Source organism: Arthrobacter ruber, from assembly GCF_002954225.1.
Taxonomy (GTDB): Bacteria; Actinomycetota; Actinomycetes; order Actinomycetales; family Micrococcaceae; genus Arthrobacter_D; species Arthrobacter_D ruber.
The window spans coordinates 1-57,671 of sequence record NZ_PPTH01000010.1; the positions used below are offsets into that span (position 1 = coordinate 1).

Consider the following 57,671-nt stretch of genomic DNA (forward strand, 5'->3'; position numbering starts at 1 on the left):
CGAGAACCCCACCACCAAGGACGAGATCAACGAGTACCTGCGCGAGGTGTCCCTGCACTCCACCATGCGCAAGCAGATCGACTACATCGACAGCCCCGAAGTGGTCTCCACCGACTTCGTCGGCTCACGCCGCGCCGGCATCGTCGACGCCCTGGCCACCATCGCCGACGGGCACCACGCCGTCCTCTACGTCTGGTACGACAACGAGTTCGGCTACAGCTGTCAGGTCGTCCGCGTCCTCGAGGAGATGGCCGCCGTCCACCCACCGACCTACCCCGCCGCGGATGCCGGGGCCGAGGTGGCCGCCCNCACCGCCGTGGATACCGGCGCCGAGGTGGCGGTAACAGTAATTACCTGATTGATACGCATACAGGAAAGGCGCCGCCGGGGGCCTACGGCCCCAATAGTGGTTGGGCCACAAGTACCAGCTGGACCAGATGGACACTACGAATGGTTAGCGGGTTCGCATGGCGATTGAGTCGGGGATCGCCGTCCTGGCCTTCTGACACCACGCTTCAACCCACCGATGTGGTGGCCATTGAGTCCTGAGGTTTTGCATCAGGATCGTCTCGGTGTCGGCTTCGAGAACGGGGCGTATCGCTAGAGGCGAGTTCAACACGTCGTGCAGTGCGACCGCTCGGTAGGCGCAGCCAAGGTGGGAATCGATGCTGATGAGGACCCGCTCGGACTGCGAGCAATCCATGTCTAAGGCACTCGCGCTCGGAATGTTCCCGTCCGAGATGTAGGAAGGTGTCGAGTATCCAATTCTCCAGGTCCTGCCTCAGCCAGTGTTCTCAGTAGCACCGGGGTGCTATCTGTTCTGTTTGGCCCTGCTGATCTGGACCACGGTGATGTCAACGTCATCGCTCGAGTGAAAAGCGCGTCGGGTCCCCGTTGTGCTTGGAATCACCCAAACAACTGTTAGGTCTTCGGTCATCATGTCAACGACGGCCTCGTAGGTGGGCTTTTTCTCTTCTTTAACGAGGACCCGGTCCTGTGGTTGCAGGCCGATCCAGCCAGTCCGCCTGACATTCTTGAAGAACGCGTTAGGGGGTACCGCGTACGGTGTGACTCGGCGATAAAGAGGTTGCGGCATGTCAGCGGAGTCCTGTCGTTCTCGTTGTAGTCGCTTGGGTTAGTTGCCCAACTAGGAGAATGTCGACCTCATCGAATCTGATTCGACGGACACTCGGTCCTCCGCGGTGGCGGAGTGAGAGATCCACTCGAGAGTTTGGGCATTTCGCCTTCTCCGACTTTCACGGTTGATGGTGAGCATGCGCAGTGCGCCCCTGAAGGTGCGATGAGCTATTCGGTGGGCCGGCGCCTGCGGGTGAAGGCTGCAAAGGATGTACGGAGGTGGCTTTCCATGAGCGCCCGGGCGAGGTGTTCGTCGTTGTCGGTGATGGCGGCGATGATCAGCCTGTGGTCCTGCAGGCTTCTGCCGAGTTCTTCGGCGGAGTAGTACTGGAAGGAACCAGACATCAGTGGAGCCAGAGCGAGGTCTTTTGCGATGTTGAACAGTCGAGGTGAAGCTGCGGACTCCAGGATCAGAAGGTGGAGCTTGTGGTTGAGTTCTGCGATCTGAGCGCGGAATCCTTCGGGCTGGTTCTCTGCCAGTGTCTCCATGCTGGCGCACAGCCGGTCCAGCTCCTCAAGGTGGGAGTCCGTCCGGCTGTGCGCCGCGAGGCCTGCTGCGTGGGATTCAAGGAGCGATCGGATGGCCATGACCTCTGCTGCGTCGGCGTTGGTCCACTCGGCGACGAATACTCCCCGATGGGGTGCGACGACGACCAAGCCCTCGTTTGCCAGCTCCCGCAGTACGGTGCGGATAGGAGTGCGGCTGACTGCGTACTCGGTGCAGAGCGCCCGCTCCGTTAGGTGACTCCCTGGGGGGAGCTTGCCCGTGGTGATCTTGACTCGCAGGTCATGCAACACATCCTGACGCTGCGTGTCCATCACACCCCCAACCCGTGCCGTCTGCTGACTGAATCCGACGTTACTATGCCGGTCCGGTTTCTACGGCTTGCTCAGGCCGAGCAGGTCCAGCGTCGAGGCTCCTTCCCGGATTTTGGTCCGCATAGTTTCCTCCTTTTGTTCGCGCTTTTCAGACGAAGCAACGGCGGCTTCCACGTCGTCGGGGCGTACCCGGACGAGGCCGTCCGCGTCCCCTACGAGGATGTCTCCTGGATTGATCAGGACTCCGCCGATCATGACCGGAACGTTGACCTTGCCCTGCTGGACCTTCGTTGTCTTGCGGATGCAGATACCGCGGGTGAAAACGGGGAAGCCTGAGGCGATGATCTCCTGACTGTCCCGTACGGCACCGTCGATCACGAGGGCGGCGAGACCGCGTTCCTGAGCAGCCAGTGTTAGTACATCCCCCCAGGGGCCTGCCTGTGTATAGCCTTTTGCGTCGACGACGAGGATGTCGCCTTTACCGGCTTCGAGCAGGGCTACGTGGATGTACCAGTTATCTCCAGGTTCAAGATCGACGGTGACCGCGCGGCCGGCGACTCTAGACGTCGGGTCGAGCGGTTTGAGGGCTGGGTCCAGCGCATCCTGCTGGCCGTTGGCCTCGTACACGGTGGCCGCTCCGAGAGCGGCCAGGCGACCGATACTGCCGGCGGGTGTTGTGCCTGCAATGTCCGCGGCGGTGGTCACTTTGCTTCGCTTTCGGTCAGCACGTACTCGGCTTCGGCGTCAGCTTTGGCCTCTGCCACCCGGGCAGTGGCTTCTGCCTGCTTGACGAACTTCAGGCCGACCACCATTGCTGCGGCAATGAGGCAGGTCGCGCTGACCAGTCCCAGTCCCCAATTGTTGTTGCCCGTGGCATCGTTCAGGGCGCCGAAGCCGAACGGGCCGATGAAACCGCCGAGGTTGGCCAGGGAGTTGATGGCGGCAAGGCCGACGGCTGCGGATTGTCCGGTGAGGAACAGGGATGGCAGTGACCAGAACGGTCCGTAGGTGGCGTAGACGGCGACGGTGATAACTGTCAGGAGGGCGATGGAAAGCAGGAGGTTGTTGACGGCGAAGGGCATCAGGGCTAGTCCCACACCTGCTGTGATCAGCGGGATACCGACGTGCCAGCGACGCTCACGGGTCTTGTCGGAGTGACGCGCCCAGAACACCATGAAGACTGCTGCGATGCCGTAGGGCAGCGCGGTGATGTAACCGACGGAGGTGTTGCTGAGCTGGCTGGACGCGGCGGCGATGATCTGCGGGGTGAAGAACGCCAGGACGTAGATCGCTACGGACTTGCTGTAGTAGATCAGGGCCAGGGCGAGGACCCGGCCGCCGGCCAGGCTGCGCCAGAACGACACGTGGCCGTGGCGTTCGAGCTTTGCTGCCTGCTCGGCCTTCAGGGTGGTGTCCAACCACAACTTCTCCTCATCGGTGAGCCATTTGGCCTGCGATGGTGAGTCGACGAGGGCGTACAGGACGACGATGGCCATGAAGATCGCCGGTGAGCCCTGGAGGATGAAGATCCACCGCCAGCTCTCGATGTCGAACCAGTGGACGTGGTCGAGGATCAGGCCTGACAGGGGAGCGGCGATGACAGTCGCCAAGGGCAGGGCGATCATGAACAGTGCGACGACGCGGGCGCGTTCGCGCTCGGGGAACCAGAAGGTCAGGTACAGGATGACGCAGGGAAAGAACCCTGCTTCGGCAACGCCGAGCAGGAAGCGGGCGATCGCGAGCTGTTCGAAGTTCTGGACGAATCCTGTTGCTGTGGCGACGACGCCCCAGGTGACCAGGATCCTGGCGATCCACCGGCGGGCGCCGACCTTGCGCATCAGGAGGTTGCTGGGAACTTCGAAGAGGAAGTAGCCGATGGAGAACAGGCCAGCGATGAGGCCGAACTGGGTGGTGGTGATGCCGAGGTCCTCATTCATCGACAGGGCCGCGAAACCGACGTTCGCGCGGTCGATGAAGGCGAGGATGTAAAGAATGATCAGCAGGGGCAGCACTCGGAATTTGATCTTCCGTAGAGTGGAATCCCCGACGCGGACGCGTTTTACTGGGGTGCTCATGCTGGCACCTCCGTTTCGGTAAGGTTCTGCGATGAATGGTGTTTGGCGACTCTGTCCAGCCAGTTCAGGGACGCCTCGGCGGTAGGACCGCTGGGCGCACCCAGAAGTCGGGTGTTCTCAACGGTCGACGCGTATTTCTCGGCGACCCGTTGCGTCAGTTCGCTGGGGTGCCCTACGGCGTCCAGCTGAGCAGCTGCTTCGAGTACTTCCGCGTGTCTACGGGCAGCGTGTGCGGGATGCGTGGCGACCATGCTGTTGAGGAGGTCAGCGAAGGGTGCCTGGTCAACATCGCTCAGCACGGCGTAGAGCTGGTCGAGGACACCATAGGCTCGCGCGGCGGGAAGGGCTTCAAGTGCCAGGGCTTCAAGACCCTTCATGATCACCGAACGCAGCAGCTTCACCGTGACGGCATCACCAGGCTGGCTGTCGGGAAGGACCCGCACGGGAGCGCCGACGGCAGCGAACAGTTCCTCGACGACCCCGAGGCGTGCACCACCGTAAAGCAGGGGGGTACGCACCCCGCTCAGGGCCACAGCCCCCGTAATGGCAATGTCGACGTATTCAATGCCTGCTGCAGTGGCGAGCGAGGCACCGTCCCGCTTGGCCTGCGCGGCAGCCGTCGTCATGTCGACGATGATCGAACCGGGCTTCGCGTGCTGAGCGAGCGACCTTGCGACACCCGGCAGGACCGAACCGGGAACGCATACCAGGATGAGGTGATAACTGGTGATCCACTCCGAGATGTTCGGGTGGATAGACAAGCCCACCTCCATAGCCCACTGGGTGGCCGCGGCTGGGGGATAAGGATCCGAGAGGGATACATCGCAGGTCTCACTCCCAGTGAGCGCTTGCGCCCAGGTCAGACCAACTTGGCCAGAACCAATGATGGTGATTTTCAAGACGGACTCCTTCGTTGCAGTGTCTGTGATCCACGATACAACTTAAGAACCATGTAAGCCATACATCACTAAAAATCGGCAGCTACTGGTCAAATGGTTCTTAAATCGTACCCAGAGCCACACGGTTTCGAGGGGAAACCGTTCCTGACTGCGCAGGGGTCCGATGAAGATCGGCATCGGACGGTCGGCTCCTTCGGGACCACGAACAGCCAAGGACTGACCCACAGATGGACGGTTCGAAACCCTGCCCATCGGACTTTTACCTAACGGCTGATGGCCGCGGAGAATACCTACCGACCGAGGTGATGCCGCCCCTATGGTGCGGGCCGTGGTGGTCGTACTCAAGAGGAGGGCTTACGTCATCCCACAGCCTCATACAGCATCAAGCACGTTGACGGAGCCCATGGAGTCCACACCTTGTCCCAACTCGGTCACCTGCTCCACCTCGTGGCGAAGGTACGCGGGTTCCAGCGGGCACGGAACGGCCAAGGGGTTGCTACCAGAGGTGCTCGCTCCCTGAGGCGTTAGAACAGCATCGGTTGGATTCAGGATGAGGAACGAGGCTCACAGGTCGGATCACCGGTCCTATCGCGCGTGACCATCACAGTTGTACCCGACGGTAGCCGAGGGCGCAGGGTGAATCATTGCTCTAGAGGGAGGGTGCTGACCAACGGCTGATCCACTCCATGCTTTGGTGCCCGCTACAGTCAGCCGATACTAGCAAGAGTCCGGGACGAGTTGCTTCAGAAGAAGCGTGGCACTCTTCGCGCGGCGTCTGTCTGCGCATCACCTAGTCTTCTTCACCGATGCTTCTAATTGCTTTCTATCCATGGGTCACTCCACCGCCAACACGCAGGGCGGTAGCGACCATGACGGCCTCTGCGACGTCGGCTTTGAAGGCTTCCCCAGCAACGGCACGTTTCGCGTGGTCCTCAATGCAGAAGGGGCACTGGGTGGTAACTGCGACATCGATGGCGATGAGCTCCCGAACGAGCAGGTCAAGGTCGCCTGTCTTTTTGCTGAAGACGGCCTTGTCGAATGCGAGGAATGCGGACACCATGTCTGGGGCGTTGCCCTTCAATTCCTTCATGTACTGGGCATCTGCCGGGTGGTCATGCATTGGTTGTCCCTTTCGTTGCGTCCAGCTTCTGTTGGTGTTGCGGGCGGGCGGTGACCATGAGGGTGACGATGAGCGCCGCGGCGGCAAGGATGAGCGCTCCGCTGCTCAAAGCTGTGGTGTAGCCGTCGACGATGGCCTGGCTAGCGGTTGCCATTGCGTCGGTATCGCCTGCTGCACGGGCTTGATGGAGGGCTGCGAGGGCGTTTGGTACCCGGCTTTCTGTGGTGGTGACGCTGATGGTGGACAGGGCGGCAATGCCGAGGGCGACACCGATCTGCTGGGCTGCGTTGAGCAACGCCGAGGCTATGCCGGAGTCCTCTGGTCGAACGCCGGTGACAGCGGTGAGGGTCAGGGGCACGAAACTCAACCCGAAACCGACGGCGACGGCGAAGATCCCGACCATGAGGTGCTGGACGTACCCGGAGGTCGGGGTGATGGTGGACAGCCACAGAATGGCGGCAGTGGAGATGAGGATCCCGGTGACTGCGACGACGCGGGGAGCGAACCTGGCGACGAGTTTCGAGGCGATGCCGGCGGAGAGGATGATGCCGGCGCCGAAGGGCAGCCAGGCCAACCCGGTCCGGACGGGGTCGTACTCGAGGATGTGCTGCATGTAAAGGGTCAGCAGGTAGAAAGTGCCCATGGGCCCGAAGCTGACAAACAGCATGCCGAGGTAGGAGCCGGTCCGGTTGCGGTCGGCGAACAGGCGCAAGGGGAGCATCGGGTCCGCGCTGCGGGATTCGATGATGACGAACGCCGGCAGCAAGACGGCGGCCAGGGCGAACGCGATCAGTGTTACCGGGTCAGCCCAGCCTTGCTCACCTCCGTGGATGATGGCGAAGACGATAGCGGCGATCCCGCCGGTGCCAGTAACTGCTCCGGGAACGTCGAGTCGTCCGGTGTGCCGGGATGCATCGACAAGGATCCGGGTTCCTACCAGCAGGGCGAGTCCGATGGGGATGTTGATGAAGAACACCCACCGCCAACCGAGCGTCCCTGTCAGCACACCTCCCAGCAGCAGTCCCACGGTCACACCCAGACCGGACATCGCCCCGTACAGTGCCAGCGCCTTGTTCCGAGCCTGACCGGCAGGAAAGGTCGTGGTAATCAGAGCCAGTGCGTTCGGTGCGGTCAGCGCCGCCCCCAGTCCCTGGACAGCGCGAGCCGCGACGAGCACCGGTCCCGCCGGCGCAAGCCCAGCCACAAGAGAGGACACGGTGAACAGGCCGATACCGATCTGCAGAATCCGCCGCCTGCCGAAGAGGTCACCAAGCCTTCCCCCGAACAGGAGCAGACCCCCGAACGCCAGGATGTAGGCATTGATCACCCACGGCAGGCTCGCGGGCGTGATCCCGAGCTCGTTCTGGATCGACGGCAGGGCGATGTTCGCAATCGAATCATCGAGGACCAGCATCAGCTGTGCGCTGGCAACCACCAGTAATGCCAGACCAAGACTCCGACTACTTAGCGTGGCAGGTACGCCCGAGGGGGCGGATAACTTCGCGGACATGGAAACTCCTCAAGGATCGACACTAAGTAGTAGGTACCCCCCGGGGGTATACGCCACCATTTATACCCCAGGGGGGTATTAGAGGCAAGTGAGGAAAGCGCCGCGCTGGACTCGTAAGTGGTCCGACGCACGCAGGGTGAAGGAGAAGTAGATGAGCGAGAACAGGCCACCGACTACTACGGTCAACACGGTGGGGCGTCGGCGACGTCCTGATCGATGACGGCAACCCTGCACTGCCTCACCAGGTGTGCGCCCGCCGAGGTGCTGCGCATGGTTCCTTGGCGGAGCGCATTGAAGGTTGCCCTCGCCGCTGACACTATTTCCACCGCAGTCATGGAGGTCATCGACAACACCGCCATGCTCACTATTCCGGGCGCTATGGACGCTGGGATCGCCTACATCCTGTTCCGGGAAGCACTCGCCCGATCACTGGCATTGGCCTTCATCATCACGACACCCGCGAACCGCTGGCTGATCAGCCACGGCAAGGGCCACGCCGTCGTTCACCAGTACCACCACTGACCCGGATCGGATGATGGGCTGACCAGTAGGCATCTGCTACCAAACCATTGCTGAGCTCGCGCCTGAACCTGGCGGTAGCGGAGAGGCTAGGCGGGGCGCCGGGTGTCGAAGCGGCGTCTGTAGTGGGTTGGGGTGGTCGAGAAGGCGGTCGAGAAGTTCTGACGGAAAGTGACCGGGTTGCCGAACCCGCAGTCTGCGGCGATGTGGTCGATCGGCCGCCGGTATCCCGATCGTGGTCGTTCAGCACACGGCAGGCGAAGGCGCCCCTGTCTTCGCCCTTGGGACATCGGAGTACGATCTCCATCCCGAGGTCGAGAGCCGTCGTACCGAGACGTGGAAGAGCGTCGTGAAGCATTACGGGTCGGTCTATGCCGACACCGACCTGACACAGTGACTGAGTGACCAGAATGTCGACACCGTCACCCTCGTGGGCTACATGACCAACAACTGCATTCTCGGCTCGGCCGTCGAAGCCGAAGGCCTCGGCTTCACCACCGAAGTCCTCTCCGATGCCACCGGTGCGATCAACATCGCAAACGACGCCGGCTTCGCGGACGCCAGGACCGTGCACACGACCCTGCTCGCACTGCTGAACTCCAACTGGGCCTCCGTCGGGACCACCGAGGCCTGGGCCGCAGCACTGACCGCCGGGCAGGCACTCCCCGGAAGCGACCTGGGCACCTCCGCAGCCACCGGAACCGCACGCGCCAACAAACCCTGACCCCGAGTTCGCTCATGGACCTCGAAGGAGTGGGACGAGCAGTTGCGGCCGAGCTGCAGGCTGCACTCACCGGAGAACTGAAACCAGGAATCCACAAAGTGCCGGTGCGTCTCATACCGCGCGAGTCGATGGCCGGCCTTGCAAGCAGCAAACAGACTGAGCCACCCTAAGCTGCGATGACCACATCGTCCTGTGCGAAAACGTAAGTGCCTAGGGTGATTCCACCTGCCTCTTCCGGCGGAGTAGTCGACAGATCGGATCAACAGATGACGAATGTGGGAGCTACAGCTAAGACCGGCGAGAAGTGCCCGGAAAGTGGAGTGTGAGCAGTGCAGGAATCCCCGAGCACGACCGCGCCCATCGCGAAGCGCAACATCATGCCTCCGTATTCGGGCAAGGGTTGAGGCATCATTGCCAAGGTTGTCGCTCTAGTTGAGCATCCATGCAGCTCCGAGGAGAAGCGGGACGGCCAGGATGGAGGTGATGATCGCTGTCGTTTGAGCAAGGTTCTGGCTGGTCCTGTAGCGGACGGCGTAGAGGACGACATTTTGGGCGGTCGGGAGGATCGCGCACGCGGTGACGACGAAGGTTTCGAAGGCGTTGAGTTTGAACACGTAGGTCGCCAGCATCCAGGCCAGCAGAGGCTGGACCACCGACTTCAAGGTGACAGCCACAGCGATGGGGGCGATATCCGCTGCGTGGGCGCGCGGAGCCAGGCCGTGGAGTGACATGCCGAAAATGATGAGCATGAGTGGCACGGTGATCTGGGCGACGAGCGTGACCGGATTTAGCACGAGCGTCGGGATGTTGAGGCCTGCAGCGCTGACGATGATGCCGCTCATAGCGGCAACGGTGACGGGGTTGCGGAAGGGAATCAGCAAGATCCGTCCTAAGGAGCCGTGCTTACCCTCGGGGTTGGTGAGGTCGAGGACCGTCAGAGCGATGGGCGTGATGATAGCCAGCTGGAAGAGCATGATGGGGGTGACGAAGGTCGCGTTCCCCAGGATGTAGAGGGAAAGGGGGACGCCGAGATTGGTGGAGTTCACAAGCCCTGTCGCCAGCGCACCAATCGTCGTGCGGCGAACTCCCCATCGGGCAAATAGGCCGATCAACGTGAAAACCGTCATGACAACCACCGCTGTGATGACGGAGATCAAGCCCGTGGAACTCAGGACGTCGGAGATATGGCGGGTGGCGATCATGGAGAACATCAGGCTCGGCAATCCGACCATGAACGTCAGGGTGGAGAGCACCTTCGTTCCTTGGGGCCCCAGGGCGTTCGTTCTACCCAGGGTGTATCCGACGACCAAGACGACGCCGACCACGAAGAATCCTTGCAGGACTCCAATCAACGCTGTCCTCAATCCTGTCTGTGGAGTCCGATAACCCTCATTCGGGTGCTTGTGGTCTTTGCGGCTCTAATGAGATCAATATTCCGCTCCTCGCCAGTGGAGACAAGAGATTTTCAATGTGTTGTGTCATAGTGCATCCCTCCTAATGCGCAAGCTTCACTTGAGGCGGAAGTAGCCAGGGGGCAGCGAGATGGCTGGCGGTGACTCTGCGGATGGTGCCGGTGGGGGAGCGCAGGATGATGGACTCGGTGGTGATGGTTTGCTTTTCCCTGCGTACCCCGTCTACCAGGTCGCCGTCGGTAACCCCGGTAGCTACGAAGTAGGTGTTGTCGCTGGTTATCAGGTCGTTGGTGAAGAGGACTCGGCTGAGGTCGTGCCCGGCGGCTATGGCCTTTTCGCGTTCCTGAAAGTCTTTTGGTGCGAGTTTGGCGTGAATAAAGCCGCCGAGGGCTTTGACTGCGCAGGCTGTAATAATGCCTTCAGGGGTTCCTCCGATCCCGGCGCACATGTCAATGGCGGAGTCATCTCTGGCGGCGTTGATGCCTCCGGCGACGTCGCCGTCAAGGAGGAGCCTGGTCGCGGCCCCCGCCGTGCGGATGTCCTGGATGAGGGAGTCGTGTCGCGGTCGGTCCAGGACGGCGACGATGATCTGGTCGACAGGTTTTTGCATTGCCTTCGCCAGGGCTCGAATGTTTTCGCCGATGGGCCGGTTGATATCGATGACGCCCGCCCCGGCATGCCCGGTGACGATCTTGTTCATGTAGAACACCGCGGAGGGGTCAAACATGGCGCCCCTGTCTGTCACGGCAATCATGGCCAGGGCGTTACGTCGTCCGGCCGCGGTGAGGCTGGTTCCATCGATAGGGTCGACGGCGATATCGACGGCCGGTCCGTCGCCGGTTCCGACACGTTCGCCGTTGAAGAGCATGGGGGCGTCATCTTTCTCGCCCTCCCCGATGACGATCCTCCCGTCGAAGGACACGGTGGACAGGAAGGCACGCATTCCGTCCACTGCAGCACCGTCGGCGGCGTTCTTGTCACCCTTTCCTACGAAGGAGACCGCGCGGATTGCGGCGGCCTCAGTGGCGCGGACCAATTCCATTCCAAGATTCCGGTCGCGGAGGGGGGTGTTCTGAGCAGGGTAACCGATCACTGCGTGGTCCTTTTGGGGAAGTCGGGAAGTCAGGAAGGCGGCTGGAGACCGGTGGAGGTCTTCACCGGCTTTAGGGCGTATGTGCCGGCGTTTTTTAGAGCGGACGTCTTCAGAACCAGATGGTGAGCGTTTCGTCGCTGCTGTCGACGAACTGTCGTTCGTCAGCACCGAAAGCACCGATCCAGAATCCACTTCCATCTGGCATCACGGCTTCGACTGTGCCGAGGCGGACTTTAGTGCCTTGCCTGTGGAGTTCCACGAGGTCTCCGGGCTCAAGGGACCATGGGCGGTCATACGGCTCCCGGTGGCTATCGGTCTCGGTCTCGGTGGTCATGCTTTCCTTTCAGCTGCAGTCAGTAGGGTCACCCTCACCGAGGAGGCCGGAGCGCCGCTACCTCTGTTTCGGTCAGCGGACGTGTTGGGACTGTCCGCAGAAGCAGGAAGAGCTTTGCTGTCTCCTCAATTTCTTCGAGTGCATCCATCGCTGCGGAGAGGGTCATACCGGCGACTACTGGACCGTGGTTGCTCAGGAGTAAGGCGTGGTGGCGAGTTGCCTCTTGCTCGGCTAGTTCTTCCAGGCTCATGTCTCCTGGTGCGTGGTACGGCAGCAGAGGTAATGTCCCGACCCGCATGGCGTAGTAGGCGGTAAGCGGCGGCAGAGCGTTGGCGTCATCCACGTCGGCCAGGCAGGAAACGGCGGCGCTGTAGGTGGAATGGGTGTGGACAACGGCGTTCGCATCTGGCCTTGCACGGAGGATAGCCGCGTGGAGGAACGCTTCCTTTGACGGCCTGGGGCCGGAGAGGTGAGCCCCGGTGCTGTCGATAAGCGACAGTTCCTCGGCCGTAACGACCCCAAGGCTTGATCCCGTTGGGGTTACAAGGATTCCCGCTGCGGTTCTCAGAGATACGTTTCCGGTGCTGCCGTGGGTGAGTCCACGGTTGAACAGTGAGCGTGCAGCACTGATTACCTGCTCGGCTTCGGTCACAGCGTCCATATTTATTTCCCTTTTCTGTCACTAGAAGCAGCGACCAGGAGATCAGGTTCGCCGAAGTTTCCGGACTTGAGTAGCACATCGAGTCCTTGAGCGGTGTGGATCCACGGCACGCCGCGTGCTGCTTCGGGGCCGATGATGCCGCCGCTCACGCCCAGGGCGTTCACGATGGATCCGGAGGTTTCGCCACCGGCGGCGATGAAGCGGGTGACTCCACGCTTTCTCAGTTCTTGGGCGACTTCGGCGATTGCTGTCTCCAGGATGTCAGCGGATCGTTCGACACCGAGAGTCTCTTGAACTTCGTGCAGTTCAGCGGGTGGAAGCGATGAATAGATCAGCGGCGCGTCTCCATCTGGCAGCGCATCGAACCAAATCAGTGCTTCCTGAGCCAGGGTGGCCGGATCCTGGCACTCAAGTGCGTCGAGCCTGAAGGCCGGGCGGCCGTCCCGGTGCATGTGCTCTATTTGCTCAAGTGTCCGTCGTGAACAGCTTCCGGCCAGCACCACGGCGTTGCCGGCTGGCAGTTCTTCCTCATTGAGGGACGCCAGTCCGCCCTGTTGTTCGACCTTCGCGCGGGCAAGTGCCCCGGCAAGGCCTGCGGCGCCGGCGACGAGGGGCTCATCGATAACGGCACGGGCGATGGCCAGCAGATCGTCATCCGTGATGGCATCAGGAAAAAGGTAACGTGCCCCTGTCCGTGCAGCCTGTATGGCCGAAACGATAGCCGCCGGTCCCTGCCGAACCACGTCGTGCCCGATAGTGGAACTGGTTGAGCCGCTCGGTGTCTGCGCATCCATCAGGAGCACGAGGGAGGATTCTTTCATGGGTGTCAGCGGGTGGTTGCGCATGTGCGATTCGGCCAGGAGAAGGCCGTTGACGAACAGGTAGCCGTTGTAGACCGTCCGTCCGTGTTCAGGTGAACTGGGCGTTGTCACTACACTGTCAGTTTCGGTCAATTCAACCAGGGCATCGAGAACGGGACCGATGTTGCCCGCCGGGGTGGAGTCGAAGGTGGAGCAGTACTTGAAATAGAGCTGCCTTGCTCCGGCCGCTTTGAGGGCCCTGGCGGCCGCCAGGGTTTGGACCACGGCGGATTCAACCGGAATTGTCCGGGATTTCAGGGCGATGACCACGGCTTCCAGATTCGAATCGATGGTGCCCGCATCAGGGACTCCGAAGTAGATGCCGGCGCAGAGCCCTTGGCGGCGGAAAGCTACAGCGACGTCGGTGGCCCCGGTGACGTCATCGGCGATGGCTCCGATCATGGTTCTGCCTCTACTTTCGGTCTGCCAGGAGACGGCGTAGTGCCACTGCTGAGCTCTTGGGGCCTGATACCACTGGAATCCCGAGCGTGCGCTGAAGTTCGTCGGCTGCTGGTGCAAGGGAATACTGGGCAAGGAATACCGCGTCGATGTCTGCGGTGTTGGCAAGACAGGCTTCGGTGAGGGCGGCGGTCAGGGCGGGTGTGTCCTGGCTCTTCGATGCGGCCATGGCTTTTGGCACCGCGATGCCGGTGACGCGGCTCTTGCGGCCGCTTACCTCCAGCGCCTCCGCAAGCCGCTGCACCGAATCATCTCGTGCCCCCTCAAAGGAAGCTACGACCAGGATTGAGCCATAGCTGGCTTCGACCAGTTCAGCGAAGGCGGCCTCGTCCGGTGCCAGCACGGGCAAATCCCACGTGGTTGCCTGGGCGACCGGACCATAGAGCGAACAGGTCAACAGAACGCCATCGGCCTGTTCCGTGATGGCGTGGGCGATGAGGCGGGACATCCGCTCGCGAAGCATATCGTCCAACCCACCGCGATTATCGGCGTCTACCAAGAGACGGTCATCGAGTATGTTCCAGATGACAGCCTCGGGGAAGTCCTGGCTCAGTGCTGCCTGGGCCGGCGGGATGGCCGCAGTGACAGCATTGATCAAGGCGATTTTCGGTGCGGTGCTCATTCAGGTATCTCTCTTATCCACTGAGGCCGGGACGGTCTCGGTATTGGTATGTGGTCGCATTAGATCCAGCCCCCATAACCGAACTAGTGATCGAAACGGTGGTCTTCCAGCAAGTCCTCGCCCACCGCCGGTTATGTGAGCGGGTGAATCAGCGGTGCCAAAGACGACGGGCGGTGCCTGAGAACGCTGGTAGCTGCTGATGCGATCACCTTCGTCGTGTGTAGCATTCTGAAAATAATATAGTGTTAGGAAATAGCAGCCGACTTACTTGTTCGCAGTGAACACCATGGCGGTCGGCGCGCTGACGATGACAAAGGAGTTCCCTTGGCCAAGATTTCTCTGGCAGACCGCATGTATGAGGTACTGCTTTCCCAGCTGATGGATGGCACCCGCCAGCCGGGGGAGGTGCTGAACATCGGAGCCTTGACCCGAGAACTCGAGGTCAGTCAAACTCCACTCCGGGAGGCCCTGGCACGGCTTGAGCACTCGGGGTTGGTGCAGCGGGAGTCGCTGCGCGGCTACTTCGTTGCTCCGCCTTTCACGGCCCGGGAGCTCGGCAAACTCGCTACGGCCAGGGAGCTGATAGAGCCTGCCCTCGCTGCCGAGAGTGCGTTGCGCCGGACCCCGGAGTTTCTCGAGGAGCTTGCGGCCACCATCGAGGACCTGGCTGGTTCGGCCAGGGGAGCGGACGAGGACGCGAATGCTTTCCGGGCGTACTGGATTGCCGACGACCGGTTTCACCGGCTCATCGCAGCTCAGGCTGACAATCCGTTCCTGGAAAGCGCGTATCTCGCCCTCAGTGGCCAGGTGCAGCGGTTCCGTCTGTTCATGAAGGCGGGCCACACCAACGCGTCCGAGGCAGCTGCCGAGCATCAGAAGATCCTGGACGCGCTTGCGTCCGGGGATCCGGCGGCTGCCTCGGAGGCGATGCGGGTACATGTGTGTGCCGCTATAGAGCGTGCGCGGACTAAGGCTGGCTGACGCCGGCGTTGGCGCCGACCGGCTCCAGTGCGGTGGCCCGGTACGCTGGGGACGCCTTGGGCCCGGTGATGTAGTCGACGAAGGCCTGGACGTCAGGATTGTTGGCTGAATCGACGGCGATGCCGGCAGAGAACTCTGTCCATCGCTGCAGCTCCTCGGGCAGCGCCCCGACGATTTCCGCTTCGGGTACGAACATGAGTTCGCTGAGCTGCTGAACGGCGATATCAGCTTCTCCGCTGAGCAGGGCAGTTGCCGTGAAGCCCTTCTCGAGTACGGTCGCCTTCGGCAGGACGACGTCGGCCAGGCCAAGACGCGTTACAAGCTCGACGAAGTAGATGCCGCTTTGGCCCGTGCGGGAGTAGGCGACGGACCGGGCGGAGGTGAGCGTCTTGATGAATTCCTCGCGAGTACTGATGTCCGGGTGTTCTGCGCCGGGGCCGACCGCGAGGCCGATCCCGGTGCGGACGATGGGTGCAGGGTTGGCTGCAACCAGCCCGCGGGCGATGAGGTCGTCGAACGAGGGCGTTGCCCCGATCAGGACATCGAAGTGTTCGTGTGCTTCAATGCGGCGGAGCAGCTGGACGGTCGGATCGAAGATGGGCGTCACCGAGACCCCCGATTCCTTTTCGAACGCTGCGAAGATTTCGTCGTCGAAGGCCTTGCGGGTTGCAAGACCGCTCATCATGACAATTGAACGCTGGGACATGGTTTTTCTCCTGATTGGGCCGCATGTATCGACCCGCTGAATGTGTGGTTGTTTGCCTTGCCGTTCAACGGGCGAACGGAGGCGGGGGGCCGGGCGGGGAGCCCGTGGTTAGACAGCGGCCGCAGCGACTGCCTCTTTGTTGACGCACTGGCGCGGCAGGTTGTTGTTGAGAACCTCCACCACGGATTCGGCGGCCATGGCGCCGGAACGTGCCCGGCCCTCGTGGGTGGCTCCGGCGATGTGTGATGTGAGGATCAGGTTCTCCACACCCCGCAGGGGGCTGTCGGCGGGGAGCGGTTCCTGCTCGAAGGTGTCCAGGGCGGCACCGGCAAGTTTGCCGGAGCGGAGGGCTTCAACGAGCGCGGTCTCATCTACCGTGCCTCCGCGTGCTGCGTTGACGATGATCGCACCGTCGCGCATGGTCGCAATGGTTTCCGCGTTGATCAGGTGTCGTGTTTCCTCGTTGAGGAACACGTGCAGCGTGATGGCGTCGGCGTTGGCGATCAGCTCCGGAAGCTCTACCCGCTCCACGCCGATCTCTGCAGCGAAGGCTTCATCGAAGTAGGGGTCGTAAGCGATCACTCGCATGCCGAAGGCGCGGGCAAGCTGGGCGACGGTCTTGCCGATTGCGCCCAGTCCCACGACACCGAGTGTTTTACCGAGTAGCTCGCGGCCGCTGGGCTGGGCCCAGCCACCGCCCTGGACGATGACCGAGTTCTGCGGAATCTGGCGTACCAGGTTCAGCAGCGAGGCGATGGCGAACTCGGCAACTGACTGACGGTTGACGCCAGGGGTCGCGCAGACGGCGATGCCCCGTGCGTTGGCGGTTGCCAGATCGACGTTGTCGTAACCGACGCCCGTGCGAGCGACGACCTTGAGCTTCTGCGCTGCGTTGAGCACATCTGCTCCGAAGGGCTCAACACCGGCGATGACCCCGTCCACGTCCGCGATGACGTCCTGCAGTGTGAGTCCCTGGCTTTTCAGGTCGGCCGGGCGGCCGTAGACAACCTCGTGTCCTGCGTCGAGGAGAAGACGGTGCACGTCGTCCCCTTCGTTGAGCCACGAGGTTGTAATGAGAATCCGTTGTGTGTTCATGCCCATCCTTCTTCTTTGAATGCGGGGGTAAGCGCGGCCACCACGGCCGCCTCCTTGCTGAGTTGCCTTGTGACCGGCATCACCACTACAGTATAGTACACCAAACTATATTATAGTTTCGGCGGCGTAGGCCGTCTGGCAGATGATAGGAATTCAATGAAGAATGAACCCTTGGACAGCCCGCCCAACGCGCTGCTTCCCACACCCTCCGCCTTGGGCAACTGCCCACTAGCTGAACGGACTCTCCTGCTGTGAGCGCTGTCATCGCGCTTGTCGCATTCATCGCTGTCATCATCGTTTGGAACGTCGTCGTCAAACGGAACATCGGCGAAGCCATGATCATCGGTTGGGTGGTCACGTCTCTGTTCGCCGGCTGGCCCAACGCACTCATCTTCGGTCTTCAGGGACTGCGTGACGCCCTGACAGAACCGACGACCTTCGCAGCCCTCGCCTTCGTTTTTGTCAGCGAAGTGTTGGCGCGGGCCGGCATGATTCAGCGCCTGGTGGACATCCTCAGCTCGCTCCTGGGCAGGGTCCCGGGCGGATCGGCCTACGCTGCGACAGCATCATCGGGCCTCTTTGCTACCGTCGCCCATTCCGGTGCCGCTATCGTCGCAACCATCGGATCGATCACCATCCCCTGGATGAAGCGGTCGAAAACGTCGGGTGAAACCGCCGCCCTGGTGATGTCCGGCAACGCAGGTCTCGGCACAACGTTCCCCTTCGCGGCGGCCTTCTTTATCCTGCTGGCATCCCCGACGGTCGCCCCCTCCCTCAAGGCGCCCGACGTGGTATCCACCATGTTCATCACCGGAGCCTGGATGGTGGTGATGCGACTCATCATCACAGCGGTCATCGTCCGCAAACGAGGCGTGGGACGCATGGACGAAGCCGACATCCAGCCTCTGAAGCTCACCCTCGTCAAAGGCTGGACCTCCCTGCTGATCTTCGTCGGCATCGCCATCCCCGTCATGGCAACAGTGGGTTTCACCGGCGAATGGGTGCGTGAACGCGTGGGAGAGGATGCCGCCGGCGGCATCAGCCTGCTGCTCTGGCTGCCGATCATCATCCTCATCCTCGGCCTCTTTATCGGCAGGAAAACTCTGCCGCGGTCAACGAGGGCATGGTGGCAGTACTCAGGTGAGGTCGCGCCCAAACTCGGCATCGTCGGCATCACCATGGTCTTCGCTTTCGCGGCCTCGAACGTGCTCACCAGCATTGGCCTGGCCGAGCAACTGGGTACTCTGATGGAGGTGCTCGACGGGGTCCCCAAGATCGCCGTCGTGGCCGTCGTCGGTTTGATCCTCGTCGTCATAGCAGGGCCACTGAACTCCGCATCCACAACAGCCGCAGTCGGCCCGATCGCCTTTGCGGCCCTCACGGCCGCCGGCGTGCCCGCCGCCGTTGCCTTCGCAATTGTGCTGGTATTCGCCTCCTCCGAGGGCGCCTCACCGCCCGGAGCGGCCCCGCTGTATGTCGCAGCCGGCATAGCAGAGGTCAACCCGGTACGAATATTCCTCCCCGTCGTGATGTATTACCTCATCCCGACCTTCATCGTCGGCGTCCTGATCGGCGTCGGCGTCCTGTGGATCCCCACCCCATGACCGACGCCAACATGTCCCGAAAGGCAACAATGTCCGAAGCGACAACCAGCCGACCCATCACCCGGCCACGCTTGCGGGCCGGACTGCTGACAGTTTTCAGAATCCTCCTGGGCATATTCCTGCTGCTCGGCACCATCATCACCGGTGCGCAGATCCTGGGAATCATGCTCGGCAACAGCGACCTCGTCGTCTGGGCGGCCAGCCTGCAGGACATCACCTGCACGATCGCAGGCATCGCAGGCGTGTTCTCCTTCGCCCTCATCTACACCATTCGCGGCGGAGCGAAGGCCGAAGACTAATAGTTTTCGGTCATACCACGTGGCACTGCCACCTACGGCGAAGCGACCCTTTGGGCCCTGGAGCAACCAGGTCCCCAAAGGGTCGCTTTCCCCTTTGAAGCCCACGCCAGAGCCGGCTGGGGCTGGCCGGACTCCAAGAACAAGAGGCTGTGAGACACCCGAGGCTGCTCAAGGCCCCACAGGCGGCACCGGCCGGCTCCTTTGAGAGATCCCTCCGGCGCACCTAACCGGAAGACGCCACGCACAGGCAGCAGGAGGAGCGGTTAGAGGCCGAATGGGCTGTGATGCACACGCAGCTCGGCACCGTGTCCACCAACCTCAGTTCTGCGCCAGCGCGAAACCTGAGGACATCACCTCCAGTTCCCGCTGGCGCAATGCGGCTCGCCGATAATTGACCTTATTTCGACAAGATTGGTGATCAGCGAGGCGTCAAGGGTTAGTTTCTCACCCTACGCTTACGCACCGAGGAATCCGATCCCTTGCTAAACTCCAAACCAATTGTCCGATTAGAGATCAATTGGCGCGCCTAAATTGCTTGGCATGGCTGGGGGTTTGAGCGCGTGAACACACCGTGAGAACACCGGCGCTCAGCGTCTACCCGGGGTAAGTCCACTCCCACGCACTGTCTGTCCACCAATCCTCGAGGACCAATGTTCCCGAGGGACTCTGCAGATCCAGCAAGACCTTCCCCTTCGCGTTCTCACCCGGGCCGATGGTTGTCGGCAGTAACTCGGCCTCACTCAAACAAGATAGTGAAGCTGCCGTGTATGGACTTACATTCGATGTGACACCGTCTGGTCCGATTGCGGTGAACCCACCGGCATCAATGTTGAAGTTCTCGATGAGGTCCGAGTTGAGCATGTTGGGGCTGGTTTGCACTGATACGTCTACGGCGACGAAGACGCCGTTCTCCGAAGAGCCGGCGTAGGGGCCGCTACACACCACGTTGTTACTGATGCTGTTGACCACGAAGGTCACCAGGTACTCGCCGTTCGCGTCACGGATCCCGGCCGTTTCACCGATCCGCTTGATCAGGTTCCCCCGGACTGAGGTTTGCGTGCCGGGTGGTGCAGGCGGTGCCGGTGGAGCGGGTGCCGCCTGGGTGGGCGGCGCAGGCGCGGGGGGTGCGACAGAGGGGGAGGGTGTGGGTGCGGCAGTGGTCGGCACGGGGGCTGGGGTCGGAGTTGTAGGTGCAGCCGAAGTAGAGGGCGCAGAGCTGGGGCTAGCCGTCTCAGCTGGCTGACTCGTCGCAGGCGTTTCGGCGGCATCTGGTGACGAGCAAGCCGTGAGCAGCAGGGCGAGGCCTAAAAGTGACGCGAGTTGCTTTTTGATGATTCCCCCAAGGTTGCGAGTTGCACTAATGCTACGGGCGGAGGCAGCGAAATCGCAGGGTTTGGTGTCCCACGGCTCGGGAATGGTGAAGGAAAGGACCACCTATCCAAGGAGCCGGGAATGCCCGAAGCGTACTACCCAGGAATCACCGCCGGAGATGCCGCGTCGATTCACCAAGCGGCAGCGTTGCTGCCGCGACCGTTCGGCCCAACTCATACATGCAGGTCTTCGAACTAGCCGACACCGCGTACGCAACACCACTGACCGTACGCCCCGAATCAGGTCTTCTCGATGCGAAAGTCCCGGTCGGGGTCCTGCCGATCCTGCCCGATGTCTACGTCCAGTCGCCCAACTTCAACGTCGTTTTGTGGAGAGGCTGACGGCTAGACGCGACGCAATCGTCAGCTACTGCTCGGACCGATCGTTGCTAGGTGGTCGCTCTGGTGTGCTCACTATATGTTCACGGGGCATGCGAGCCCAGTAATGATGCGGTCAAACAGGGTGCAGGCTGATTCCCAATCAGTTGATGCAATGACGCACTGACGACAGCAGGACCCTGAGACAGGATGGCTACGTAAGCGGCGTCGCAGGTACATGGTGGGCACTCTTGGTCGTTACAACGACCTACTGAGTACTTGTGACGAGTTTGCCTGCCTCGTACTCCTGCTTGATGAGCGCAAAGTGTGCGAGGCAATCATCGAGCGAAGTCGCAAGTCTGTCGTGATACCGAACCTGAACGCTCGCACTATGAAGGAGGCGGTACTCCGCGCCTACATTGTCGTACAGGAGGCCTGTAACCTCATTCACCCCTAAGTCATTGGAGTGCTTCCGTGCCTGATGGAAGTCGGGACTGCGGTGGTCAGGTACCAACAGGTGATGAATATTCTTCAGGCGCGTAAGGTCGGCGAAGACAGGGTCAACTAGCAGCGAGGCCTTTACGATGTGGTAGCTAGCATAGAAGTAGCATACGGCCGCCCACTCGTTGGAAACCGTATCGTGTAGCGCCCGCGCAACCTGCTCGTGCTTTTCCGACCGGGCCAGATGAGTCGCGACGTCCCGGACGGCGCGAGATGGTGTCATACGAAGGAAAATTGGCGCTGACTGGCGTTATGGGTAGCCTCGCTACCTGTGGCCTCGTCTTCGGTGAAGAGGAACGTCATTGTCACTTCGCCTAAGTACATCTTCTCGAGCTCAATAAGCTTCTTCATCGCGTAGACTTGGTTTTCGCGATTGTTGTTAACGAGCTCTACCGTAACTATGCACTCCATCGACTCGTGATGGAGCTCCACAGACAGGGAGTGCAGACGATCGTGTCCCACATACTGCGCGCTGCAAACGCCGATCGACTCGGTCAGTACCTCGAGCTCAGTCTTCGTAGCAGTCATGTACTAAATTTACAGATCGTGTCAAGTTGAGTAGGCAGTCGTGTGGTCAGGCGTCGTGGTTGCGCTCGTCGTCGTCTCGTGCTCGAAATCAGCAGTAGGTAGTGGGCCAGGATCGGCACTTGTGAGCACCAGGTGAGCGCACACTCCAGGTGACAGCCGAACATGAAGGGTGACCTACCCGCATCGAGACCCCTCGACATCCCCGTACTTACGGGACGGAGGGGCCTAGCGGTGAAGAGAGATGAGCACGGCAACATCACTGTGATTCAGCTACTCTTCGCGCCACCAATGGCCAACCTATGGTCAAGCCACTATTCAACTCATGAGCGGCTCTCAAGCATGGACGATGTGCTTAGAGTTCCGGACTTCCGGAGTTCCGGAGTTCCGGGTACAGGCTCAGCGCCCGGAACTTCAGTTAGGATCTGCGCCAAGCCGACGACCCGCGGAATGACGCCCTCTCGGTCGCTTCCATAATTCGCCGATAACCGACGTTATGTCAACTAATGTTGACGTAGTCGATCTCCTACCGCTGCGCGACGGCTGCGCTACCAAGGTGCTACCGAGAAACACCGCGTCAGGATGCACGCTCCAACTCCGCTGCCGCCTGCAGGACTGAGTCGCAGATCCTGGCCAGAGTGCTTGTGCAGACAGTGTCCGCACAAACACCTCGGCACGGAAGTCGAGCACTGTCTGCTTGCTCCAAGAACTGATGGGCTCACATAGAAACCAAGTTGAACGTGAAGGACCACTCAGAGCTGTCATCGCAAGTTCTGTTTTCACAGACTTACAGAGATACGGATTACAGACTGAATGCATTGGCGCGGCCCGAGTGATGGCTCGTACAGCGCAGCCCTCTCCTGCGATGCCCTCGGAGCACCGACAGCTGCCTGATACCAGGTATGGGTTTGGTGAGGGGTAGTTGGATTTCCACCTATTCCGCGCTCTCCGATGCGATCTGGTCGAACGCTGCCGTGAGTTCGTCGGCCGCTGGCAGGGCGCGTTGCTCCGCGGCTGGCAGACTCTCGTAGGTGTAGGTGGACACGGCCATCGGTGACTCCGATCGACCAAGCGCGTAGCGGACAGTGTGATCGTTCTTGCTGCCGCAGATCAGGATCCCGACAGTGTCGTTGTGAGCTTCGCGGCGAAGCTTGTCGTCAACGAGGGCGACGTAGAAGTTCAGCTTTCCGGCGTACTCGGGCTGGAATTTACCGGTCTTGAGCTCGATGACGAAGTAGCGCAGCTGCTCGACGTGGAAGAACAGCAGGTCGATGTAGAAGTCGTCTCCCTCGACTTCAAGGTGTACCTGCCGGCCGACGAACGCGAACCCGGGCCCGAGCTCCCGGAGGGTATCGACGATGCGGTCCATGAGAGCCTGCTCGAGATCCCGCTCGGCGACCTCGCCGGAGAGTCCGAGGAACTCGAAGGCGTATGGATCCTTGGCTGTCTGCTGCGCCAGCTCGGAGTCCGGGGCGGGCAGGCTGCGGGTGAAGTTCGACGGCGCCGTCCCGGTGCGCTCCATGGACTTGTTCATGATCATGTTCATCAGCACGTTCCTGGACCACCCGTACTCCACGGCTGCCGCCGCGTACCAGTTGCGGGCGTCAGGGCCGAGGCTCTTGTCGAGGATCGTGCGGATGTGACCCCAGGGCAATTGCGCCACAGGCTGTGGCGCAATTGACTTCCCCGGCCACTGGCGGGCGAAGCTCGCCATGTACTGCAGGTTCCGTGGCGAAAAACCGGTCATGTCCGGGAACTCACTTCGGAGATCAGATGCCAACCGGGCGACGACTTTACTCCCCCATCCGTCCTGCTCCTGACGCGCAAGCACGTCGCGACCGATGCCCCAGTACAGTTCAATTAGCTGCGTATTTACTGTCCGCTGAGCGCTTTGGCGGGCACGACGCACACGATCTTTCAGCGCCTGCAGGGTTGAGCCGTACTCATCAGGCACAGCCAAGTCGGAGGTTGTCATGATTCCTATCCTTTCAGCACCATCGACGCTGACGCGCTGTGGCACGGCGCCCGCCGTCACCCGACTCGCGTTTAACACGGCCACAGAAGCCGCACACAGTCTCCTAAAACCCGTGCTCGTCGCATTGATCTGATGGCACAACCAACCACCACCAGATCGCATAGTGCGAGGAATTTGCTGCTAGCGCAACTGGCCTGGGGTACCCCGAGAACGCCTGTACCTTGTTGCGACACCCCTACAACGATTGGACCGGACACTATGGGAACCGACTACGACGAGCCCGCATCCGTCCGGAAGACCAGCCTGCCAACGAGTCGCTCGATGCCATCCAGACTCAACACAGCAACACCGCACAGACCTCCGTCATCGACGCAGAGGACACGGACACCGCCGAAGGCTTCGACCTTCCCGGTGCCATCCTCGAAAAAGAACTGACGGTGCAGGTCGTCCCTATGCAGGAGGACGAGTTCACCTGCGTGTCGCGCTTCATGGTTCATCATCGAACTCAGCCCGCACGCGAGAAGAACGGCGACAAGTACTGAGCCGAGTGTGAAGGATGACCGTCGTCTGACCAGATCACGGTTGACTGACTCGCGAAGCCAACCGACTGTCCCCCGCACGCGCTTCATCCGCGCGGTGTGTGGCCACCTGGCCACCCCTATCGATCCTAGGCACAATCGGCTGCTTCACTGCCGCCGCTTTCTCCCTCCAAGTCGGTGGATGGATGGTTAGAGACTTTCGCTACGAGCACCAGTACGAGGACGGCAGACCCCACAATGAAGCGGCAGATGAACGCCGTCACCAATCACGTTAGACTCCCCGCATCGACCTAATCGACAACAGGTAATTGACCCAATGCCAAGCACTTGCTCGTAGAGGGGTGAGAGCTCTCCTCTTCGCAGCTTTCCAACGCAATCTGGTCCAACGCCACCGTGAGCCCGTTCACTGCCGGCAGCACGAGGTGCTCCGCTGCGGGTACGGGTTGGAACATGTGACAACGTACGCCCATCGATGATCCGGAGCGGCCGAGTTTCCGCCTCCCTCCAAGCATCGAAACCGGCTGCTACCCTCGCGGCCCAGACCCTTTAAGCACGCTTGCGCACTTCAGGTCCCGTGGACTTTACGTCGTACTTTTGATGCGAAAAGCATCATCGAGATGAGTCAAGCGCCTGCACCTTCACATCTTCCTTTGGAAAGGCTTGCCTAGAATTCCCCTTGGGCTGTGCTGTCTCCACAACCCACTCCCCTGCTGCCCGACGATTTATGACTCGCAAGCTCAGGTTCTCGTAATCAAGGCAGCGCCGTCCAGAAACGTGAGTTCCTTCTCCGACGTCAACTGCGAAATGCTCAACCCGGATTGACTGGTAAACCTTGGCAATTTGCAGCGTGCCACCGACGCTTGGGGCGTTGTCATCTCGAGTTAATTGATGGAGAGCTTCTAGCGGTTCGTACTCCAATGGCTCCATTAGACGCCCGCCCATATTCCGCTCCCGGGCTAGGTATGCCATGACCTTCGGCCCAGCATCTCCAATGGCACCGAACATGCTTGTTGCCTTAGTTCCACCCATCCCCGGTGGCGCCGTCGTATACGCGTAATACCGGAACCTCTTGAATGACGCATCAAAAAAGTAGCGGTAGATCCTGAACCTTCCAAGCGACCAAGACCAGCCACAGAGAAGAAATTCACAGTCCGGCGGATCCTCGGCTGCAGGACCAACGGCCCTGCTTAAAACCTCGTTGATCACATTATTGAGATGGCCAGCGAACTTTGGCAGGTCAAGAGTCCTTAGCTGAGACCCTTCATAGGAACTACCTGTTGCAACAGCTTGAAAAATCAGAGGTAGAGCGCGCGAGGTGTCCCCCGCGAATGCGATGATAGCGTCCGATCGCCCTACATCGAAGATTTTCGCGCAGGCGTCCCAGTGCTCCCCCCCACCCAATCTGCTGTCGCTGGCCACGATCAGTTCCCTGAGCGTCCCTACGCGCCGTTCCCATGCAATTACCGCGGTCATAGGGCAAATCCTCGACTCCACGCCGAATATAGTCGCTGTGTCTTGATCATAGTTCCTTCCTTTTCGGTAAGTCTTGCACTTGAGTGATACCCGGATTACACCTTAAGTTCGACGCCATATAGCTTGGAGACAGTACCTAATGCATTGTTTCAAATGAATTGTTTGCGAAAGTACCTACACTCTTCCGGCAGTAGAGGCACTTTCACATCGCTTCGCAAAAATTGGATTATTCGCGCATAACGGTTGACTGGTTGCTTCTACAACGGCAGATTAGCAATGCCGGCACTGACTTCTCGACGTATCATTCAAATTTTCGACATTTTCGGCGAACATGACACTGATCTATCCAAGCTGCCAAATCCAAACTTCAGAGGTTCTCCGTCAGGAACGAGATGGCGCTCGAATATTTAACCTATCTAGGGTTCCGGCCTAAGACCTTCATCTCCCTGGCTAGTGGCAGCCAAAGCAGCCATGATCTCTCGCGCGGCACGCTTACCACCATTCACAGCTAATTTGCTCTCGATGACCATACGACACTCTGCGGCGACATTAATGGGGATATCGGGGAGATTAAGCACCGTATTCACTTCGGTCATGATTTGCAGGAGTGGAAGCATTGTACGTATGGAGACTGACGCACGACCCTCGGATGCACCTTCATACCGTCTCGCTGCTAGTGCCAAAGCTGAAGCGAAGGCCTCAGCAGCTTGCTGAACATCACCACTCCTCAGCCAAACCAACGCCGGTCGCCATAGTAGATGTGCGGTAAACTGCTGCAGGCCTTCGCGGTTCGAGACATCGACTACGGTTCGCAGGAGTGATTCGAAACCGGCATCCAACCCCCTTGATGCTCGGGCCTCCAAAGCGAAAGCAAAATACTGAATCTGATCACGCGGAGCAGACAGGTTCGCCGCGTTGATCCATAGACGCTCAGCAACATCAACATTTCCCTTTTGAAACTGCGACATTGCTCTTCCTGCAAGGACAACTGCTCGCGCGAAGTCTCCTCCATCTATCTCTGCCTCTATATGCGCTCTCTCTAACGCTTCCTCGGTTGCGTCTAATTCCATCGAATTCAAGTGTGAGGCTGCAACCCGGTGCCACATATCCGCGGCGCCTTCATGATCTCCCAAATCGCTGGCGAGTACCGCGGCTGTTGCGTAGTGGCGCGCGGCAGATTGATCTCGACCCGCATCTGCCGAAACTACTCCTAAGTTACTAAGTGCCATCTGCTCTAGGACTCTGTTCGAGTCGTGCCGGGCTAACTGAATGACCGTTTCTAAAAGCCGTAAAGAATCATCGACACGCCCAACCTTAGCCAGAACGACTGCGCGATCGTTTGCAACGGTGGCAGCACCCAGGGGGTCGCCACTCTCAACTAGAGCTCTTTCTGCCTCCTCGAAAAGAGCTTCGGCTTCTTCATGAAAAATCCCGTAGTCAGCTACCTCTGCGGCCGATTCTGCTAGATTCCAGCCAAGACTCGTCGACCCTGCAAGCGAGTTCAAGCTTGACGCATGCCGAAGTAGATCGGCCGCCGCTCTGGCGTTCGATTCATAATTCATCAGAGTTTGCGCGAGGTCGCGCAGAACTATGGCGGCTGCGCCAGGGGCAAACTTCTCAAGTTCATGCGCGATGGATTCTTGCTCCTGCCGTGCAACACCCAGTTCCGCGGTCTGTATGCGAAGGTTCAGTAGGTTACCTGCGACCCGAACCAGCCATCGTTCATCTTGTATCGATGCAAAAATCTCAACTGCTTCAATAAACCAGCCAGCAACGGTCTGGAGTTCATTCGGATCAAGCGACAGTGACCGACGCTTCTTAGCAACGACTTCCTTACTTCCCTCGTCAGAACCAACGTTTAGCCGCATGCCCGTAAATGCAACCATCTGGACCGCTCCGAGATCAGCAAGACCCTCGGCCAGAATACCCAGTTCACCGGTCTCACGGCCTAGTTGTACAGCTTGCTGCAATTGATCCAGAGCAGCTCCGATCTCATTTCTGCGAGCGTGGGTTAGCGCGATTGCATGCCGTAGATCGCTTACCATCTCAGGGTCGCCGATTGAAAGAGCATAACCTAGGGATTTTTTTCGGAAGTACAAGCTGCGCCTAAGATTGTCTAACGAATCGAGAACGTTCCCCAGGTTCTGACTTAGGTACTGTGCTTGCGGAACGTCGCCTCGCCGTTCGGCGCTTCGCAAAGCGCTCAGCAGGAGCGGTTCAGCTTCATCAAATTGTCCTCTAAGAACGTGCGCCATCGCGACGAAACCACGATAGGCAGCGAGCTCATGGGGTCGCTTGGACAGATTGGGAATTTCGCGTAGATCATCGAGTACCTTGTCTAGCTGGTCGAGATCTTCCAAGGATACGTAGTACTGGGCAAGATTGAGTAAAAGATTCAGACGTAGAGCACTATTTGATTCTTTCTCTATACGCCTTAGAGCTTCCCGCGCCGCATCAACGGCGGCCGACAAATCATTCTTATGAAACTTAACTCCCGCAAGCCCTTGAAGAGCCTCTGCCGACTTCTCGTACATTGACAATGTTTCAAACATCTTGCTCGCCGTTGTAAAAGCGTCTGCCGCTAAACTCCAGCGCCCGTAGTACCCATCTAACTCACCGAGCAGGTCGATAATCAACGCCCCCTGCTCCTGGAACTGAGAGCGAGTGAGGCAGTCCGTAATGAGCGGGCGATCCCGAATAATGTCTTTTGAGTCAAGTGCTGGGTCAAACAAGTCGAGTACTCGGGAGGTGAGAGTCAAAGCCACCTCTTCGATTCCACGGCTAATCATCAAGTGCACGAAGCCAATCAGACCTTCGAGATGTTCGGTCGATCTGGTTTCCGAATACCCCTGTATATTACTTGCCAGTTCTTGGCCTAGGTGCTCGGCTTCCTGACGCAGGGTTTCGTCTAACTCGGCCATCTCGTCATGCAGCTCGTCGTTCATTTATTCTCTCCAAGCTGGACCGTCTGGCGTCGCATTAGCATCTGCTCGCGGGACGCCCGGATCTGAGCAGAGCGAAGTGAATTCTGGAGGTGTGTTTTGAGTTCGCCAGTGTTGCTGAAATTTCTCGTTACAATACGATTATCTCTTTCCGATGATATGAAGGACTTAACATGATCGTCTTGTACGTCTCCCAGGGTTGTTCGGATAAAAATGTACCGCTGTAGACCATTCTGTTGAGCAGCACGGTACTCAGCTTCTGTGATTGCGCTTAGGTCTCGAGCAAGTAGGAGTACCAATTCGTCGCTCTTGCCAGCGATGAGTACGCACTCGTTTTCTGAGTGCAGGACCCCGGCAGGCGCATGTGACTCCCATGTCCAAGCATCGTGTGTCGGGAGTTCATTGATTGCACTGGCAGCGGCAATTCGCTCATCGTCCAGGGTTCCGTCCATGCGTGAGCTGACGAAAACTCGAAGTGAGTTTTGGTCACGCCCGTAGAGAACCTCGTTCCTCAGATCATCGTTCATCACACCAAACGATGCCATAAGTCGAGCAAAAAAGAAGCGTTCGCCAGTTCTCGTACCTTCCCGTCACCAGCCATGCTCTGTACGCGCTGCCCTGCGATAGCGACGTGCGTTGCGTCGGTGGGCCTGGAGCAGCCACCTCGTATAGCCTGGCGGCGATGCATCGCCACGGTCGGTCCACTGTCTAGCGAAGTGCGTTCATGTCTTCGTCCTGGCCGTCTAGCCCTCTACGTTCCGATCCTCATGGAGTTCGTGATCGTGTGCGGTGGTTTCGAGATCAACTCGCATATCGTTCCCCCGCAGGCTGCTAAATGCTCTTCCCTACAGCTACTAAAGAGCCTTGAGCTTGGGGCCACCCATTGACTAATTCTGTTCGTCGGTTGCCTGATCGATGATCTGCTGGGAGTAACCTAGAAGGCTCGTCACCAGCATCAACGCTTGAATGCAGTTTCGCTTGCTGTACTGAGTTTTGGAGACTGCATGCACCGTGGCGTGCCGGGAATAGTCAGATGGTATCTTGTCGCCGTTACTAGCCCAGAACTCACCATGTGAGTTCCAAATGGGAAGCCACACGAACGCCTGATGTAGTCCCATCTCCTCGATTACGGTCGGGACTGGATGTCCCATTTTCCGTTTGGTGATCGGATTTCGGGCGTGCCGTTCGGGAAGGAGCTTGGTGATCAAAGTGTCGAGTGTGACAGTGAAGAGTGCCTGGGCAGACGAGTAACTTCCACCTTGCAAAGCTCTAATCCCATCTTGTACGAAATCAACTTCAGCCGTGATGAGGGATGACCTACAACGCTGCAACGCTTCCACACAGTCACCAACTATCGCGTTTTGGCGATCGTTAAGGACCTTTCGTCGCGCTTGATGTGTTTGCGCCTTTAGCAATCGGACAGCGATGTCTGCACGAGGAACTAGATAAAGGGGGATTCCCTCGGTCTCTAGGAATTCGTATACCTGCGAAGGCTTAATGTCGTGGCTCACGACCCGCAAGATTGGGGGAAGCATTCCGCGCTCTATCCCACCGAAGAAGTCGTGGTTTATGAGCGGTTGCAGAGTGCTACGAATCTGTTGGAGGTATGCATCTCTGAACGGCTTGAAAGCACTGGTAAGCTGCGCATCCATTCTTGCCCGCAGCGGTCTGAGGATGTCCGAGAACTGATTTTGAAGACGAGTGGCCAGGGGCGTCATTAGCCCGCCAATGACCCCCTGCACGTGACTATCGAGCATGTACGGGGAGTGGATGCTGCCCAAAGGCCTTATTACGGCTGAGGTTTGACTTTCCAACAGCTTAATAGCTTCAGCGCTGGTCAGCCCCGAGAGGTTGACGAAATTTCTACCTATTCGTGGTACTCGGGAAGACTCATCAGCGCTCATGGTTTGACTCTATTCGGGCTTGACGTCGGATGACCGACCGGGGATTTACCGCGATCTGCCCTTGCCTCGCACCTTTGCCTCGGCAGCTCGTCGACTTCGTGTAGCAGCATCATTCTTCGACGATGCCTTCTCTGGCGTGGTCTTCGCAGTCGCTTCCCGCCGTCGACGGATGACCTCGGCTTGGGTGGCACTTAATCCCTGATCATTCGGGGATGCTTGGGCTGATTCGTTGTTCACACTTGATTTCTTTTCGTTCTTATTCTGCACGCCCGGCGTCAGCTCCACCTCGTCACCCTCGTTTGTGGCACGGTGCTTGGCGATTGCTTGGGAGACGGCTGCCGAGATGTTGTCCGTGTGCTGCGGTCGTGGTTCGGCCTGTACGGCGTCCACGATGCGTGCCTCGCGTTGCTGCGGAGCCGGCAGGGGGTCGCTGGCGGCGGCGCGTTCTGCGCGCATCCGGTCGACGACGCGGCGGGCTGCTGCCTGCTCGGTCGTCATGCGGTCGGCGATCGCCGCCTCATCCACGCCCTGCTGGATCTGCGTGGCCGCCCGCGGTGCGACGGTGGTGAGTTCGCTGTGCTTGTGCAGGGCTGTGGCGCGCTCGATGAGGCGCTGCGCGGTCGGGTCGTCCCGGTACTTCTTGGGGATCAGCACACTCTCGTGGCTGCCGATGTTGTACCGGTTCCGGTATGCCTCGGTCTCGGCCGCGATGCGGTGCCACTCGGCAGCCTTCGCGTTCCTGCCGGGCACGGGGCCGAGCGCGTTCGTCCACGCGGGCTTCTCTTCCGCGAGCTGCGCACCGCGGAGCATGACCCTCTGCTCGAGGTGCGCACGGAGCCGGTCAAGCTCGGTCCGGTAGGAGGCTGGCACTAGCTCATCGCGCAGGAGCACGGACGGCGCGAGGTCGTCGCTGACCGTCGTAATGACCACTGGCCGCATGCTCGCCTTGGTGACCGTGCTGGCCTGTGGCAATACGACGGAGCGGAGCTGCTGCTCGTACCGGATGGCGTCGCCGATGGTGACCTGATGTGCCGCGCGGGGGTCCTCCCCGCGTGCGGTGCGCTCGATTGCAACCTGGGTCGGGGAGAGATCCTGCCGGCGTTCCAGCTCGACGGTTATCGCCTTCACCATCCACTGGTCCTTCAACACAGTTCTCTGTGTCTCTGTGTTTCCTGGTGTAGTGGGGTCGATAGCCTGGACCCGCTGCAGGGCGTCGGCGCGTGCGTCGGTGAGCTTGTCGGTCCGCATGAGCGCGAAGGGGCGTGCCGCCCACTCCCTATCCAGCCCTGTGTCCATCGGTGCTTCTCCGGGCGCCCTGCGGGGCAGGTCTGCTCCTGCGGCGTGCTTCGTGGCCTGGTCCGCTAGGCGGGCCAGGTGCTCATCGGACACGGCTCCGAGGGGACGCTGGTCGGCGTTAGTGAGGAGGGTGTGGGCGGCTTCGATGCGCTGCTCAAGCCGATACGCGAGGACTGCGGCCGGGTCCTGGGCTCCGTCGAACCCGCGCAGGTGCCCGGTGTCGGCATGCTGTCCGCGTCCGGTGCTGTCCCTGTTGCTGTCGGGGCTGATGCCGGCGGCCTGGGCGAGGAGTGCGGCGGGGTCGAGCCCCTGCACTTCGGCTGCACGCAGGTGGGTTGCTACTGCGCCCCATGCTTCGTGCGAGGTGAATTGCACGGCGGTCCGCGGTCCCATGACCTCGGCTGCGATGGTCCTGGTCTTGGCTTCCCACGCGGCGTTCTCGACCTCGTTGTAGACGCCGGCGAGGCTGGCGACGTCACCCGTACGGACAGCTTCTAGCCGTACTGCTTCGTGCGCGGACAGGGTGCGGTCGTAGTTCGCGATGATCGTGGACAGGACACTGTCGCGGGTCACGGCCTGCTCGTTGTCGTCGCCCAGGGCGACATAGAGCCGGTTCGTCTCGCGTCCTCGTGTGGCGGCAACGTAGGCGCCGGCTCGGTCGGTCCGCTCGTCGAGGATCGCGTGCGCGGTGTCCACGGTCGCGCCCTGGGCGCGGTGCACGGTCGCGGCGTAGCCGAGCTGACCGTGCTCGTGGAGGTAACCGGCGTCGACGGTGACCCGTCCACGGTGGCCCGCGTGCCGGAGCGTGATGCGCTGCCTCTCCTCACCTGCAGCTGCGTCAGTAGTTGTGCTGGTGGCGGGGTCGGCGGTGACCTTCTCGACGGTCCAGACGTCGTTGTTCTTGACAAAGTCCTTGCCCTGGTTGACCTGCAGGGTGCGGTCGTTCTTACGCGTGACGACGGTGTCCCCGGCGTAGGCGCGGAGTCCGTCGCGAAGGACGACGGACGGTGTCACTTCGGTGATCGGACCGGTGCCGCCTGCTGTGTGTGCAACAAGGTCGCCGGTGGCGATACGGGTGGCCTGGGCGCGGGCGTTGAGGTCGGTGACGGTCGCGTTGTCGGTGGCGACCAGCAGCGAGGTCTTGCCGGCCTGGGTGTCGGCCATCCACGCGGCGAGGGCGTCCTGGGTCATGGCTTCGGTCGTGCCGGCGGTGACGCGCTTGTTCTCGAGGTACCAGTGGAACGGAGTATCCACACCGGCGACGGGCGGTTCGCGCAGCGCCAGGGACGCCTCCGACTCGCCTTCCGTTCGGAAGCGGTGGACTTCCTCGAGGCGAACAGCTCCGACCTCGTTGTTGAGCAGCCGCAGCGCCCCGCCGGAGCCGATAGCGCCGAGCTGGCGGTCATCTCCGATGGCCCTGACGACGGCACCGTTACGGGCAGCGACGGCAACGACCTCGGCGAGCTTCGGGGTGGTGACCATACCCGCCTCGTCGACAATGATCACATCCCCGGACCCAAGGGAGAAGGCTCCTGTACTGGTGCTCGTACCGGCTTGCTGGTTGCGGTGGGTGGCCAGGAACGCGTCGATGGTCGTTGCGTCGGCTCCGAGGTCCCCGCTCATAACGGCGGCCGCGGCGGCGGTGGGGGCGAGTCCGATGACCCGTCCGCCGGTGTCGCGGACGGCGTCAGCCGCCAGGGTGAGGCTTGTGGTCTTGCCGGTTCCGGCGGGTCCGATGCCGAGGGTGAGTAGCTTCTCGTCGGTGGCGAACGCCCGCGCCAGATCAATCTGTCCTGTCGACAGGGCCGGTCCCCCGCTCTTGGCGGCATCTTCAGCGTGCTTAGCCAGGACTGCGTCGAAGCCTTCCATGGACACGGCAGGGATGACGGTCTTCTGTCCGGCGGCGAGGATCCTGTGCTCAGCGTTCAGCACCTCATGGGAGGTGAACAGGGCGCTGCCTGCCTGCTGGAACTGGCTGGTCCCGTCGGCCCGCTGGAACTCGCGCAGGCGCGGCGTGATGGCAACAGGGGTGACCTGGAGGCTGTGCGTGCCGGTGACGGCGCGGGTTACCTTCTCCACGGTGTCGTCGGTGACGGCCTGTCCGGGGAAGGCTTCTTTGAGGTGTCGGCGGGTCTGGGCGATGACGTGATTCCGGCCCCATGAAGCTCGCTTGGCCGAGAGCTCGTGGACGATCTGACGGGCGTGCTCGTGCACGTTTAAGTCAGCGACACTGAAGGCCAGCGGGGCGATGTCGGGTGTGCGGGGACCCATGCTGCGCACGTGCTCGAGGAGGGCATCGCCTACCGGCATCCCCATCCCGCCGTCCAGCCCGGTGGTGTAATCCTTCTGCCATTCCTCGACCAGCCCCGAGAGCCGCCTGGCACTCTTCTTCTCCGGTCGGGTTTCCAGGGTCGCCTGCTGCGCCAGAGCGATCTTCTGCTTATCCGAGGGTGCATACCCGTGCCGTGAAGTGAACTCGGCTTCGAGCCGGTTGATCGCTCCGGCGATGTTGGTACGCCTCGAGGACGCCCGGTGGATGCTGTCCAGATCGATGCCGGCGACCTCGTACACGGGCTCCCCGCCGCCGGTTGCCCGGGCGATGGTGCTGACGCCGAGGGATGCGCAGACCTTTTCGATGACCTTCGCGTTGTACGTCTCGGACGCGGCAACGCCCATCTTGTAAAGAGTGCGCCCGTCGATGGAGGACCACTTCCCGTCGGCGCCTTTAACCTTGTTCGCGATGACGACGTGGTCGTGGAGCTGGGGGTCTCCGGCGCGAGAGTCGTAGTGCCTGAACTGGGTTGCTACGAGCCCTTCCTTGACGTCGATCTGGCGGACACCGTTCTTCCCGCGGCGAGTGTAGGTGGCGTTCTTTTCGAGGAAGGTGATCGTCTCGGTGATGGCTTCGTTGTGCGCGGCCTCGACGGCTTTGCGTGCTTCGTCGCCGCCGAGCGCCCAGAGGAGGGAGACCGATTTGGCGGGCGAGAACACCAGGTCGTATCCGGCGACGGTCTGCTTCGACGGGGTGGTGTGCGCGGTGATGTACCGGGCGAGTTCTTCGTTGCTGCGGGCGTTCCGGCCGTGGGACTCACGGAACAGCTCCCCACCGACCCGGGACCGAATCTCGTGCAGGACCTCCTTCGGCAGCGCCTTGTCCGCGTTCTCCGGGCCGCTCCACGCGGGTCCGCTGGTGCGCCGGAACCGGGCCACTTCCTCGTCGATGCGGCGGGTCATTGTGGTGTCCGCCGCATCGTACTGGTGGTACTTCTGGCCCAGCTTCACGTCGCTCGCCGTGCCGCCAGCAGCGAGGATCCTCGCCGCCTCGGGATGCAGGCCCTCGCCGAACAGGGCTTTCATCTGCGCTTCGGTGACCTCACCACTCACACCCAGCAGCTGCTCCGAGTGTCCAACCCACTGCCCCGGAGGCATGCCCTCGACGGTGTAGTAGTCCCCCAGCTCCCGGTCCCCGGCGCGCAGTTCATCACCGCTGGCAACCTCGGAGGTGTAGTAGGCGTAGCCGTCCCCAGCACTGAGCTTATGGACGGTCATCACCCATCCATCCTCACCTAGCCCCTACCCCATTCGAGGCGGCACGCCGCACAGGAAGACCTCATTTATCGGGATGCAAGAGGTGTGACAGATTGTGCTGGTTGGAAGGGTGCGAAATCGCGTGGTGACGACGGAGGAGGAAACCCAGATGAGGCGCCATGGAACCCAGCACAATCTGGTCCATCGATTCTCGATGCGGTTGTGCACATGAGAATGGGCGGTGGGTAACACGATTTACCGTTATCCACAGCCCATTCGATTGTGTGGAACCGCAAACGGACGTTATCCACCAGGTGGGCAGCATAGAGACGTTGGGTTATCTCGGAGCTGTCCACGTGTGGTCAACGTCCGTTACATCCAGCCCGAGCGTCAGCGAGGCCCGCATCCGCTGCTCCCAGTCAGGTCGTGGGTGCCGACGGTGAACGAGGAGATCAGTGTTGCGCCTGTGACGGGTGGGCTCTGACCGTTAGGTTTGACGGGGAAGGTGTCTCGGATCGCAAGTCGCGGCCGGGGCAGCGTCAGGTACAGGTTCTGAACGCGGGATGAGTGAAGGGGACGAGTCATCATGGCAGCACCGAGGAAGTCAGCGCAGCAGGTAGCGGCACGGGAAAAGGCGAGAGCGAAAGCCCAGGAGCTGACCGAGCGGCACGAGCGGTTGATTGACCTGGCGGCGGAGTTCTTCGAGCAGGAGCAGCAGGCCGAGCAGATCCGCGCCGAGGCGCGGGAGCGTGCCGACGCGATCCTGGCGAAAGCCGAGCAGGACGCCGAGGCGGCAGCGAAGGAAGCCGGCGCGAAGGTGCAGCAGATGCTCGACACCGGCGAAAGCCGGGCCGCGGTCGCCGCTCGACTCGGACTCAGCACCGCCGAGATGAAGCGGGCCTTGGACGGTGCCGGCACCAGCTCGCCCTCCGGAGAAGGACGGACCGAGCCGGCGCTGGCGGCAACAGCGGACGACGTCGCGGAACAGGTCGCAGCAGAGACAAAGGCCGCGTAGCGGACGACGCTCCAACGGACAGCACGAAGTGAGGGGACCGATGTATGTCGGTCCCCTCTTCTGTGGGCGACGCATCTGCGTGGTCCTTCCTCCTAGTCGTGTCGGTGTGTGGCGCGGCCGGGGTGTGCGTACCTGGCGGGCGGCACCGGAGCCGGGTCGAGGTTGAGTGCGAGGACGGCGGTTCGTCGCCGGCGACCACAGCTCGAGGTTCCCGTAACGGCGGCGAACCGCCCCGCCCACTAGCGGTAAGCCGACCGGCATCCTCTCCCGGGCTGGGCTGGTAGTGCAGGGCTACCGCTCCCTGCACCACCGGTGCCCGGTGCTACTCGGCCGCGTACTCTTCCGCGATCATTTCCTCCTCGTCCGCGTGGACTTCCTCGAATGTCTCGCCGTGCTCGATGTCCTCGGTGTCTTCGTCAGGTTCGGTGGTCTTATTCGCGCTGTCGAGGATGATCTGCTCGACCTCGCTCGGGGTGTACCCCCAAGTAACCAACTGCGTGAGATAGGTCAGGTGGCTTGCACTCGGTGAGCGCCACGAGTCCTTGGCGATGGTCTTCTCGAACCCTGCGCAGACCAGCGCGATCATGGACACCTCGGGGCGGGTGGTCGTCTTCGCGACGTGGTCGCGGAGCGGGTTCCATCCCCACGTTTCCTTGCCCTCGATCTTCGCTCCGGCCATCTCAGCGGCCACCGCTCCCTCGTAACCGCTGGCAACCTGAGAGTGGTGGGTCAGGGCGTGGACGGTGAAGTACTGCCAGCCCTTTGGTGCCTGCTTCTTCGCCAGCAGGGACCGAACGAAGTCGCGGCGTACGACCGTCGCCGATTCCATGGCCTTGTTGTTCGCGATCAGGGTCTTCCGCTCGGCCTTCTGCTCGTCGCTCATTGGTCCCTTCGAAACCGCTGTGCTCGTGGTGTGTCGGAGCGTGAAACCCAGTTCCTTCCATCCGGTGACGACTGGGATGGTGCTGTACTCGCCGTGGTAGTTGTTGGCGATGCAGACGGCGTTCGCGTCCTCGTCCGTGGCTCGCTCTCCGTCGGCTCGGAGCAGACCGGTGACGACCACGTTCTCGTCCGTGGGGTAGTAGCCGTAGCTCACGTCCTTCACGACGACAGTCCCGGCAGCTTCCAGTTCAGCCACCAGTGCGGCGCGGGCTTCCTCGCGTGCGCGCTTGTCGCGCATCTGCTGGGCGACGTGCGCGAGCATGTCCGGATCGTCCGCGATGACCGATTCCAGTTCCTCGGTGGCGTCCTCATTGCCCTCGAACTCGGCCAGCACGAGAGCTTCCTCGATGCTCAGCCCCTTGGACAGCGCGGCCTCCCCTGCGGTGCTCTTTTTAGCCTTCAACGCTCCTTCGACTTGGGTCTTGGCGCGTCCGGTCTTTTTCGCGATCTGCGCCGCGCTCACGCCCAGCAGGGACAGCTGGTGGAAGGCGTCGGCCTCGTCGGCGTCGGTCAGTGCGGAACGCTGGACGTTCTCCACGACCTGCGTGGTGATCCGCTCGGCTTCCTCCGGGCTGGCGACGACCATGACCGGGATCAAAGGGGCCTTGGCTTCGACCGCGCCGCAGGTGCGGCGCTGGCCCATCAGGACGTGCACGGTGCCGTCGTCCTTGCGGTGCGCGATCACGGGTTCGATCACGCCGTGCTCCTTGATGCTCGCGACGAACTCGGGCGTCAGGGCGGCGTCCTTGCGCACGTTCACGTCGACGGTGAGCGTGCGCGGGTCGATCATTTCAAGGGTCGGCTGAGTAGTCAGCTGAGCGTTCATGAGTGTTGCTCCTTCGTTGCGGTGGTGGTGTCGGGGCCCCTTGGTGACCAGCAGTGGACCCTTCCCCCGTTGTTTTTTGCCTGCTGGCGAGCTCGCTCGCTCGTCCCCGACGAAGCACTGTCAACCCGTAGGGCGGGACCCGCCGGAAACCTCGAAGGAAATAAGCGACGAAGGAGCGCCGTAGAGGTTTATGGCCGGCCCCGTCGGCGCAGCCGATTGACGGTGTGGAGTGGGGGCGCATAATCCGAAGGACAGCAGCAAAAAAGTCAGGGTCGGGTGCGACGAAGGAGCGCCCGGACCTCATCAGGCCGAAGCGAAGCGCAGGACCGCTCAGGGATTGAGAACGCTCAGTACGCTCAGGAGATGACCGGGGATCAGGGGACAGCAGATGTTTAGGACTCCCGCGCTCAGGGACCGCGCTAAGTACTTCATCTACCTGGGTATCTTCGTGCCCACCGTCACGGTCAGGATGACCGAGGAGATTATGGGCGGTGGCGGCGCGCACGAGTACCTGATGGTGATCTTCGGAGGCCTTTTGCTCTCGTGCCTGCTCGGGGTCATTCCGGGCCTCATCATGGAATGGCTGATGGAGTCCAAAGCCACTGCGATCGTCGCCTGGGCAACCGGCCTAGCGGGTGCCGCCAGTGTGGGTGCCAGCTACGGTGCACTGACCATCGTCTGGGACAACGCATCCATTACCCCGTATGGGTTCAGATCCTCTGTCTGGGAGCTGTCACCCTGTGCGTGTCAGCCGGCGTGGGTTATGCCCTGCGCGGCACCACCGTGCAGATCAGGCCCGCGCCGAGCGCGCGCACCTAACGTTCCGGACCGCCTGGCTGGACGCCGGCGCGACCGAGGCTTAGTCGAGCCAGTCGGGGGGGCCGGCGAGGCCGATCCGGTAGCGCGCGGCGTCCTCGGAGGGGCTGTGCGGCCCGAGGGCCAGCTGGAAGGTCCGCAACTGCACGCGGGTGCGCTGCAAGCGGAGGCGGGCCGCGGTCGAGCGGTCACCGCGGCCGGGCACCCCGGCGAGGGGAGCCATTGAGGGGGAGAGCACCAGCGCCCCGGCGCTGGCGAGGCCCTTGTAGAAGATGCGTTCGGCCCGGTTCAGCCCGCCGGGAGCGGAGAGGAAAGTGAGGAGCTCGGCGGGGACGGGTTCGAGGTCGGGTTCCAGCGCGCGCAGGGCCTCGGCAAGCTCCTGACGGCTGACTGGGAGGTCCTCGGCCCCGAGGGCCCGGGCGCTGCGGGACCAGTCGGCGATGTAGGTGTCGGCCCAGGTGCGGCCGAACCGGGGGGCCAGGTCGTGGCCGACGGCTTCGTGGGCTCCGAGGAAGGCGTCGGTGAAGGCCAGGTGCACCCAGCGCAGCAGGGCGGAGTCTGAGGCGGAGTAGGCGCGGCCGTCGTCGGTGGTGCCGCGGACTCGCCTGTGCATGCCGCGGACCCGCGCCGACTCCCGTTCGGCGAGTTCCGCCGAGCCGAAGGTGCTCACAGTGAGCCAGCGCGCGGTCCCAGCCAGGCGGGCCCAGGGGTCGCTGCGGTAGGAGGAGTGCCGGGCGACCCCGGCCATTGCCAGCGGGTGTGCGCCCTGTCCCAGGAGGGCCGCGACCCCGCCGACGAGGGTGGAGAGGTCGCCGTGGACCTGCCAGACGACGCCGTCGGGTTCGAACCAGCCTGGGCCCTCCCCGACCAGGGCGATGTCGCGCACCCAGTCCGGCGCCCCGGTGGGGTCACCGGACACCCGGGCACGGAAAGCACGGCGGACGCGGTGAGCCAGATCGGCGGGGCGCGGGATCGAGCGATCGGGCATGATGCTCCAACGACGGTTGGTCGGGTACGACGGACACCCCGGACAGGACTCCACTACGAAGCGTAGAACACGGCACTGACACGCCGATGGCTGCGGTGACCTCGCATTATGAGAAGAGCGTTGGTGCTTCGGGGTCGATGCCGGTGAGCAGGGGGCGGATGATCGGTTCGTTCCATCCGTGCTCGAGGAGGGCTGTGCGCAGCTCGACGGATTGGGCGCGGAACTGGGCGCGGCCGACGCCGCGCCACCGGAAGGTCGAGGCGTTGGCGTGCCGGCCTTTCCGGGACCGGTCGAGCATGTTCAGCGCCTGGGTGCCGGGCAGCAGGTGACTTTCTGCCCCGGTACTGGCATGGACGCACAGGGGTACGTCGCAGACGTGCATGAGCGCGATGCCGGGGTGCAGGGTCTCTCCGGTGAGGTGTTCGTAGGCGTAGCGTTGCGGCCGCAGGGCGCGTTGCTCGCCGTCCCGGATGACCCAGAACCGCCCGTAGCCGTCGTCGGCGACGGCGCCGGTCCAGATCCAGCAGTCCTGCGGCCGCGGGCCCTTGACGACTTTTTGCCAGAACCGGTCAGCCTCTCCCCTGCGCGTTCTCATCGGCGACTACCTCTGCCAGGACGTCATCGGACGCGCGCCGGCCGCCGGACGATCGGCCGACGGCCTTCCATCCGCACCACACCTATGACGACGAGGGCACCTGCAGCAGCGATCATCAGCTGTCTCCACCACGACGCGCCGGCTGCGGTGGCGACGAACCACGACGAGAAGAACCACAAGCCGACGGTCAACGCTCCAGCAATCTGGTTGCGGACCCACGGCGGGATGGGCAGCAGCAGCAGCGGCAGCCGGAGGATGGCGCGGACGAACAGGTAGCTGTACCGGATGCTCGAGGTGAGCAACCAGCGGATGATTCTGATCATCATGTTCTCCTGATCGCCTGAAGCCAGTCGGATGAGTTCAACTTGAATGACCTAGGGTTCCTCAAGTTTGTCGAAATCTGATGCTGACGGTGGCCGTTCTGCTCCTGACGTTCTGGGATCCGGCGCATAAAAATCGGTCAGGCCCCACGATTCATAATCTGGGACCGTATCTGCCTCGCTTGTCCACGTACCTAGCCACGCCTGAATGAGTTCATCCCCTTGAGGGCGCAGTCGGATCTCCCGACCCTCTGCAGTTCCGCCGTCGATGCTCTGCTCAACCTCGACCGCGTCCGCAATCAGGACATTACGGTGAAACATGGTCGCTGCCCCAAGGTTGTACGTACTACCAAGTAGGTTGATTTTCAGCCGTTTAAAGCGGTTGGTGAATGGCCCACCTGAACGTAGGAGTCTCTCGAATCCCTCGCCCTTTACGCCTGAAAGCACTGCCGTAAAACTTGTTCCTGGTGGCATCACCGTTCGCTTGCCCTCTAGCAGGATCCGAGCAATCCGAATATAGGCCCGATCTGTCCCGTCTACCTCAGTAGGCAAAGTGAAGGCAGCGGCGGGCAGTTTTCCCTGAAGGTAGAGGAGGTCTGACAGGAGTTCGCGGATATAGCTATCTACTTCCGTAGGGTCTTTAAGTTCGCTGCCAAGCTTGACCCGCCCCTTCTTCTTACCTCCCCAGTAGAACTCAAGTGTTGCCCCCGGCTGCATCGCATCCAGCAGATTGATCGCTTGCTCTGCATCTGTGACAGCCGGACCATGGAGGTCAAAGTTCAGAACGATGGAGCCCGGGTCACTGAGATCAGAGATTGTAGGCATGGAAATGATTGCCGTAGCGATGTTGGCGAATCGAGCTTTCGCCGAGTGCCCAATCCTCCCCCGGGCCCTCTCTACGATTTTTCCAGGGAATCGTGCCATTGCGCAGCCGTCTTCATCCAACACGTTGATGATGACGGGCTCCTCCTTCTCCAACACCGTCTGCACTGGATGAAGCTCCACCGACTGATGCTCAAGCTTAGGGAAGGGCTGGACCCACGCGGGTCCGGTTCGCTGGAAGGCCGCCGCTGATTCTGGCAGCCGAATGGATTCGAGAGCCCCGTAGTTGATCGAGTGAACAATCTGCTCACTGATGTCTTGGTCTTCCGGCCCGAGGGTCACTGTGAAGGTTTCGCGGATCGGCTCCTTCTCCATCGCATCGTGCCGCTTTGGACGGTAGGACTCAATAAGTTCTCCGTCTTGAAGACTGACGTCCGTAGCCCAGTACTCGCTTCGCGCTTGAAGCTCCTCCAGCATTCCCCGGAACAAAATCTGAGCGTCGCCCGAGTTGGCCAGCGCCGCCCGTTCTTGGCCAAACTGCCGCAGTACGTCAACAACGCCATCGTGAAGCGCGGCCCTCTCGATCTCAGGGTGAGCCGCGAGACCTCTGTCGAGATGTGCCTGTCCCCACATGTGAGTCTTAACCTGCTTGCCTGTCGCAAGCTTGCGAATCCACGCCAATTCATTCTTGTGTGGGTTGGAAGGCATGACTAGGACCCAAGTTTTTGGCTTGTGCTTGTTCCAAGCCATGTTGAATGACTTCTTGATCTGAGCTCGTCTGGTGTCTCGATTACCGCCGGTAAAACCACCGGGAAAGAACTTCAGTTGGAAGATTGTCTCCGGATAGTCCTGCTCATCACGAACCACGACATCGATACCATCGTCCCCGCCCTCACCTCGAAGGACCTCTACATACTTCGGCTCGACGTCGAACATGGCGACGAGAAGGGCTTCCACAACTCGATCAAAGTCGTGCTGCTTCACCGTCGCCCAGTCGATTCGATAGCGATGCAAGTCACCTCCGAGGCTCACAGTTCGAAACCCGTCATTGTTGTCGTTGGCAGGAGAACATCTGTGTCTCGGTCCAGGGCCCGGTACAGGGTAGTGCGATCAACGTTGAGGCGTCGGGCGATTTCAGCCTTGGGCACGCGTGCCGCAATCAAAGTTCGGGCCTCGACCAGCTGGTCGCTAGTGAGTTTGCGAGACCTGCCATGGTAGGCGCCTCGCTCTTTCGCTGCCCTGATGCCGTCGGCTTGCCGCTCTTTGGTGATCGCACGCTCGAGCTGTGCGAAGGAGGCCATGATGTTTAGTTGAAACTCCGCGAACGGATCTGCGCCGCCGGGTGTGAACGTAACCCGCTCGGCGAGGAACTCTACCGATACGCCTTTGGCGATCAACTCCCCCACTATCTGATTGAGGTCGATCACTGATCGCGCCAGCCTGTCCATAGAAGACACCACCACGGTGTCACCGTGGCGGGCGTACCCGATCATCTCCGCGAGAGCGGCCCGGCCGGATCGTTGCGCACCGGATTGCTTCTCCTCGAACAGCCGATCAACGTTGCCGAGGCTGGTCAGCTGACGGGCGAAATTCTGGTCGACGCTCGACACACGGGCATACCCGATCCGCTGCCCTTTGTGTTGCGTCATGTCTAGACCTTCGCACAGAAGTGTTGCGAAAACCAACTAAGGACCCTAAAGCCACACTAAGTCAGCCGTTTGGAACTGTGGCGTTGGGGTGTACCCCAACGCCGCACCCGGCATGTCCACGCGTGAAAACTTTCAAAGTGCGGTTTCGATCAAAACCGTTCCGGTTCAGCCTTTCGGCTACCTGGAACAAGTAGTCACAGGGCCACTGCATAGTGGTGGCCCGAGTTGATGGTTCTCTTCCAGCACCTATCAACTCTTGGTATCGGGCACGGCCTCGGACGGACCTCCATGAGAATCCTGTGTAACGGGGCTACGCTCACTCTATGAGTCCGAGAAGCCCGGAGCCCTTCCCATATTCGAGCTTCGATGCCATTTCGGTGTCGAGCACCGTACATCTTCGTGTGCTCAACGCCGATGCATCGGTCAAACCCGAATTCGCCAACGCGGTACTGCAAGGCGACGCTGTAGCCGATGGGCCACATGGCGAGTACAGCGCCACCTTCTACGTCCCAGATCTCGGACACAACGTCAAGGTATCCGAAGTGCAGTACAGGGCCTGGACTCGGCACCGCCAAGTCTGACCCAGGGTGGACAATTACTCGGACACGAACGGGATCCCCCGCATTGGCGCCACATTCTACAAAAGTTTCAGCTCCTCCTGGAATGTCTCGTCGACGCTGAACAAGTCCCGGAAGGTGGCCTTTTTGCCGGCGATTACGAAGCATCCAAACGTGCCGAACATTCTGCCTTAGCTACGGCGTAAGTACCTGGCTCGTCGAAGGAGCAGGCGCCCTCACCGCTACTGCGACGAAGGCGCCCCGTCCTACTTTTTCTTTGAACGCCTGGCCTGCGCAAGCGCGCCGGCTGCGATGCTCTTCACACCCTTGGTCGTCCGTGGACCACGAAGGAGACTGCTCGCCTTTCGTGCGACTCCCCGACTGGTCTGTTTAGCATTTGCCACAATGGCTCCTAAGTACGAGTTGGGTGCTGGCCCGGCCTCCTCGAGCGTGGGGCTCGGGCCAGCGGTAATTCTCCGTGACCGACTAGGTCAGCGGCGGACGGGCTGGATCCGGATGGTCCGCTTGATGCGGATACGGACTACGCAAGTAGCCATATGGCATCGTTCCTTTCCCGCGACGGCCGGGTCCGTCCAAGCTTGGACCTCCGCGCACGTCCGTTGCAGATGCATTCGAATCGACCCCAACGCACCAGAGCTGAACGAATACCAGGGTGTAGCGTTGAGGTCTACCAGACGCAGCCTCCGGCGAAGACCACTGAGATCCGCCGCACCGTTCCACAGATCTCCACCATGCAAAGTGCTCGCGCCTGGGCTCATGCGATACGAAACGGCACAGACACGCTGTGACTTCCGGGATAGATGCAGCGAGGCGACCTCAATACCGCATTCACCACAGAAACCGAACCGACGTCCTTACGCGCACCCAAGATCCGCGCTGCTCACCTACCCCGATGGCGGGACCATGCGAGAAATTGAGGATGAACGGGGGCGGTTCAGCGCCGACGCACTGTACTGAAGGACCACCATGCTGCACGTCTCAAAGGTGGACGTAAGTCCTGTTCGTCGGGATCTGGTACCTATTCAGCTGGGAGGGACCAGACCAGCCGTCACCAGAAAAGAGTCAACGCAACCTGTTGACGGCGACTCCAAACAGGGTCACTCTGTTGGATAAGATGGTGAACTGAATCACAGCCTCATCATTGGGATCGAGGTGACACAAGTGGACTACGGTTTTGTCCCAGGAAGGGACCGTTATGCGAAAATCCTCGCAACGGTTTTTAGTCACCGGGGAACTCTAGTTCGCCGCAAGGGATTAGCAACGGTCCAAGGTTTCGTCAAACATCTCGCGGATCCCGCCAACCGCCCTCAACCTGTGGACGATCTATTAGTCGGTGCCCATGCAACTTCACAGGGCACTATCCAGATGAAGATGTTCCCTAAGCAGGTCGGCAATGACGGAAAACTAACTGGCACAACGGACTTCGAAATCTTGTCTCAAGCATTGCAGCTCCCTGAAAACTCCGTCAAAATCCCTGACTCGGTGATCGATTTCGTCCTCGGAAGCCCAATAACTCACAGCTTCCACTTCAAAGGCTGCAATGTCGGCAAGGACCGAACCGACCGAACCCGTAATCCGGAGTCTCGCTTTCCATTCTTGCTGAAAGTTCAAGAGGCCTTGGGCAGTCATGTGCACGTCACCGCACCGAAGCATTTCCACGGCCTCACGCCCCATAAATTAGGCAGCTTCGAGTACATGTGCTACGAGTTCGTCGTTCGTATGCCAGCACGGCTGATTGATACGCGTTTTGAAGGCGTCGATACCCGAGATCATCTGATCGATGAGTTCAAAGCATTGGCATACCAGTTTGTGAACCAAGAGTTAGTACCAGATGATGCATGGGGTGGATGGCTGCCTAAGAATGTGCGCAAGGAGCGCCGTACGCAGGTTCCAAGTACGCTCGGGGTTAAGTATGGCCGTGTCTCAACCGTGCTCACGCCCCAACAATACCGAATCGATACAACCCCGATACAGTTCACGAGGAAGTACCCAAGCGCGGCAGAGATACCGCCAGCAAACGATTGGCAGGCTGCCATACGTGATGGAATTCGAGCCCTCTACCGATTCAAGGACGAGCACCCATTTCCGGTTTTTGAGCGAGCCGGCTACAAAACCTTTGATGATTTCTGGAATGGCTACCACTGGTCTATCGCTCCATCTGGCGACACATTGATTGCGACGGGTCGGCGTTATATATATACGTTGCTTCTGGCAATTCGCGACCAAGACGAGAACTTGATTTTCAATTTCTATCCAGCACCAGGTTCCACTCATGCAGCTGTAACGACGGCACTGGTGGAAACGGATGACTCCTACTTCGGGTCGGTGTGACCTATGACAAACCGCGACGTACTAGTCCAGCTCGCGGAAGAGTTAGCAAGGGCGGTTGAACCCCTCGCTCTCGCAGCAAGAACACCGGGGGCACTCCGAGATTTGCTTGAGGATCTCGGTTGGGACTTCGAAACCGTTCCCACGGCCATCGGGAAGCTGCTGGTTCCCGTCGAGCAGCTTTACAACCTTGTGTCCCCTACCGAGGAGATTAGCGCCGCGGACACCCCAATACTGCTCAACGGAGTCCGCGCAGTTTTTTCTGCTATTGCAGATATCTCAAATGCTCCAGGCCTGCCAGCCGGGTTTGCCGAGGGCTTCCCGGATGAACTGGTCGACTATCTCCTCTACGAGTACTTCTTCAGCCATCAGCCGCGATGGGGCCACCTCCTTGCCAGTTTCGGGATTCTTCGCGCGGAGGATATGGACGCTACCGGTGGACGGCCTGCCTACACAAAGCGCATCATCGCATTTAGCGATTTAGCGCGGCTCACGACTGAGCCACTGGCTGTGTTCCGGGACGCTTATCTTTGGGGCGACAGCGAATTCCGAGGGGAAATTCTTTTAGACGCTCTACAGGGGATGCTGGAGGCGTGGCAGCTGAATGTTCGCGAGTCAGTCGTCGAGGACATCATGCTTCAACAACTTAACGCTGGAGCACTAACGCCCGAGTCCTCCTACGATACCTGCCTGCAGCTTGCCATCATCGAGAGCGAATCAGACGCCGACTTCGACGTCGGTGTTGCCCTGTTTATAATGCCCGAGACGGCGGCCGTAAAGCCAGGATTTACCCTCCTGCCTTACAGCTCAACCGGAATCGAAAAGAATGTCGAGCTCAGTCCCTACCTCATTCTCAGTATTGAGGGAACAGTGGCGCTCGACGGCGGAGTGGGAATCATTATTCGACCCGGGCAGCTCCCCCAACTCCTCGTTGGATTCGGGACTGGGTTGCCATCGGTCGCGTCGGGGATGTTGAGCATTGCGCTCGTGCTGAGTGATGAGGGCAATCCGAGGGTACTCATCGGCACACCCGGTGCCAGCCACTTCGAGGTGGGCGGAACTTCAATACTCGGTGGCACGAGGTTCCATGGCAACGACAGTTTCGAGGTCTTCCTCGAGTTCGCATTGGCCGGCGCCAAGATCGTGATCAAACCCGGCGACGGAGAGGCCGACGGCTTTCTCGCTCGTCTGCTGCCCGAGGAAGGAATGTCAATCGGCACAAACTTGACAGTCGGCTTTTCCACTACCCAGGGCATCTATTTTGGCGGTAGTGGCGGCTTGGAGATCTCGATCCCCGCTCACATTCAACTCGGGCCCATCGAGGTCCTCAACGCGCTGCTGGCTGTCCGCGCTAAAGACACCATCCTCGCGGTCGACTTGGCCGCCAGCATCAAAGGCGACCTAAACGTACTCACCGCGGTCATCGAGAACATTGGCGTGACTGCGATGTTTACTTTCCCTGATAACGGCAAAGGCAACCTCGGTCCGGTCAATCTGGCCATGAAGTTTCGGCCTCCCAACGGCGTAGGCCTTTCAATTGACGCCGGCGTAGTCAAAGGTGGCGGCTATCTCTACCTCGACATCGAAAAAGGCGAGTATGCCGGGGCCTTGGAGCTCACTGTTGCGAACTTTCTATCGCTCAAGGCGATCGGGCTCATCAACACGAAACTGCCTGGCGGCCAGCCGGGCTTTTCGATGTTGGCCATCATCACCGCGGAGTTCAATCCTGGTTTCCAGCTTGGCTTCGGCTTTACACTGCTCGGCGTCGGCGGTCTGCTTGGGCTCAATCGTGGCATGCTCCTAGAGCCGCTGGTTTCAGGCATCCGCACCGGCGCCATCAACAGCATTCTGTTCCCTATCAATGTCATCGAGAACGCACCGCGTATTATAAGCGACCTGCGTACCATCTTCCCGCCTAAAGAGGGCACATTCCTGATCGGGCCGATGGCCAAAATCGGATGGGGCACCCCGACACTCGTTTCGATTTCCCTCGGCGTCATCATCGAAATCCCCGGCAACGCAGTAATTCTGGGCCGGATTAGGGTTGCGTTGCCAACGGACGAGGCGGCCATCATCGTCCTCCAATCAAGCTTTATCGGCGCGCTGGAGTTCGACAAGCGCCGAATTTGGTTTTTCGCCTCCCTCTTCGAGTCGCGTCTACTGTTCATCACTCTCGACGGTGAACTCGGGCTCCTGATGGACTACAGCGACAATGCTAACTTCGTGCTGTCGGTGGGCGGGTTCCACCCCCGGTTCACAGCGCCCCCATTGCCGTTTCCCTCGCCTACCAGAATCGCCCTCTCCTTAATCAACGGTAAGTATGCTCGCGTCAGAGTGGAACTATACCTCGCAATTACCTCAAACACCGTCCAGACTGGCGCTCAAGCCGAGGCATTCTTTGGCTTCGATGCTCTTAGCGTCGAAGGCTACTTCAACTTCGATGCATTGATTCGATTCTCGCCGTTATACCTGATCGTCGAGATCTCGTGCGGCTTCGCAGTCAAGGTTTTCGGTCTCGGCGTCTACGGAATCCACCTCCGCGCTGCCCTAGAGGGACCGACGCCGTGGCACATCGCCGGTGCAGCCGAGCTGGAGTTCTTCTTCTTTACGGTCTCCGTCGACGTCGAGGTGACCTTCGGGGAGCGCCGCACCGACACTCTCCCGCCTCTTCCGTTACTGCCCGCGCTCAAAGCAGAACTCGAAAAGCTCGACTCATGGCGCACCGCACTCCCCGCCTCGGGCCGACTGCTCGTCTCGCTCCGGAACTTGGGGGACCCTGGCCTGCTTGTCCTACACCCAGTCGGCACCCTCAGGATCAGTCAGCGGTTAGTTCCACTTAGCATCCCCCTTGACAAGGTTGGAAACCAGACGCTGTCAGACATTTACCGTGCTGCGGTGACGGTGGACGCGGGCCTGCTGGCCGTCCGCCAGCCGGTGCAGGATCAGTTCGCCAAAGCGCAGTACGTAGAGATGGATGACGCCGCTAAGCTCTCCGCGCCCGCCTTCGAGATGCTACAAAGCGGCGTCGAGCTTTCTGCCGGTGCAGCGTGGGCCACCGGACCATCAGCTCAACGGATCGTCCGCTACGAAACAATTATCGTTGATACTCAGGTCGAACGCACCCCAATTAGGTACTTTCAATTTTGGCCCGGCCTCTTCGCCCATTTCATTAAGGGCGGAGCCATCGCCAAGGCCGAGCTGTCCCAAGCCAAAGAGGAAAAGCTCAAGCCATTCACTGCCAGAATCAATGTACAACCGGACGGGTACGTCGTAGCCAACACCGCGGATAACACGGCACTGTCCGGTGCTGCCCTTTTTACCAGCCATACCGAGGCGACCACCTACCTCGCCTCGGTCCTCCGTGAAAACCCATCACTGGGCGAGGCAATCCATGTCATCCCGAGCGCGGAGGTGAATGTCGCAGCATGAGCGAACAACCCATTGGAACCTACTCCTTCCTCTCCTGGGCCCGCCAAGGCCTTGGGGCAAGGTTGCTGCAGCAGGACCAGGACACAACCCCTGGCCTCCGGGCTTCCATCACAGTTCCGCTGCGCATCACCGCCGATCGAATCGGCGGCGGCCAAGACTCGCTGGGAATCCCCAAGTCCGTGGAGATATACGGCCCGGGCGACATCACCGGCATCCAGCCGACCAATATCTTCCGCACCGAGCCCCGACACTGGACAACCGATTTTGAAGCGAACTACCTGCCCTTTGTGGAGTTCTACGAAGAAGACTTTTGCTGGCGCTACACCCCAGCCGGAGCCTCACCGGACGGACGCCGGATACGCCCATGGCTTGCCCTCGTGGTACTCGAAGAGCACGAATTTACCGATGCCGGTACCGTCACAGGCGCTTCGCTGCCTGCCATCGACGTCATTGACCCGGCCACCTCCTTCCCACGGTTTGAGGAACACTGGGCGTGGGCCCACGTCCATGTCAACAGTGCTCTTGAAGGCGAACCGGACAACGCCGAAGGCAACGCGGCCCGCTTCTCCACCGCACTTGCCGCTGACCGCGACGTGGCCTACTCAAGGCTGCTCTGCCCGCGCGCCCTCAAAACCAATACGGCGTACCACGCCTTCGTAATTCCTTCCTACGAATCGGGTCGCCTGGCCGGTCTCGCGAAAGACCCGACGGGCGCGGCGTTCCCTACCCAGGGAGCGTGGGTCCCCGCTCGGGCCGACACCGAACCAAACCGGTTCCCTGTTTATCACCGCTGGTACTTCCGCACCGGCGCCGTGGGCGATTTCGAATACCTCGTCCGGCTTCTCAAGCCGAGGACCGTAGACCCGCAGGTCGGGCGGCGGCCCTTAGACGTCCAAGTACCAGGCGCCAACCTCCCTGCCATCAAGAACCTCGGGGGCATCCTGCGGCTCGGCGGTGCACTCCGAGCTCCGCTGACGACCTTTAGCGAGGAGGACCTAGCCGAGTACGAGAAATTTGAGGCGTGGGCTGAGCCGTACCCCCACCCTTTCCAAGAAAAGTTGGCCGCACTGGTAAACCTCGCCTCCGATTACACCGTGAAAAGTCCAGGTACCGCCAATGCCGACACCAACATCGAGGGTGTCACCGACGATGAGGATCCGCTCATCGTGCCCCCGCTTTATGGGCGTTGGCACGCGCAAAGGTCGCGGCTGGTAGAAGCTGATGCCGATCCTGACCATGAGCGATGGGTGCACGAGTTAAACCTTGACCCCAGACACCGCGTCGCCGCGGGGCTCGGTACGGGTGTGGTTCAGCGCAAGCAGGAAGACCTTATGGAGGCCGCATGGCAGCAAGTAGGCAACGTGCTGGAGGGCAACGCCAAAATCCGCTTTGGTCAGATGGCCCTCCTCACCTCACTGGTTTGGCACCGGCGAGACCTTAAAACCTTGTGGCAGAAGGACGCAGAACGTCTCCTGGCACTGACAGCGCCGGTCCAGCGGCGTGTCCTTGCCTCAGGACTGACCCTCGCTCACCGAGTTAGGCAGAGTACGGTTCCGCCAGCCATTGTTAGCACCACAATGCGCCAAGTGATGCGCCCCCGGGGCCGAGTGTCCAGGCTCCTCGGTTTCATTCCGGGGCGCGGATTGGGCAACCTCATCACCCGTATCAATGCTGGCGAGGTCAGCGCCGCACCGCCGAAGGTAATCGCTCCAGGATTGCCGACTGGCCCGGGACTGGCCGACCAGCTCGTGCCGGAATATGAAAAACTGCCCTCCGTTGTTGTAGAACTGATCCGACGGGTGCGCCGGTGGCGTCTCTGGCTGCTCGTCATCGTGATCCTGCTGATACTCTTCGTTCCCGCCATCGGTATCCTGCTAGCGATCGCCTTGTTCGCGGTGGCGGTTGCGTTATGGCCCTGGATCAGGGCACACCTGCACAACAACATCACCGCAGAGATGCTCGACCCAGAAACTCGGACGCCCCGCGCCGTCGACGAGCTCCCCGGCAACTCTGGATTTTCCACCGTTCCACCAAACCAGGCACCCCCAACGCCTATCGAAGGCAAAGACAGCCCGGATGCAGGGCGGTTCAAGGACTCCCTGCGCAGGCTCTATGCTGTGGACCTGGCCGAGCGCAGCATCGTCCGCCCGCCGCGGGACCCGCTGGACCTGCCGACTATCGCGGCCGCAGCAGTGGAGGGATTGGATCCGCGGCGCACCGTCCCGGCGCGCATTCTCGGAAGCATTCAGATCCCCGGCCGCATCGCCGACCAACTCGTCGAGGACTTCGGCGAGGTCATGGTCTACCCCGAGATTGACACTCCTATGTACGAGCCGCTCAAGGACTGGTCCAGCGAGTTCTTCCTGCCCAATATTCAACTCCTCAGGAACAATTCGATCACCCTGCTGGAGACTAATCAAAAGTTTATCGAAGCCTACATGGTGGGCCTAAACCACGAGTTCGCGCGAGAGCTGCTCTGGCGCGAATACCCTACCGACCAGCGCGGCAGCTACTTCCGCCAATTTTGGGATATCACCGACTACCTCGCCCAACCGGGCCTTGATCCCGCCGCCCTCCGTGAGCGGCTACACGATATTCCAGAGCTGCACCACTGGGCAACCGCCTCCGGACTTGGCACCCATGACTACCGCAAGGCTCAAGGCGACAAGGAGGAAGAGGTCGTTCTCACAATCCGTGGCGACCTGCTCAAGAAATACCCCACTGCGGTCATCTACGCACACAAAGCAGAGTGGGAGCCGAAGTCCGACGGCACACCAGATAAGACTAAGCCCCGAAACCTCGCTGACCTCCCCCCTGGTATCCCCCCGCGCACCCTCGTCAGAACTCCTCTCTACGAGGCGAAGGTCGACCCCGACATCTATTTCTTCGGTTTCGACCTCACCGCCGAGAGCGCACGGGGCGGATCCAACGGTGACGGCCTGGATGACCCGGGGTGGTTCTTTGTCATCAAGGAGCGGCCTGGTGAGCCCCGGTTCGGCCTCGACGTCCCTCAGGAAAACCCCTCCCCGACCATCAGCACCTGGAACGAACTCTCATGGAGCCATGTGGCGGCCGTCCACACCCCGGGAGAGTTCCTACGTCTGGGAGAACGCAGCCTGACCCTCACCGCACCCCCAGCCAACGACGAGGCGAGGCCCCAATACGAAGAGGACAAGGTGTATAAGTGGCGCACCGATACTCAGGCGGCCGAACTGGCCTATATCCTCTACCAAGTCCCGGCCCTGATTGCCGTGCACGCGGTCGAGATGCTCGAGAGCGAGGCGTAATCCATGACCGACTTCAATGAGCTCCGCAGCCGACTGGCCGAAGAGCGACGCCGCCAAGAAGAACTGCGTCAAGAGGCGCTACTGGCGGGCGAAGCTGTCGGCCGACTGGAGCGCCTCCTAAGGGGTGCCAGACGCGGCGAGAACCCCCGTGTTCCGGGAGAGAGCGACCCGCTGGATCTAAAACACGCAGCAAGCCTCGAACGTCTGGCCCGTGCACGGGGGGAACTGGCTGCAGGAAGGAACCGTGTTACCGAGCTGGCCGCGGAGCTCGCGTCATTCACCGACCCGGTAAAGGGCATAGGCAGGCTGGCCGACGTCCATCCGATCCTCCTGCTTCCACTACGCCTTGAAACCCGCTTCAAGCCTGGCAATCAGGGGCAAGCCCAGCTGTGGGTGCGCGTCTACCCCGATGTCTGCCTTGCCGACGGCTTCGAGGAAACACTCACCGAGAATGAAGTCGACAGCGGGCGAGCCTTTTGGGCCGCGATATGGCGGGCGGACGGGGACGACTCATTGGAACGGGCAGCGTGGCGTAACTTGGTTGCTGCCTGTGGTGCAGGTCGGGCGGGATGGGTGGTCCGAACCTTTGTGCCTGCCAATCCTAGTGACAAGCCCACGCGTGAAGATGCCGGAGAAATCCTGCTTGTGGCCACGGGGCCTACAGCGCAGTCCTCCGCTGCGGCCAGCTTTTGGGAAGCAGTATGGCGCGCCGGTGGGGACCCAGTTGCGGAGGAGCAGGCCAGAACCGAACTGGAATTAGCGGTGGGAGCCGAGCTGGCGGAGGATATTCTCCTGCACCATCGGCCCCTGGGCCTGTTAGACGAGCCGGTCCCGCCACAAACGCGGTTCGACGCGGTGGTACGAGTGGCGGTCCTTCAGGTGCCCAGCCTTGATGATCTTGAGGTTCGCCGGACGTCGTGGTCGAGCGCTCCGCGTATCGATCTGCTGCCGGAGCGATTCGTGCTGCTCGGCTACGAAGGAGGGGACGCTGCCCCGCGGGTCGAGCTCAGTCAGCCTGTAATCACGCCCCTGGTAGCAGGGCCGGATCCGAATGCGGTGTCGGATGAGCAACTAAAGCCGGAGGGCGATGCCCTGCACATCCCCGATGATTTGGCTTGGATGTTCAGCTTCGAGCGTGCCATTGAGGTGGGCATGGCATTCCGCTTCGACCTGACCGAGAGTCAGGCGCAAGTCGGCTTCCAGCGGCTGCTGGTCCTCGGCGTCCGCCTCGCCGACACCGCCCACGAGGGCCGAGAGTCTTTTGAACGGTTGCTGGAACACCATCTCTATAGCCAGCCAGGACTGGAGCTCATCCGTCAAGGAACCCCGACCAATAACACCACCCAGAGCGGGTCTGGCTACGCCTGGAAGGATGACCCCGACGCCACCTTCGAGGCGTTCTTCAAGCAGGCACCCGGTTTCACACCCGAGGAGGACTCGCTGCTGCGCTCCGACGGCCAGCGCCTCGCCGAGGGACTGGGACTCTCGGACAACCTGCTCGCGCGAATCCCCGGCGCCCAGATGCATGACCGTAGCGAGGCACACGCGATGCAGATCGCCCTGTGGCCCGCCACACTCGGGTACCTGATGGATTCGATGCTGGCCCCCGTCTTCTCCGACGACGTGGTCAGGGACACGCGCGCCTTCTTCACCCGCCATGTCAGCGGTCGTGGCCCGTTGCCGGCGCTGCGGATCGGTAAGCAACCCTACGGAATACAACCGGTGTCTGCCTTCAGCCGGCTCAGTTGGTTCACCTCTCGCCAGCGTAACGGCGGTTTCGGCTACCCTGCGGGGCTCTACGAGGTCCTGCGGGGTGTGGAGGAGGACTGGCGGCCGCTGGTGGATCATGTGAGCCGGGTCGGCAAGAAAAGCGGTGACCCACACCAGATTCTGCTCGATGTGCTCGGGTTACACCCGACCTCGGCGGAGTACTATCCGCTCAGCGCCGACAGCCTGGATCATAAGGTGCACGAACTGTCGTTCGTCAACCATCCGGCGGCGCTTCAGCTACTGGACCTGTTCCCCGCCGAGCTTCCCTTGGCATTGCTTCGCCGCTTCGGTTACACAGGCATCCAAATTCCCGATTTGCTCACCAAGATCTACCGGGCGCGCCAAACCCCACTCGATGGGCCGCTCATCGATGATGTCCCCCTTTCCGAGGCCGACCCAATTCGCGGCTATGCCGGTGGAGACAACTACATCCGATGGCTCATCGACGCCGCAGGCACCAGTCTGCGCGCAGTGCAACAGGAGGACGGTTTCGACAACGGAAAACGGCCCGATGCCCTCCTCTACCTGCTCCTCAGGCATGCGGTGCAATTAGGCTTTTACCAGACGGCCAACTCACTGATACTCAAAGCCGGATTACCGCACAATCCTGCGGCGCTGCGCCAGGAGCCACCCTTTATCCATGTTAAAGGTAGCCGTGAGAGCGAAAGCCGGTATGCCGTACTGTTCCGTCAGGAGGCGGACGTCACCGGCGATCCAGAGCTGACGATCGGGGACTACATCGCTCAACAGATCACTGCAATGGAGGGTCCCCTGCCCGAGCACATCGCCGCTTTGGAGTACCTTAGCAATCTGCCGACGGCCCGGCTTGAGCGGCTGTTCGCCGAGCACATTGACACAGTTAGCTACCGGTTCGACGCTTGGAAGACCGGTCTCCTCTCATGGGGTCTGGAGCAGATCCGGTCCATCCCGGACGAACGTGCCACCACTCCTGACCCGGTCCCCGCCACCGAGAAAGCAAGCCGCGGACTCTACCTCGGGGCCTACGGATGGGTAGAGTCGCTTCAGCCCGAGGGCAAAACCCTCACGCCGGTCGCACTGCCGGAGGACGTCGCGAAGTCGGTCAACAACGGCGACTCCCGGCCACTAATGGAGGACTCCACAAGCCTTGGTCTCATACATGCACCCTCAATCAACCACGCCACCGCGGCGGCGGTGCTTCGAAATGCCCACGTCGCCTACGAGGGAAAGTTGTCGGTCAATTTATCCTCCCGCCGCGTCCGCTCCGCGCTAACGATCCTAGAAGGGATGCGCGGCGGGCAGCCGCTGGGAGCGCTGTTGGGCTACCAGCTCGAGCGGCACATCCACGACCACGGTTCCCTTCAAGTTAGGGAACTCGTCTATCCAATGCGCCGGGCATTTCCCCTTGCCGCAAACCAGATTGCGAAAACCGCAACGGAGGACGGGGATTCCAAAGAGTCCATCGCTGCCATGAACGTCATTGACGGCCGCAAAGTACTCGAACACCTCGATCGGACAGGTGAGACCGTCTACCCCTTTGGCCTGACTACCCTCCCATTACGGACAGCTGAGCAGGAACAAACGGTGACCAACGCCGTCGCCCATATCCGCGACGTCAATGACGCCGTCGCTGACCTGACGTTGTCCGAAAGCGTCTACCAAGCGGTCATGGGAAACTATGACCGGTCCACCGGCATGCTTGATGCTTTCGCCAAGGGCAGCTACCCACCCGAACCAGAAGTAATCCAGACGCCCAGAAGCGGCACGGCGCTCACCTTCCGTGTCGCCCTGCACCTTCCGGTGACGGCGCCCACAAATCCACTGCCCGGCATTCCAATGACCCCTCTCGCTTCTGTGGAACCAGCCCTTAACTCCTGGCTTGCGGATCGACTACCCTCACCCACAGACGTGGGCTGTCAGGTGGACTTCACGGACCGCGGTACCGGCACGGAGCGAACCGTCATGATCACTTGGGAAGACCTGACTCTCCACCCTGCCGACCTGGTCTACCGTGCAGAAGCCCGCTCCGACCAAGCACTGGGGGACCTCGATGAACGTATTCTCACCTATCTTCACACCACAGAATCCGTCCGGTACGACCAACCTGTCCGCATCCGGCACACTGATCGAGTGAACGGTACGGTGACATGGTTTGAACTTGAGGCCATGCTGCGCAGCCTGCGGCGACTCGTCCTCCCAAGCCATCCATTACGTCCCGCCGATCTAATGCGGCAGAGCGACGCCACCCACGGCGACCAGACCACGACTACCCTTTCGCGCTCACGTATCCAGGCACCCCGGGACGCCCTGCGGGATGTCCACTCGCCGGCACTAGACGACCTTATTAAGGCCATCGACACCCCCTCGAACTCCGTCGACGACGTGATCTCCGCCTACGTCAATACGGTCAGCCCACTCGCCGCCTACCGACTGCCTCAAACGGGGATCGGCTTTACCTACGAATGGCGGGCGCGCACATACAGCGACCTCGTGGATCGCGTCGCGGCGCTGGGCAAGGTGTGGGATCAGCGACGAAACAGACATACCGAGCTCATGATGGAGTACGCCGCCCAGTCCCCCACCGCTGAAACTGAAGTCCTGCTGCAGCTGCTGCGGACCGCCGAAGTGCTGGTCAGCACAACGGTCAGCGCCGAGGGGACACCAACGGCGCTTGAACTCCGTGTGACCGCTAAAGCTAACTCGTTCGACGCCAAGCGTGCCGAGCTCCGGCAGCTGATTGAAATCGCCCGGCCGACGCTCGCGCGATTGGCTGATGACGTCGAGGCAGCCCTGCCTCTTGACGCCTTCGACCCTGAACCTTTCGACCTTGTCGCCGAACGCGCCGAGATTCAGCGCTTTCGCACCGAGCTGCGCTTGGCCGCTGTTGCCCTGAATCAGGAGGTTGTAAAGCGCGTGACCGCAGCCGGTGACACCCTGGACCGGCACGACACCGCTAACGCCAACGAGCAGGCAGCCCTCATTCAGGAGGGCGCCAAAGCCATCTTCGGCGAAGACATCCTGCTCGTC

37 protein-coding genes and 2 pseudogenes (1 of these 39 running past the window's edge) are annotated in these 57,671 nt (G+C 61.0%); 12 read left to right on the forward strand and 27 right to left on the reverse strand.

Features of this window, described 5'->3' with window-relative positions; genetic code table 11:
- Nucleotides 1-358 (forward strand): annotated as a pseudogene (locus tag CI785_RS01495) (hypothetical protein); the annotation flags it as partial.
- Nucleotides 359-1,305: 947 nt separating this feature from the next.
- Here the strand turns inward: CI785_RS01495 and CI785_RS01500 are convergent.
- The 6 genes from CI785_RS01500 to CI785_RS01525 all read right to left on the reverse strand — a co-directional run bounded on the left by CI785_RS01500 (nt 1,306) and on the right by CI785_RS01525 (nt 7,485).
- Nucleotides 1,306-1,956, reverse strand: a complete 651-nt coding sequence (locus tag CI785_RS01500; RefSeq protein ID WP_105030343.1) for a GntR family transcriptional regulator — start codon at nt 1,954-1,956, stop codon at nt 1,306-1,308.
- A 60-nt stretch (nt 1,957-2,016) separates the two neighbouring features.
- Entirely contained in the window at nt 2,017-2,661 is a 645-nt protein-coding gene (locus CI785_RS01505; RefSeq protein ID WP_240614938.1) for a 4-carboxy-4-hydroxy-2-oxoadipate aldolase/oxaloacetate decarboxylase, read from the reverse strand.
- A complete protein-coding gene (locus CI785_RS01510; protein ID WP_105030344.1) occupies nt 2,658-4,031 on the reverse strand; it encodes an MFS transporter in 1,374 nt (457 codons plus the stop codon). The genes CI785_RS01505 and CI785_RS01510 overlap by 4 nt, the downstream gene beginning before the upstream one ends.
- On the reverse strand, nt 4,028-4,960 hold the full coding sequence (locus CI785_RS01515) for an NAD(P)-dependent oxidoreductase (RefSeq protein ID WP_276307994.1): 933 nt from the start codon (nt 4,958-4,960) through the stop codon (nt 4,028-4,030). Before CI785_RS01515 ends, CI785_RS01510 begins: the two co-directional genes overlap by 4 nt.
- A 793-nt stretch (nt 4,961-5,753) precedes the next feature.
- The gene (locus CI785_RS01520; protein ID WP_105030346.1) at nt 5,754-6,050 is read right to left on the reverse strand and encodes a carboxymuconolactone decarboxylase family protein; all 297 of its coding nucleotides are present in this window, start codon (nt 6,048-6,050) and stop codon (nt 5,754-5,756) included.
- Entirely contained in the window at nt 6,043-7,485 is a 1,443-nt protein-coding gene (locus CI785_RS01525) for an MFS transporter (protein WP_240614939.1), read from the reverse strand. Before CI785_RS01525 ends, CI785_RS01520 begins: the two co-directional genes overlap by 8 nt.
- A 345-nt stretch (nt 7,486-7,830) precedes the next feature.
- Between CI785_RS01525 and CI785_RS01530 the strand changes: the two genes are divergently transcribed.
- On the forward strand, nt 7,831-8,082 hold the full coding sequence (locus CI785_RS01530; RefSeq protein WP_240614940.1) for a DUF4396 domain-containing protein: 252 nt from the start codon (nt 7,831-7,833) through the stop codon (nt 8,080-8,082).
- Between the two features lie 394 nt (nt 8,083-8,476).
- Nucleotides 8,477-8,803, forward strand: coding sequence for an isochorismatase family protein (locus CI785_RS17415; RefSeq protein WP_276307995.1), 327 nt, complete (start codon nt 8,477-8,479; stop codon nt 8,801-8,803).
- A gap of 428 nt (nt 8,804-9,231) precedes the next feature.
- On the opposite strand, the gene CI785_RS01545 is transcribed toward CI785_RS17415, so the two are convergent.
- The 6 genes from CI785_RS01545 to CI785_RS01570 all read right to left on the reverse strand — a co-directional run bounded on the left by CI785_RS01545 (nt 9,232) and on the right by CI785_RS01570 (nt 14,244).
- Nucleotides 9,232-10,128: an AEC family transporter gene (locus CI785_RS01545; protein WP_240614942.1), complete on the reverse strand. Its 897-nt coding sequence runs from the start codon at nt 10,126-10,128 to the stop codon at nt 9,232-9,234.
- Nucleotides 10,129-10,297: 169 nt separating this feature from the next.
- On the reverse strand, nt 10,298-11,257 hold the full coding sequence (gene glpX / locus CI785_RS01550; RefSeq protein WP_105030350.1) for a class II fructose-bisphosphatase: 960 nt from the start codon (nt 11,255-11,257) through the stop codon (nt 10,298-10,300).
- A gap of 160 nt (nt 11,258-11,417) precedes the next feature.
- Nucleotides 11,418-11,642: a hypothetical protein gene (locus tag CI785_RS01555; protein WP_105030351.1), complete on the reverse strand. Its 225-nt coding sequence runs from the start codon at nt 11,640-11,642 to the stop codon at nt 11,418-11,420.
- Between the two features lie 34 nt (nt 11,643-11,676).
- Nucleotides 11,677-12,303: a 3-oxo-tetronate 4-phosphate decarboxylase gene (gene otnC / locus CI785_RS01560; protein ID WP_105030352.1), complete on the reverse strand. Its 627-nt coding sequence runs from the start codon at nt 12,301-12,303 to the stop codon at nt 11,677-11,679.
- 2 nt (nt 12,304-12,305) lie between these two features.
- Nucleotides 12,306-13,565 carry a 3-oxo-tetronate kinase gene (otnK, locus tag CI785_RS01565; protein ID WP_105030353.1) on the reverse strand — a complete coding sequence of 420 codons (1,260 nt, stop codon included), beginning with the start codon at nt 13,563-13,565 and terminating at the stop codon, nt 12,306-12,308.
- Nucleotides 13,566-13,575: 10 nt separating this feature from the next.
- On the reverse strand, nt 13,576-14,244 hold the full coding sequence (locus tag CI785_RS01570; protein ID WP_105030354.1) for an aspartate/glutamate racemase family protein: 669 nt from the start codon (nt 14,242-14,244) through the stop codon (nt 13,576-13,578).
- Nucleotides 14,245-14,568: 324 nt separating this feature from the next.
- Between CI785_RS01570 and CI785_RS01575 the strand changes: the two genes are divergently transcribed.
- A complete protein-coding gene (locus CI785_RS01575) occupies nt 14,569-15,225 on the forward strand; it encodes a GntR family transcriptional regulator (protein ID WP_240614943.1) in 657 nt (218 codons plus the stop codon).
- Here CI785_RS01575 and CI785_RS01580 read toward each other — a convergent pair.
- Both CI785_RS01580 and CI785_RS01585 read right to left on the reverse strand, forming a co-directional pair.
- On the reverse strand, nt 15,212-15,931 hold the full coding sequence (locus CI785_RS01580) for a molybdate ABC transporter substrate-binding protein (protein ID WP_240614944.1): 720 nt from the start codon (nt 15,929-15,931) through the stop codon (nt 15,212-15,214). The genes CI785_RS01575 and CI785_RS01580 overlap by 14 nt on opposite strands.
- Before the next feature lie 108 nt (nt 15,932-16,039).
- The gene (locus tag CI785_RS01585) at nt 16,040-17,026 is read right to left on the reverse strand and encodes a phosphoglycerate dehydrogenase (protein ID WP_105030357.1); all 987 of its coding nucleotides are present in this window, start codon (nt 17,024-17,026) and stop codon (nt 16,040-16,042) included.
- A gap of 251 nt (nt 17,027-17,277) precedes the next feature.
- On the opposite strand from CI785_RS01585, the gene CI785_RS01590 reads away from it, so the two are divergent.
- Both CI785_RS01590 and CI785_RS01595 read left to right on the forward strand, forming a co-directional pair.
- Nucleotides 17,278-18,630 (forward strand): TRAP transporter large permease subunit, encoded by a 1,353-nt coding sequence (locus tag CI785_RS01590; protein ID WP_105030358.1) that lies wholly within the window; start codon nt 17,278-17,280, stop codon nt 18,628-18,630.
- Nucleotides 18,627-18,929, forward strand: coding sequence for a hypothetical protein (locus CI785_RS01595; protein ID WP_157940105.1), 303 nt, complete (start codon nt 18,627-18,629; stop codon nt 18,927-18,929). Before CI785_RS01590 ends, CI785_RS01595 begins: the two co-directional genes overlap by 4 nt.
- Before the next feature lie 594 nt (nt 18,930-19,523).
- Here the strand turns inward: CI785_RS01595 and CI785_RS16885 are convergent.
- From CI785_RS16885 to CI785_RS01615, 3 genes are all read right to left on the reverse strand, one after another.
- Nucleotides 19,524-19,898 (reverse strand): hypothetical protein, encoded by a 375-nt coding sequence (locus CI785_RS16885; RefSeq protein ID WP_157940106.1) that lies wholly within the window; start codon nt 19,896-19,898, stop codon nt 19,524-19,526.
- 1,439 nt (nt 19,899-21,337) lie between these two features.
- The gene (locus CI785_RS01610; RefSeq protein WP_105030362.1) at nt 21,338-21,646 is read right to left on the reverse strand and encodes a hypothetical protein; all 309 of its coding nucleotides are present in this window, start codon (nt 21,644-21,646) and stop codon (nt 21,338-21,340) included.
- Between the two features lie 931 nt (nt 21,647-22,577).
- Nucleotides 22,578-23,618, reverse strand: a complete 1,041-nt coding sequence (locus CI785_RS01615) for a PDDEXK nuclease domain-containing protein (RefSeq protein ID WP_105030363.1) — start codon at nt 23,616-23,618, stop codon at nt 22,578-22,580.
- Between the two features lie 258 nt (nt 23,619-23,876).
- Here CI785_RS01615 and CI785_RS01620 point away from each other — a divergent pair.
- A pseudogene (locus CI785_RS01620) lies at nt 23,877-24,160 on the forward strand (DUF4193 family protein).
- 606 nt (nt 24,161-24,766) lie between these two features.
- On the opposite strand, the gene CI785_RS16890 reads toward CI785_RS01620, so the two are convergent.
- From CI785_RS16890 to mobF, 4 genes are all read right to left on the reverse strand, one after another.
- Nucleotides 24,767-25,630 (reverse strand): hypothetical protein, encoded by an 864-nt coding sequence (locus CI785_RS16890; protein WP_157940107.1) that lies wholly within the window; start codon nt 25,628-25,630, stop codon nt 24,767-24,769.
- A gap of 416 nt (nt 25,631-26,046) precedes the next feature.
- On the reverse strand, nt 26,047-28,575 hold the full coding sequence (locus CI785_RS16895; protein ID WP_157940108.1) for an ATP-binding protein: 2,529 nt from the start codon (nt 28,573-28,575) through the stop codon (nt 26,047-26,049).
- Between the two features lie 884 nt (nt 28,576-29,459).
- The gene (locus tag CI785_RS16900; RefSeq protein ID WP_157940109.1) at nt 29,460-30,476 is read right to left on the reverse strand and encodes a hypothetical protein; all 1,017 of its coding nucleotides are present in this window, start codon (nt 30,474-30,476) and stop codon (nt 29,460-29,462) included.
- Nucleotides 30,477-30,521: 45 nt separating this feature from the next.
- On the reverse strand, nt 30,522-35,321 hold the full coding sequence (mobF, locus tag CI785_RS01625; protein ID WP_105030364.1) for a MobF family relaxase: 4,800 nt from the start codon (nt 35,319-35,321) through the stop codon (nt 30,522-30,524).
- Between the two features lie 565 nt (nt 35,322-35,886).
- Between mobF and CI785_RS01630 the strand changes: the two genes are divergently transcribed.
- Entirely contained in the window at nt 35,887-36,315 is a 429-nt protein-coding gene (locus CI785_RS01630) for a flagellar basal body-associated FliL family protein (protein ID WP_105030365.1), read from the forward strand.
- 322 nt (nt 36,316-36,637) lie between these two features.
- Here CI785_RS01630 and CI785_RS01635 read toward each other — a convergent pair whose 3' ends face one another.
- The 6 genes from CI785_RS01635 to CI785_RS01660 all read right to left on the reverse strand — a co-directional run bounded on the left by CI785_RS01635 (nt 36,638) and on the right by CI785_RS01660 (nt 43,273).
- Complete coding sequence (locus CI785_RS01635; protein ID WP_105030412.1) at nt 36,638-38,071, reverse strand: ParB/RepB/Spo0J family partition protein; 1,434 nt, start codon at nt 38,069-38,071, stop codon at nt 36,638-36,640.
- Between the two features lie 871 nt (nt 38,072-38,942).
- Nucleotides 38,943-39,887: an oxygenase MpaB family protein gene (locus tag CI785_RS01640; protein ID WP_105030366.1), complete on the reverse strand. Its 945-nt coding sequence runs from the start codon at nt 39,885-39,887 to the stop codon at nt 38,943-38,945.
- Nucleotides 39,888-39,993: 106 nt separating this feature from the next.
- Entirely contained in the window at nt 39,994-40,482 is a 489-nt protein-coding gene (locus CI785_RS01645; protein ID WP_105030367.1) for a hypothetical protein, read from the reverse strand.
- Between the two features lie 23 nt (nt 40,483-40,505).
- Complete coding sequence (locus CI785_RS01650) at nt 40,506-40,808, reverse strand: hypothetical protein (protein WP_105030368.1); 303 nt, start codon at nt 40,806-40,808, stop codon at nt 40,506-40,508.
- A 48-nt stretch (nt 40,809-40,856) separates the two neighbouring features.
- Nucleotides 40,857-42,608 carry a hypothetical protein gene (locus CI785_RS01655; RefSeq protein WP_170068203.1) on the reverse strand — a complete coding sequence of 584 codons (1,752 nt, stop codon included), beginning with the start codon at nt 42,606-42,608 and terminating at the stop codon, nt 40,857-40,859.
- Nucleotides 42,609-42,652: 44 nt separating this feature from the next.
- Nucleotides 42,653-43,273: a recombinase family protein gene (locus CI785_RS01660; RefSeq protein ID WP_170068204.1), complete on the reverse strand. Its 621-nt coding sequence runs from the start codon at nt 43,271-43,273 to the stop codon at nt 42,653-42,655.
- A 1,739-nt stretch (nt 43,274-45,012) separates the two neighbouring features.
- On the opposite strand from CI785_RS01660, the gene CI785_RS16905 reads away from it, so the two are divergent.
- The 4 genes in view from CI785_RS16905 to CI785_RS01675 are tightly spaced (at most 3 nt apart) and all read left to right on the forward strand, a layout consistent with a single transcriptional unit that may run on beyond the window.
- Entirely contained in the window at nt 45,013-46,182 is a 1,170-nt protein-coding gene (locus CI785_RS16905; protein WP_157940111.1) for a hypothetical protein, read from the forward strand.
- Nucleotides 46,183-46,185: 3 nt separating this feature from the next.
- Nucleotides 46,186-49,608 (forward strand): DUF6603 domain-containing protein, encoded by a 3,423-nt coding sequence (locus CI785_RS01665; RefSeq protein ID WP_157940112.1) that lies wholly within the window; start codon nt 46,186-46,188, stop codon nt 49,606-49,608.
- Entirely contained in the window at nt 49,605-52,895 is a 3,291-nt protein-coding gene (locus tag CI785_RS01670; protein ID WP_105030371.1) for a hypothetical protein, read from the forward strand. The genes CI785_RS01665 and CI785_RS01670 overlap by 4 nt, the downstream gene beginning before the upstream one ends.
- A gap of 3 nt (nt 52,896-52,898) precedes the next feature.
- On the forward strand, nt 52,899-57,671 hold the 5' portion of the coding sequence (locus CI785_RS01675) for a hypothetical protein (RefSeq protein ID WP_157940113.1). 714 nt of this gene lie beyond the right edge of the window; only the first 4,773 of its 5,487 coding nucleotides appear in the window; the start codon lies at nt 52,899-52,901; its stop codon lies off the right edge, out of view.

What these genes read in the sequence shown, in the direction of transcription:
- CI785_RS01500 (WP_105030343.1), bottom strand. Translation starts at nt 1,956, where the DNA reads ATGGACACGCAGCGTCAGGATGTGTTGCATGACCTGCGAGTCAAGATC.
- CI785_RS01510 (WP_105030344.1), bottom strand. Translation starts at nt 4,031, where the DNA reads ATGAGCACCCCAGTAAAACGCGTCCGCGTCGGGGATTCCACTCTACGG.
- CI785_RS01520 (WP_105030346.1), bottom strand. Translation starts at nt 6,050, where the DNA reads ATGCATGACCACCCGGCAGATGCCCAGTACATGAAGGAATTGAAGGGC.
- CI785_RS01530 (WP_240614940.1), top strand. Translation starts at nt 7,831, where the DNA reads ATGGTTCCTTGGCGGAGCGCATTGAAGGTTGCCCTCGCCGCTGACACT.
- glpX (WP_105030350.1), bottom strand. Translation starts at nt 11,257, where the DNA reads ATGGAATTGGTCCGCGCCACTGAGGCCGCCGCAATCCGCGCGGTCTCC.
- CI785_RS01555 (WP_105030351.1), bottom strand. Translation starts at nt 11,642, where the DNA reads ATGACCACCGAGACCGAGACCGATAGCCACCGGGAGCCGTATGACCGC.
- otnC (WP_105030352.1), bottom strand. Translation starts at nt 12,303, where the DNA reads ATGGACGCTGTGACCGAAGCCGAGCAGGTAATCAGTGCTGCACGCTCA.
- otnK (WP_105030353.1), bottom strand. Translation starts at nt 13,565, where the DNA reads ATGATCGGAGCCATCGCCGATGACGTCACCGGGGCCACCGACGTCGCT.
- CI785_RS01570 (WP_105030354.1), bottom strand. Translation starts at nt 14,244, where the DNA reads ATGAGCACCGCACCGAAAATCGCCTTGATCAATGCTGTCACTGCGGCC.
- CI785_RS01580 (WP_240614944.1), bottom strand. Translation starts at nt 15,931, where the DNA reads ATGTCCCAGCGTTCAATTGTCATGATGAGCGGTCTTGCAACCCGCAAG.
- CI785_RS01585 (WP_105030357.1), bottom strand. Translation starts at nt 17,026, where the DNA reads ATGAACACACAACGGATTCTCATTACAACCTCGTGGCTCAACGAAGGG.
- CI785_RS01595 (WP_157940105.1), top strand. Translation starts at nt 18,627, where the DNA reads ATGACCGACGCCAACATGTCCCGAAAGGCAACAATGTCCGAAGCGACA.
- CI785_RS01610 (WP_105030362.1), bottom strand. Translation starts at nt 21,646, where the DNA reads ATGACTGCTACGAAGACTGAGCTCGAGGTACTGACCGAGTCGATCGGC.
- CI785_RS01615 (WP_105030363.1), bottom strand. Translation starts at nt 23,618, where the DNA reads ATGACAACCTCCGACTTGGCTGTGCCTGATGAGTACGGCTCAACCCTG.
- CI785_RS16890 (WP_157940107.1), bottom strand. Translation starts at nt 25,630, where the DNA reads ATGACCGCGGTAATTGCATGGGAACGGCGCGTAGGGACGCTCAGGGAA.
- CI785_RS16895 (WP_157940108.1), bottom strand. Translation starts at nt 28,575, where the DNA reads ATGAACGACGAGCTGCATGACGAGATGGCCGAGTTAGACGAAACCCTG.
- CI785_RS16900 (WP_157940109.1), bottom strand. Translation starts at nt 30,476, where the DNA reads ATGAGCGCTGATGAGTCTTCCCGAGTACCACGAATAGGTAGAAATTTC.
- mobF (WP_105030364.1), bottom strand. Translation starts at nt 35,321, where the DNA reads ATGACCGTCCATAAGCTCAGTGCTGGGGACGGCTACGCCTACTACACC.
- CI785_RS01630 (WP_105030365.1), top strand. Translation starts at nt 35,887, where the DNA reads ATGGCAGCACCGAGGAAGTCAGCGCAGCAGGTAGCGGCACGGGAAAAG.
- CI785_RS01640 (WP_105030366.1), bottom strand. Translation starts at nt 39,887, where the DNA reads ATGCCCGATCGCTCGATCCCGCGCCCCGCCGATCTGGCTCACCGCGTC.
- CI785_RS01645 (WP_105030367.1), bottom strand. Translation starts at nt 40,482, where the DNA reads ATGAGAACGCGCAGGGGAGAGGCTGACCGGTTCTGGCAAAAAGTCGTC.
- CI785_RS01650 (WP_105030368.1), bottom strand. Translation starts at nt 40,808, where the DNA reads ATGATGATCAGAATCATCCGCTGGTTGCTCACCTCGAGCATCCGGTAC.
- CI785_RS01660 (WP_170068204.1), bottom strand. Translation starts at nt 43,273, where the DNA reads ATGACGCAACACAAAGGGCAGCGGATCGGGTATGCCCGTGTGTCGAGC.
- CI785_RS01665 (WP_157940112.1), top strand. Translation starts at nt 46,186, where the DNA reads ATGACAAACCGCGACGTACTAGTCCAGCTCGCGGAAGAGTTAGCAAGG.
- CI785_RS01670 (WP_105030371.1), top strand. Translation starts at nt 49,605, where the DNA reads ATGAGCGAACAACCCATTGGAACCTACTCCTTCCTCTCCTGGGCCCGC.